Below are 57,671 nucleotides of genomic sequence, written 5' to 3' on the forward strand. Positions count from 1 at the left end.
TTCAAGTTCTTTCAATATAAATGCTGGTGCCATTTCGCAATTTTTAGTGCAACCTTAATGTTCATTACTGATAACGAATTGGATCTTCAATTTGTAAAATTTAAATTGATTCTCTTTTATTAAAAACATCAAAAAATACTCGTTCATGTTGAATTTAAAAATTAAAAATCGGACTTTAGATATTAGCCATTACGACCGCTTTATCTAATAAGCATCCTATCCCAGTTGCGCTATCAGTCAAACCGCGAGGAAACGCATCGAGTATTTATGTACTTCTTAATATTTTCTCGATCTTTTTGCCTTTGGCAAGCTCATCGACCAGCTTGTCCAGATATCGCACCTGTTGCGTAAGCGGATTCTCAATATCTTCTACACGATAACCGCAGATTAGGCCAGTGATGAGTGAAGAATTTGGGTTAATTGCGGGCAGGATCAGTTGTCATAAACTTATTCAACTTAGTCTAACTTAATCCAACTCAATCAACTCTCTCGTTAAACACTGATGAAATACGCGGCTTCAAAAACATGACCCGTTTTTAAATGCTGCACATTTTCCTTTTTGTTGATGTCCACATGCTTGCCTGCAGTATCTGCACAGCCAAGCCAGGGTTCAATGCAAACAAAATCGGCGCCGCTCTTAGCCCAAATGCCTAAATAATTAAAGTGCGGAAACTCAACCGAAACGGACTGGTCATGTTTATCGCTCCTGATGCACACCTCGCGCGATTTAATATTTTTAAAAACCAGCGCATCATCCTTAAACATCTCCCTGGTTAAATACAACCTGTTTTTTGGCGTATCAACAGGGTGGGTTTCCCCGGTAAAAAAGCCTTCGGGTGAAAGCAGGTGGGTTACCAGTTTTTCTTCTGTTTCAAACTCCAGGTAATAATCTTCGTACTTTTCGCCTGCATTAAATGGAACCCTGAAAGCCGGGTGCCCCCCCACAGAAAAGTAAATGGTCTTTTTATCGTGATTGATGAGCTTGTAAGTTAACCGCAAAGCATTATCAATTAGTGTATATAGCACCTGGAAATCAAATTTATAAGGATATACCTGCAAGGTTTTTTCGCAGTTTGGAAGCGAATACACGACATGTACCTCGTCACTCTCCAGCAAAATAAATTCCGACTGCCGTGCGAATCCATGCCTGCCCATGTGATAAGCCGTGCCGTCAACCAATAGCTCATCATTTATTAAACCGCCTACAACCGGGAACAAGTTTGGCGCATGCCATGGCCAAATGTTTGGGTCGGCCTGCCACAGATGTTCGGTTTTGGTTTCTTTGTTATAAACAGAAGTAAGCTGTGCTCCTTTTGCACTTACTTCTACTTTTAGAAAGTCGTTTTCTAATATGGCCATAGGCTTTGATGTATTGGTGTTAAAACTCCCTAAATTATGAATTTGTTTTTGAAATTATGTGGATGTGTGTGCGAATGTAAAGATGTGCTAATAAGCATTGACTATGTTGAAAATTGAACCAATGCTAACCATTCCGCGCATCAAATTGCTGCAGCGGTGACCAATTAAAAATAATTCCTAAATAGAGTAAACACTTTTAAACCAAAACCTTTTACCATTGTCTATACAGCGAGTTATTTAGCAACAGATAGCTTTTAATTAATAGTTAGCCATGTGTATTTATTACGCATGGCTTTTTTTTCAACTAATATTCTTTATCCTCAAGAGGGCATCCCGATACTTTTGGCTATAACAATTCCCCCTTTAGGGGGTTAGGGGGCTAATCGTCATCCTTTTTCTTCTTCTCCAAAATTACAAAGGCACTGCGTTTTGGGGCGGGTAAAACCGCGTTCTCGCCTTTTACATATTTCCATATTACCTCGTTCAAATCCAGGTCAGGTATGGCGTCTTCTTTTGCAAAATTGAAAAGCTGCGACCGTTTACTGCTTTCATTAACCGCAATATTACGTTGTTCAAGATCAACTTGTGCAGTTTTTACCTCATATGGCGAAAAATCGGGCTTGCCGGTAAAGCACTCATAAAGGGGCAGGGCCGAGGCATCGTACTGGCTCATTGGTGGCAGGCCCAATATCAGCTCAATGGTTCGCAATACACCCGAAGTGGAGTACATGCTGTGAATAACCGCATTCCGTTTTACATACGGCCCGGCAACAAATACCGGCGAGCGGTGAGCATCAATATGATCGGGGCCATTTTGGGCATCATCCTCCAATACAAACACTACCGACTCCTTCCAGATAGGGCTTTGTGACAAATGCGCTAAAAAGCGGCCAACACCCTGGTCGTTATCAGCAACTGCGGCAATGGGCGATATGGCGCCCTTTTTTTGTCCGCTGGTATGGTCATTACTAATCCTGATGGTGTTAAACTGGGGTACGGCATTTATGCTGAGCAATGAATCGAAATCATGGGCCCAAACCTCTTCGCGTTTTATATCGGTAACACTCAGGTCAAAGCCAGGCGCCTGTGCGCAGTAGTGGCCTCTTAACGATTTAATATTTGGCTTGCCGTCATCAACAAACTCGCCATAGGTGCGATAGCTTAAACCGGCCCGTTTGCAATAATCCCAGATAAAACCGTCGCGCGGATAAGCCGCCGGACGAGACCCTTCAAAATCATAATTACCGCCGCGACTGCCATAACTTGTCGGCCATGTTTTTTCAACAAAATCGGTAGCGTAGGCAGCCATGCTCCAGTTATGGCCATCGGCGCTCACTTCGGCATCAACATAAAAATTATCCAGCAAAACAAACTCATTGGCAATAGCATGAAGGTTTGGTGTAACTTTAGCGCCAAAAATGCACAGTGAGGTATCGCCATTACCTTTTGGCATATCGCCCAAAACTTGGTCGTAAGTACGGTTTTCTTTTATAATGTAGAACACATGTTTTATTGGCGATTTCTCACCCCGTCTGCGCGGGATAGGATTGCCTGCCTCGCCGGCAGCAGTGGCTGCTATTTTATTATTAAAAGGCGTATTGGCATAAACCTGTTTGGTGAAGCCTTTAAGCTGAGTTTCATTTGGCGCATCAATAAATGATAATGTGCCCTTGAATAATCCGCCTATATATTGTTCCCTGCTGTTAAGCGCTCCTTTCTGATAGCCGCTGTTATCTGTCTTTTTAACCGGTTGCGGGCCTTTTGGGTTGGCCATTGATGTAAAGCCCTTGCCATTGGCTACCAGTATTTTGCTGCCCAGCGTTTTTACATTGGTAGGATACCAGCCAACCGGGATAAATCCCAGGCTTTTGCTGCTGCCGGGGATGCTAACATCAAATACCGCCAGGCAATTGTTATCGGCATTGGCTATATAAAGCGTTTTTTCATTGGCTGATAATGCGAGTCCGTTGCTTGTTGAGCCGGTTAGTTTGGTAGGATAAAGCGAGGTGGAAATGATCTCGCTTGTTTTACGGGTAACGGTATTTATAACCGAAACTGAATTATCATTTGCGTTTGCCACAAACAGCCAGGTCCCTTTTTTATTCAGCAAAAGCTCGTTGGGGTGACTGCCGGTTTTTATATTGCTTACGGCACCGGTTACTGTACTGTAACAGCTTACTTCATCGCCGCCCCAAATGGAAATATACAGCGTTTTTTCATCGGGGGATAGGATGCAGCTATAGGCTTCGGCAGCCAGTTTTACCCTTTTTATTATTTTATGGCTGGCGGGCTCAATCACGTATAAAGCGCTGTCTTCCTTGGTAACGGTATATAAACGGGTATTACTTTTGTTAACGGCAATACCGGTTGTGCAGATCTTATTTTTTGGCCACGATGCGCCTAACGTAATGGTATCAGCAGCGCCTATTTTGTTGTTTTGGATAGGGTAAACAAGAATGCGGTTATCATTCCCGCCTGATGCATACAGCGTTTTTTCGTCCCTGCTAAACGCCAGGCCATACCATGATTTTTTAATGACCCTTTCATCCAGCAGCTTTTCGGTTTTGGGATCAATCAGCTGGATAGACTGTGTGCTTTGCCCGTTGTTGGTAATCGCCAGTAACCTGCCCGAAGCAGATAGCTGCATATTTAAAGGCAGATCGCCAAGGGGTAACGAGCGGCCAGCCGGGCTCAACTTCCAGCCATTGGGTAGTAATACCTGGTTAGTGGCTGTTATCTTCCCCGGTGTTTGAGCGAAAGATTGTAAACTTATGCTAATAGCAGCAATACAAATGGTCAGTTTTAGTTTCATAGGATGATAAATTGTATTCAAAAATACGGAATGGTTTTGAGGGATAGAGTGGGTTAACAAAAACTTAATGTAACGAATTGGCTGTTAAGAATGATGCTGCCTTTGCTAGAGATGATAACTATAGTGACAATATTAATCAGGACATTATTTAATTTAAATGACATTGTGTTCACAACAGGTTAAAACAATTAATAGCCCGACCGGGTTAACTAAACTGGAGTTGATAGTAAATTAAACAGCGAATATGAAACTTAAGAAATGGCAATTTGCATTGGCCGCCGGGGTTGGCGCAGCAGCAGTTGCACTGAAGTTTACGTCCCGGGTTTCTATTCCAAGATGTGCAGTGCCGGTAAAGCCCTTTGATAAGGACAAATACCTTGGTAAATGGTACGAGATAGCACGGATGGATTTTAAGTACGAAAAGAACCTGGATAACGTAACCGCGACTTATTCCCTTAGGGATGACGGGCTGATAAAGGTTGATAACAAGGGCTATAATTATGTTAAAAACGAATGGAAACAAAGTATAGGCAAAGCAAAGTTTGTTGACGACCCCGCTACGGCCAGGTTACAGGTTTCCTTTTTCGGGCCATTTTATTCCGGGTATAATATTATAGCTGTCGACCCAAACTATCGCTATGCCTTAATAGCCGGGAATGATCTGAACTATATGTGGATCTTATCGCGCGAAAAAACAATCCCTGAGTCTGTAAAAACCGGGTACCTGGATAAGGCTAAAAGCCTTGGGTATGATGTTAACAAACTGGTTTGGGATAAACATGACAGGTTATATTGAGGTATTGCAATCGTGGAAGGATAAAAAGTGCTGTTCCATGTGAACAGTGAATTTTGCCGGAAAGCGGAACAAGGTGGAACAGCAGTATATTAATGTGTAAACCTATTGCAGGATTATAAAAAATGCTTCCGCCCAATGCCAATAAGTCAATTTTTTTGGCCCTCCTTGTGCGCAGCAAAGGGAGGGCAGGTCCATCCGCTGGCTAGCGGAGTCGACCGGGACGGTAGATGTGCGTGCGATATTCACGCCAATGCACTGGCGACAATGCATGCAGGTAACCTGTCGCGTGTTTTTACCCCATCCTCCTCCTTCCCCTAAATTTAGGGGGAGGTATCGCACAGGCCAGGCTTTTTTTGATCCTGCCGGACAGCTGGCAGGCAATTTCAATAAAGTTTGCAAGCTTTTAAAAGCGGGCGCCCTGTGCGATTCCCTCCCCTGGGAGGGTTTGTATGGAGGGGTCTCTGCGCCAAGCTTTTACGCTTGATTAGCAGTGGTATCATATAAAAACAAAGTATAATATTCATAATCGTACCGCCCGCTGCTTTTTTAGATTCTTCCGAATCCCGAAGCTCACTTCATTATTCAACATTCATTATTCGGTGTCCGATATTTTTTAATTATTCCCACTCCCCACCCCCACAAAAAATAAATAGCATTACAGCGGGACTTATTAATAGCCCTGTTTGCGCTATGACCCATCGGGTCTGCCCTTTTGTAGAAGCACAAATCCATTCTTGTTTGACTCGTAGAGTCTACCCTTCACCGGTCTAAAGGTCTTGCGGACAAAGGGTAACCTCTACGAGGCAAAACATTTGTTATTATATTTTTCTACAAGGGGGCAGAGGCAGTCTCAAAAGTCTTTTTGTAAATTTCTAAACAAAATAATATTTGGTCTCCGTGCTCTCTGCGACTTCTCAGCGCCCTCTGTGGTTAATTTTTTACCACGGAGGACACAAAGAATACACAGAGTAACAGAGAATTTGATTTGCGCAAAATGTAATTCTGTCCATTTTTTGAGAATATCCCTTTTGAAACAGCCTCATTGTTGATTTTTATACCTAATCACCCTACATAAAATAAAGAAATAGCATTACATTAGGAGATAATTTGTTTCTTATTCAACGCTATACCTTACTCATGGACAGAACCCTTAAAATCTACACAAAAACAGAACACCTTTTTGCAGAATTTACATTTCATTATGACCACCCCGGACGGGCATCAGGACATTATACGCAATACCGGCGCCTGTATAACGATGATGAGGAAGATGAAAGTAAATCGGTGTTTCCCCTTATGCAGATGGACCTGTACCCGCAATTCAGGCAGTTCGAATCGATAGATCAGATCAAAGCCCACGATGTTGAATTAGCGAAAAATGAACTGGGGCGGGATATGACCGATCCGCGGGGCTACACTTATGTATATGACCCCACACCGGTGCTGCTGCGTTATGTTGTTGAAAATCACAGGGGCTGTATTGGGATGATAAATGTGCTGTTCAGTTTTATTGACAATACCAAGGAAGTAAAGTTCCTTTCAGCAACGAACCCCAGGTATGATTTCGACATATCGTCCAATAGCCTCGAAACCAATGTAAGCTGTATAGTAAGAATTCCCTGGTACACCGACAGGGATGTTAGGGAAATCAGCAGCCATGATTTGAAGCGGCTGGAGCCGTGGTATTAGAGGGTGAGGAATGGCTTTTCTGGGGTGGGTATGACAAGTTGTATTGAGTTTTGAAATAATACTGATCCCGGCACAAATACCGCACCGGGATTAGCAATGCTTATTAAGGCTGCCCGGCCCCGCCTGATGAGCCATATACCTGGCCGGTTGCATAGCTGGCATCAGCAGCAGCAAGCTGTACATATATAGAAGCGAGCTCAACCGGTTGCCCCGGCCTGCCCATTGGGGTTTGGCCGCCAAAATTTTTTAATTTTTCCTGGGTGGCACCACCGCTAACCTGCAATGGCGTCCAGATCGGGCCGGGAGCAACACCGTTAACCCGGATGCCTTTCGGGGCAAGTTGCTTTGCAAGTGATTTTACATAATTCATGGTGGCAGCTTTTGTTTGGGCATAGTCGTAAAGATCAGGGGTGGGATCATAGGCCTGTTCGGAAGTGGTACCTATTATTACCGAACCGGGCTGCAGGTGCGGCAAGGCTGCTTTAATTATCCAAAAAGGCGCATAAATATTTGTCTTCATCGTCCAGTCGAACTGTTCGGTACTGATGTCAAGGATTGACTGATGGCTTTGCTGCCTGCCCGCGTTGTTCACCACTATATCCAATCCGCCAAGGCCTTTCACAGCTTCGTCAACCAGCTTTTTACAAAATGCCTCGTCGCGCAGGTCGCCGGGGATAGCCATGGCTTTTCGGCCCTCGGCTTTTATCAGCTTTATCACTTCCTGTGCATCGGGTTCTTCGGTAGGGAAATAGTTAATAGCTACATCAGCACCTTCGCGCGCATAGGCAATAGCTGCAGCCCTGCCCATGCCAGAGTCGCCCCCGGTTATCAGTGCTTTCCGGCCTGCCAGCCGGCCCGATCCTTTATAGCTGGTTTCGCCATGATCGGGTCGCGGGTTCATTTTGCTTGCCAGGCCCGGCCAGGGCTGCGATTGTTCGTTAAACGGAGGTTTGGGATATTTGGTAGTTGGATCATCCGGTTTTTGCGGCGGAGCTGATTTAGGGCTGCCGGCCGACCCCAAAACCGGGCTAACCGCCATATCGGCAAATCCGGCCCTCAAACCACTGATAATTTTGCGGCGGGTAATTTTATCATTTTCATTCATGGCGATATTTTTAATTTATAATTAAATACAATTCCCTGAACGATTGGTTTTTAATTTTAGAGAGTTTATTCCTCAGCTGTCGCAAGCGCGTCGTGGCAGCTGGGGAAATGGAATAGTGGGTGAAAAATGCATAGGTGATAGTCCACCTCTTTTCTGGTCCGGATCCTGGCGTCAGGTAAGGAAGGATTATAGTGCTATCTTGATTTATTGAAAAATGCTTGTGGCTGCAGGGGGATAGTTGGTGTGCAGCAAGCGGGGGGGATTTGTGGCAACAGCGATAACCGCAATAAACGCCGGGCATTGCAATAATAAACGATTGTAAAATTCAAAAAATATTTTTACTTTTATTTCAACCAAATTAATCACAATTAAAAAATGAAACGTTCTGTTTTCCTTATCATCACAGCCATTCTTGGTTTGTTGTTTGGCGGTATGATGTTGTTCTTCCCTGTGTTTGCAGCAACAAATTTTGGCATAATCCCTACACCTCAAACATCACAAATGCTGCGATCTGTAGGCGGCGTTGATTTATGCCTGGGTATCCTGAATTTACTGGTATACAAGCAGCCCGATTCAACGGCTTTGAAAGCTATACTTATTGTTAACCTGCTATCACATCTCATAAGTATGGTTGTTGATGGTTCAGCAGCATATATGGGCGTGGTTGCTTTCAGTAAAATTGCCCCGGGCCTTGTTGCCCATCTTTTTATAGTTATTGGTGCGCTGGTTTACACTTTGAAAATGAGGGGTGTGGGTGCTTTATCCACGGCTTTGTCATAAACAGTTGTCAATCCGGCCGGTATGTGGCATGCCTGTGAGTGGCCACAGTGGGGCACTGCGGCAGACGGGGAATCGCACAGGACTCCGCTTTTTTACAATCTTCCGGACAGTATCGGTAGGAATAGTATAAAAAGACTTTCATAAGTTATGGATAGTTCACCTCTTTTCTGGTTTTGATACTCGCGCCATTGCGGGCAATCTTTGCGTACTTAAGCCAAAATGGAAGTAATCTAATTCGCCAATCCAATATTTTTTTCCAATTTATAACACCAATATTTTTTATGTTCCTTATTAATTATTTCAATATCAGAACCAATTTTCTTATCTATTGATGCTGCCTTATCAGCAAACATTAAAATATATTGTTTAGCTAATACTCCATCACTTCCTTTTTGATAGAAAGCAACTGCGCTATCTTTATAATAATATAAATATTCTATTGAATCCCGATTTAACAATTTCAATATATCCTTACACATCTTATTTTTCTTCAAATCATCTGGATAAAGCAGTACTCCTTCCCCTTTGGGATCCGCTGATTTCAATATTACCTGGTGGTTTTGATTCAAACAATTTACCGCATCAAAATATGGAGCAATATCAACTTTAAATTTCAGCGGACTTTTTTGGCTACAGGAGGTAATTTCTAAAATAAGCAGGGGCAAAAAGTTGCTAAAATTTATTTTCATTTTAATGATCTGTAAAAGCCTTTTAATTGTATTGTCCTTATAAAAACTTGACGCGACAGAACAAAAATGTTTAAATTAAATGGGTTATCGGTACGATTTTGAAGAATATAGTTTCCCGATACCCAAGTAGAAAGAAGCAAACGCTTCTCTTATAACCAGCAGGTGGGCTACCTGTCCTGCGAGCCACAAGGGAGAGCCTTGCGGCAGCGAAAAGCACTTGCGGTAGCTGGGCGCCACAAGGCAGAGCCTTCCGGAAGCGGGGAATAGGTCATTTTAAAAAAAATTCTTTTATATCCTCGTCTAACAAATTAACTTTATAATAAAGTTCGTAATTCCGTGCATCAACATTAAAGTAATTGGTTTCTGCATGTTTATCTTTAATAAATTCGTCAAATTCCTTCCATTTAGTTAATCGCTTTTCGACAAATTCTTTTACCTGATCAAAAATCTCATTCGATTGCCGTTTTATAATTGGCTTTAAAAGTCCAATAGATGCAACAACAGCCCACTTACCATAGAGTAAAGAATAGCCATATTTATTAACGCTGTCTGATTTACGTTTAAAGGTGTTTTCAATTTGTTCCAATTCTGAAAACAATAAAAAAGCAAAAAGCATTTCGTGGTAATTATTTTCATCGTGAAGTATTGAAAAAAAAGTTTCTTCTTTAAATATTATCTTTTCGCTCGTTCGTCTTGCAGCGGCAGGTTCACCTTTGTATGCCCAATAAGCTTTAATAAATTTTAATCTATCAATTACATATTTAATATCTATAAAACCATTGAAAATGCCATCATGAAATTCACCGGATTTTCTTTCATATAGATAACCATATTCATTATATAGTCTCTTCTGAATAAAAATTTGTATATCATGATTCGACCTTCTATCAGCTTCGCTCACTTCATTTTGTTGATTTGTAGCGTTACTGATGAGTTCTATGAAGCGGGGGTCAAAATCCGACGATTGTTTAATTGGGGTTATAATTTTTAATAACACTTCTTTCCCTATTAAAGGATTATTTGGCTTATTTAGAAATTCATCATAAATTGTACTTAAAGTATAAGCAGTTTGACCACCATTTAGAATTTGAGGTTTTGTTAAAATAAGTTGTCCTTCGTTCTGTTTTCCACTACTTTCAGTAAGATAAAAGTTGACGGAAAGGATAGTTATTCCATTATTAAGTATTGCAAAATTGTTTTTTTCTTGGTTCGTTATTGAATGACGAATATTTTCATTCACGCTTTTTTTCTGAAGAGAGAGGAAATTTCTTGGGTTAAATTTTAGTATTGCATTTTTATAATGTGATAAAATTCTACCTATTTCATAAGTTGGAACAAAAATGGCGTTAACTTCAAAATTGCCATAATCAGTTTCAATAGTTTGTTTAAGTCTTGGCCTTTCTTTATTTACTAAGTCTATGGTTATAACTATCTCATCCGGATCGTAATAAGTACCAGTGGTAAGAGGAAAAATAAGTTTATCATATGCTTTTTCAGCATCATAGATTTCATAATGCGTGTTATCAATTAATCTCCTTATTTGTTCATCATTATATTTATATACGTTTCCTAACAATAAAACTATATAGTCGTATTTAGCAATATCCCTTATCTTAATTAGTTCTTTTTGAAATGCTATTACTTTTTCATTAAAAAGATTGCCATTACTATCCGTTTGTTCACCTTTTGTTATTCGTGCGATTTCCATTCGCATCAATTCTTCGGCATTTATAGATTTATTATCAAAGTTTTTTGAATTGTTGCGAAACTTTGTCTGAATGAGATACAGCTTTTTTAATTCAAAATCTATATGAAAGGCATCTAGCCCCCCATCATAAGGTCCATCAGTTATTTGTTTATGTCTCAATAAAAAATCAGCAATTCCAAATTTAACTTTTAATAGTAAATGAATAAATCCCAGTGACCTCGCATGTTGGACTTCTTCAATATTCTCCTTATTGGGTTTATAAGATTTGTACGATGAAGGGGCTTCGCCACATAACTTATCTAACACAGAAATTAACATTTTATATTTGTGTTCCATATTCAGAAATCAAAATTTAACCACCATTATATCTATTAATTTATATGTCTGTCATTTGATTAATTATTGTCATTGTTTTTACGCTTACATCACAAATCCGTTTTAATATATCTATTACATACTCCCCATAATCCGCAAATTTATATTTATGGAATTTTTCAGCTAAAGGGTTATAATTGGGTTTTAAAACTAAATATCAAATTTATCTTTATAGCAGGAATAAATAGCACTATCTATTCTATCACTATTTGCTTCAATAATTTCTCTTCGTGCATTCGAAACAACATAATCATTTTTGATCCAATAAATTTGCGTATTTGTTGAAAATGCATTTGTGATTTCATTTAGTTGGGTTATTGAAAAACTGTCAAAATTTCTTAGGCGACTAATTGCGCCTTTTGCGCCATCAAATGAATATGCCTCGTTTAAATTTCTAATAATAATTTCTTTTTCTGTTTCGCTGGAAATTTCGATGTCGGGATAATGCTTTTTGAAAAATTCAGATAGCCTTTTAAAATAATGTAAATTAGACTTCTTCTTGGATTTCCATTCTTTAATTAAGTAGTCATTGAAATTCTTTTCGTTTAGTTTTGAATAGTAATCTTTGTCTTCCGATATGAAGTATAAATCTTCGTCAATGGGTAAATACTCAATTAAACTAACCCAATTTATTGCGTCTCCATAAGATTTATCCTTACCAGGTGGATTACCAATATTAAACCTAGTAATTGCAGTATTTAATATTTCATGAGTAGTTTCAATGTTTTCTGCTTTGTCCAATAATTGGTTTAATACTTCATCGGCTAACAACGTGGCATTTTCCGCATCATGTTGCAACTTTTCTAATAGTTTTATTTTGTTGTTTTCATATTGTTTAATTGCTTTTTGCATTATCTCATATTCACTATATGAATGGCAAATCATCGGAAACTGATTTGACAGTTTTGATGACCTTAACTTGTCAAGGGAATCCGATATTTTAACCTCCCTGTTTCTATTAAATTCATTCCTCGTTTGCTCTGGAAGATACAACCTAATGTTCCCTGTGTTAATCAAAGCGACAAGTTTTTTCAATTCTTCTAAATCTTCATTCGAAAAATGAAAAAAGGTTAGAAAGATATTTGTGTCAATATATAAATTTCTTTTCATACAAGGTTAAACCAGTTCTAGTAAAAAGGATGCGATAATTGTTACGACAATTGCTGAATCATATTTTTAATCGTTTTATTGTTTAGCTTACTACAAATTGGTGTTATTTTGTCTACGCCATTACTGAAATGCAGCCCGTCATTATATATTAGACCTAATAAATTATACACCTCAGAAAATATTGCGCCATTTTCTTCTGCAAAAGCAAGTTTTGCATCTGTTTCAAACGTGTCGATATATGCAACTTTTAGCTCGGCAGTCGGCAATAAATTGTATACTTTCTCTTCAATTTTAATTCGTACGGCACAACAAATTGAAATTGGATCATAATTCTGATTGGCTATATATAGATTTAATTCATTCTCGACTAACCTTTTGAAGTTTATCGATTTACAATATGCTAAATCCAAGTTCAATGCAGTAAACTCTATTGTCAGATCGCAATTTCCCGGATCATAATGTAAAAAGTATTTAGACAAAGGCCTCTTAATAGAAATTTCCTCTCTATTCAAGACAATTTTATGTAGGCTAACATTGTTTTTAAATCTGTGTTTATCAAGATAGCAGACTTGAAGTTTCTGAAATCTGAAATTTTTGAAGTAATAAGGATTTAAATGCGTTAATATTATGGGGATTATTATTCTACCTTCATCTTTAAATTTTTGAATTAATACAGAAATATAATATTGAGTTGCAATTAAATTAGCATCATCTAGATAATCAAAAACCTCATCTATAATCAAAATATTTTTTGCACCATTTAAATTTCTACTGCAGCGTATTAAAGATGATATAAAACTAATTACGTCTCTTTCACCATTAGAAATTTGATTAGCTTTTGGGAATTCCACTACTAATTGAGCATCGACAACTTTAGGTCGTAAAGTCTTCCATGTTGCATTAAAGAAGCTAAACATATCATCATATATTTGTTTTTCGTTTATAAATTCATAATATTTTAAAGTGGTTTTAAATTTTTTACTATCATTTCTATAGATTTCTATTAGCTGAAATATAGCAAGCAATACTTCGGCATTATCAAACTCACAATGCTTTTTTAAGATTTTTGAAATATCTATTAGAGGTTCGGAATTTATTATAGTTTCTTCAAATTCATCGTTGACTTTTTGTAAAATCTCTTGTGAAGTGCCCTTAAACGCATTAATCCTATCCTTTACATTATTCAAAAACTTATCGATTCTCACGCCCCCAAATTTATCAAATTGAACATTGTTTTGTAATTCGACCATCAAATGTGTATCATTCAAAATTTCAGATATGTTAAAAAGTATTTTCCCATTCGAGCCGAACTCTTCCTTCATGTTTTTAGGTGAATACGAGAAGTTTTCTTTATTAGGTATTTTCTCAATAAGAATAATGGGATTAATCGTAATTGAAGATTTAACAACTGCTCTAGGTATACCAGGGACAGTTTTTTGAGTATGCTTGGAAATCAGCAGACTGTTTATTACATGAACACCAAAATGGTCTTTAATTTGATTTTGTGTTTCGTCAGCAATTATTACACAAACTGACCGGTCATCATTTACAAATCTTAATTCTATCTTAGGTTTATTATCTTCATTGTTTTTATAGTATGTTTCATCGTCAAGAATAATACCTTTTTTGGTTAGCTTGTTGAAGGCATAAGCAAATGAACTTTTTCCAAATCCATTTGGCGCAACGAATATGACGGGCTTATTTGGGATTAAATGATCATTAATCTCCAGTCTTTGAATTCCTTTAACATTTTCAATTAGAATTCTCTCTATGTATTTCATTGTGATAATATTAGGTTTTTAAATATATTGCTTTTATTCGATGTACTATAATTTAAAATAATTACTGGTCGTTAATAGATATTTTCCTCGCATTCTGGCGCGAGGTACTGTCATAAAAAGCAAGTATTTTTTCAAATAAATTTCCTTTAAATTTGTGTTAGCGAAAGAAGGCATACGTTGATACGTTGACGGATGACTATCTTGTGTAGCCTTGGCTAATTGCCGGGCTATGTTGTTTATAAAGTGCTGCCACATTGTTCAGTTAAACAGGTAAAACCATCAATTTTAATCAACAAAAAAACGGAACATGTTGATTATGAGCAAATTACATCGGTATTCCAAAAAGCATTAATTTTTTATTGCTTGATTATCAATTACTTGTATTTTAAGAAAAATTAAAAACGCTGATAATGAGCGTGTTTCACAGCGTTCCACCCCGTTCCGCGCAAAAACGGAACGGGGTGTAATCCAATATCTCTATACCCCATCCCCACCCTTCCCAAATTGCATTATAAAAAATAAAATCCTGTTTTTATACAAATCAAACCTCTTCCAGCGCGAATGCAGCAGCGGCCAAAGAGGTGGAGTTCTCTTGCTCCGTCCGGAGGACTCCTTTGGAGCGTTTAGGTAGCCCGCCTGCCGTGCAGCACCCAACCCCCACGTTAGCGATTGGCGCGGATACCGGCCCTGGTTCAGTTGGCAGTTTGTAGTTTGCAGTGGGCAGTGATTTTGCAGCGGGTTAATGGGGTGCAAAAAATGCGCCTAACGCCTGTGCCGTATAATCCGCTGGTCAGCGGAGCGGCCCCGATTTAAATCGGGGAAACGCCCAAATAGATCTTCACATCCAAAACCCGCACATCTTTTTATCCGCACATCCGCACATCCGAAATCCGCACATCTAAATCCCCACATCCGCACGTCCAAAATTCCCACATCATTTCGCACATCTGCACATCCGCACATCCAAAATTCGCACATCTGCATATCTGCACATCCAAAATCCGCACATCCATTGTATCTTTGAGGATGCCTTTTACTTTTGCGCATCCGGCCGTTGTTTTGCCTTTCGGGAAGCTCACCAAAAGCTGGCTCTCAACCACGGGCCTGGTAATTGGCAGCCTGGTGCCCGACTTTGAATATTTTTTGCGCATGCGGCTGGTGAGCAGGTATAGTCATACCTGGCAGGGCCTGGTCTGGTTCGACATTCCTTTGGCCTACATACTGGTAATTTTATACGAAATTTATATTAAGGACAAGCTGATAACGCACCTTCCTTCAGCACTTAACCGGCGACTTTTTTGGTTTATGGGCTTCCGCACCTATTACTCGCTGGGGTATTTTATCGCTATTCTGCTTTCGGTTGCAATAGGGGCCGCGTCGCATATTGTTTGGGATGGGTTTACGCACCCGCAGGGCATGTTTGTGCATGATTTCCCGACGCTGGAGCAGATCATTGATTTTTATGGTCACCGTATTTATGTTTTTCATTTTCTGCAATATGCCAGCACTGTGGCGGGGGCATTAATTATTGCAATGGTTTATTTTACGCTGCCAAAAGGGGAGCTAACCCGGGTCGATAACATTGCGCCCTTTTGGTTGCAGGTAATATTGGTTATGGTGGTAACCGTAGCCATTAAGCTGGCAACCGGCACGCAATTGCATCAGCATGGCGATGTGCTCATCACCGTGATTGACGGCGCACTGCTGGGGCTGATTGTTGCAGCGTTGCTGGGAGATTGATTCAGTTGGCAGTTTTTAGTGGGCAGGGTGGAGTTAGTTGGCAGTTTTCAGTTAGCAGTTGTATGGTGGAGAATGAATTTTTTCCTTACCTCTTTACGCGCAGCGAAGAGAGGTCGACCAGCGCAGCGAAGTCGGGTGAGTCCTCGCCGCCATGCATTGGCGCCAGTGCATTGGCGTTACTATCGCGCGCATATTTACCCACCCGGTCGACGCTTCGCTGGACCTGCCCTCCCTTCGCTGCGCGTAAGGAGGGCGAGGCAAAAAAGTTAGTTGGCAGTTTTCAGTTGGCAGTGGGCAGGTTGAATGGTGGAGAGGAAAAAGCAAAAATAACAAGCGGGTGGGCTTGTGCCTACCCATGACAGATCGTTTCGAGTAGGGGGGCGGGGTGTCACCCTGAGCCCCGTCGAAGGGCGACGTGCGCAGAGGCCTATCCACGTGCTAAGCATGGTGCAGAGGCCTTTGCCCGCATTGCTTCGACTGGGCAGCATGACAGCCTGCGCTTTTCATTTATCCTTTAGAATCCTCGGGATTTAACAACTCAGAATGACATCCACCCCGCGTTCAATGTAAAACATCGTGCTGAAATAAATTCGACATGACATAAAGCAAGCAGCGACTGCTTACCCACATAAATCCTAAAATCTTTACATCCTATAAACGGCGAAGCCCTCTTGAACGCCTTTTAAAAATAAATACTATGTGAAAAATCTTAGTTTATATTTGCACATCAAAAACAACATGCTCCAGATCCAGGAAAACGTATCCCTTAAAAACTTTAACACTTTCGGCGTAGAGGCAAAAGCCAGGTATTTTGTGGAGATAAACCACAAGGATGAGCTTGTTGAACTTTTTATGGATCCGCAATGGAAGCAGATGGAACACCTTGTTTTGGGTGGAGGCAGCAATATGCTGCTGTTAAAGGATTATGAAGGCCTAGTGATCCGCATCAATATCAGGGGGATCGAACACAGGATCAGTCATGAGGATGTGTATGTGGAGGCCGGCGCCGGCGAGGTATGGAACGACCTGGTTAACTTTTGCGTGGCCCGTGAATATGCCGGACTGGAGAACCTGAGCCTGATCCCGGGTTCGGTTGGTGCATCGCCCATCCAGAACATTGGCGCCTATGGCGTGGAGCTGAAGGATGTTTTTTACAGCTGCAATGCTTTCGAGCTGGCAACCGGCACCTTTAAAACCTTCACCAAAGCCGACTGCCGTTTTGAATACCGCGAGAGCATATTTAAAAGCGAGCTGAAGGGACAGTATATAATAGTGTCGGTAAAGTTCCATTTATCGCTTGTGCCCAATTTTAATTTAAAATATGGCGCCATTGAGCTGGAGCTTAAAAACCGGAACATCACATCACCTACCTTAAAAGATGTATCGCAGGTAGTTTCGCACATCCGGGTATCCAAGCTGCCCGATCCGTCAACCATTGGCAATGCGGGGAGTTTCTTCAAAAATCCTATAATCAGCGCTGACCAGTTTAGCGGAATTCAAGCCAAATTTCCGGAAGTAGTTAACTATCCCGCAGGCGATGGCCTGGTTAAACTTGCCGCAGGCTGGCTCATTGAACAGTGCGGATGGAAGGGAAAAGTGGTTGGAAATACCGGAACATGGATGAACCAGGCGCTGGTTTTAGTGAACCATGGCGGGGCCTCCGGAGCGGAAGTGTATGCATTTTCGTCGCAAATCATAGACAGTGTGTACACTAAATTTGGCGTTATGCTACAACGCGAGGTAAATATTATTAGTTAAATATTTTTATCCAAAATAAAATTTCACCCGATTTTCACGCCCGGTTTATAATATTTCTGTTACACTGTGAAGTTATTCAACTTGTTGCCATTGTCATTATATTGTCTTTTAATTTGCTGTTTATCAGGGTATTGAATTTTATCTAAGTGTAATAATTACACCGCTGTTTTTTGCCGCTTAATGCTTGTATGGAGATTAGGTCGGCAGATTTTGTAATTTGTAAATGGCACTATGCTTGCCAAGGTGTTAATACAAAACGTTAACAGTATGACAAAGATTGAGTTTAACACCCTAGTACTACGTCAGGCAACCTCACTAAGGTCTTATGCCTTACATTTTACACATGACGCAGATGATGCTAACGACCTTGTCCAGGATACAATGTTGAAGGCGATAACTTATTACAATAAGTTTAAGGAGGGGACAAATTTAAAGGGGTGGTTATACACAATAATGAAGAATACCTTTATTAACAACTACCGCCGGTTTATAAAAATGAACACTTTTGTTACCAAGAGCGATGAGATCAGCTCACCAAACCTGGTATTTAGTTCAACTAAAAACCAGGGCGAAGCAAAGTTTGTGATGGATGATTTGAAAAAAGCATTAGACAGGCTGCCTGCCGACTATTATGTGCCTTTCACTATGTATTTTGAGGGCCATAAATACCATGAAATTGCCGATCACTTAGTAATCCCCATCGGTACAGTTAAAACCCGCATACACGTTGCCCGTAAGCTATTGAAGAAAAGCTTAAAAGCTTATGATAACGGTGTTGCAAAACCAGTTTACGCTGAAAACTAAATAAAAAATTTCAGTTCCATCTACCTATAAATACCGAGCCTGGATTAATTAATCCGGGCTTTTTTTTTGTTAGCAGATCCTTGTAGTTCAACGCCTTTCAGCTTTAAGCTTTCCCCTTTCACCTCCTTCACCTATCTTTACCCCATGGACCAACTCCCCACATATACAAAATCACAACTTGCCTTGCGGAACGGGCAGGACAAGCCCGAAGTATGGATAGCGTATAAAGGGGTGATCTATGATGTATCGCGCAGCAGGTTATGGCGCAACGGAAAACATTACGAACACTGGGCCGGCCAGGACCTTACCGCCGAGCTTGGCGATGCCCCCCATGATGAATGGGTTTTGCAGAATTTGGATGTAGTGGGAAAGCTTTTTTAATTTCGGATGTTCGATTTCGGAATTGTTTTTTATTCAGCAGGCAATTTTCGGAATTACTAATTATAAATCCGAAATCGAACATGCGATATCCGACATCAAATTATCTCAAACTTCGATAAGCTTACAAATTCCTGCACACGGGCAGCAATTTCTTCCTGTGTAAGGTTAACGATCTTTTCGGTGCCGAATTTTTCAACACAAAACGATGCCAGCGCAGAGCCGAAAATAATAGCGTTCTTCATATTTGCGAAATTTACCGAACCAACTTTTGCCATATAGCCTATAAAGCCCCCTGCAAAGGTGTCGCCCGCGCCTGTTGGGTCAAATACTTCTTCGAGCGGCAGGGCAGGGGCCGCAAAGATTTTTCCTTCGCCAAACAGTAAAGCACCATGCTCACCTTTTTTAATGATAAGGTATTTAGGGCCCATTGTTAAAATCTTATTAGCCGCTTTAACTAAGGAGTATTCGCCCGAGAGCTGGCGTGCCTCAGCATCATTAATGGTTAATACGTCAACCATTTTAATGGTAGCCAGCAGGTCATCCAGTGCAATATCCATCCAGAAGTTCATAGTGTCCATTACAACCAGCTTGGGGCGCTTCTTTAAGCGGTTAATAACCGTTTGCTGTACCTGTGGGGTTAAGTTGCCCAGCATAAGGTATTCACAGTCCTGGTACGATGCAGGGATGATGGGGTCAAAATCAGCCAGCACATTAAGCTCGGTAACCAGCGTATCGCGGGTGTTCATATCATTATGATATTTGCCACTCCAAAAGAATGACTTTTCACCTTTCTTTATTTGCAGGCCTTCTGTATTAATAGTATGATTGTTAAAATCTTTAATAAAGCTCTGCGGGAAGTCATCGCCAACCACGGCAACAATTTTTACCTTATCATAAAAATAAGAAGCTGCTAAACTTGCAAAAGTGGCGGCGCCGCCAACAATTTTATCTGTTTTGCCAAAGGGCGTTTCAATAGCATCAAATGCAACGGTACCAATAACCAGTAAACTCATGAAATAGTAATTAAAAGTTTTTGCAAATATTATGAAATTAAGCCGCAATTATCCCAATTTAATGTATGAACTGAAATTTAAAAGGCTTTAACTCAGTCACTAATTTGTTGAAGTAAATAAATTTTAATTTTTTTTTAAAGAGTTGTTGCGTAATTAAGCGGGAAATGATACTTTTGCACACTCCAAACCGGAAAATGATTCCTGAGTAGCTCAGCTGGTTAGAGCATCTGACTGTTAATCAGAGGGTCGCTGGTTCGAGCCCAGCCTCAGGAGCAAAGCCCCACATGTCTGTGGGGCTTTTTTATTTAATTTTTAGCTATTCCCGGATCGCTCAAATTCATTAATGTGCAATTCAAAACCGAACGGCCGGATGTTCGCTTTTATTACAATTTTCATAATATGTAAACTCTAATTTTCTATTTGTCAATATATTAGTAATTTGGAACAGCGATTGAGACAGTTAATTTAGTTGAATGCATATACTTTCCATATAACCCTTTACGGCCTGGCCTTCCTGGGGACGATATTTATCGGGCTCACTACTGCCGTTTTTTTATGGTTCACTAAAAAAACCAACCGGGCCGCAAACCGGTTTTTAGCCCTGGCATTGGTTATGATTGTTTTGTGGATAACCAGGGTATTGGGCATCGACATTGGACTGTCGGCCTACTTTGCCAATTGGAGCCGCATGCCGCTGCAATTTTCGCTTGCGCTTGGCCCCCTGATCTATTTTTATGTGCTTAAAATGACCCGGCCGGAATATAAACTCCGGTGGAAGGATCTGCTGCATTTTAGTCCGTTACTGCTGGAATTGGGTGCCCAGGCATTGGAAGTTAGGGATAGTATAAAAACCGGCGCGGCTACTTATGAAACGCCGATCTTTCAGCAACTGAACCCGGTATTGCAATTGCTGGCGTTTGTTTCGGTTATAATTTATCTTTACCTGTCTCAGAGGCTGATAACGCACTTTTATCAACGGTTAAAATTTAACGGGGGCGACCGGTACCGGTACGAATTGCGATGGCTGCGTAATTTATTGATAGGTTTCGGCCTGTTATGGCTGTTATGGATCCCCTTTACAGCCATAGATTATTTTTATTACCATAGCCGGTTAGGCATACATGCTTATTATCCTTTGTATCTTCTTTTAGCAGTAATGATGATCTGGATAGCGGCTACGGCTTTTTTAAGGCCGGAAGTTGGCGTATCACCTAATCCGGTTCCTTCATTAAAGCTATCCCCACCGGCTGAGTTGAAGCAAAAGGGTATTTGGCTGAAAAAAGTTGTCAAAGCCAACTTGTATTACCAGGACCCAGAACTGAGTTTAGTTGCACTTGCTGAAAAGCTGGAGCTTACTACCCATGAATTATCCCGTATAATAAATACAGTACTTAAAAAAAGCTTCAATGATTTCATAAATGAATATCGCGTGGCGGAGGTGATCAAAAGAATGCAGAATCCGTCTTACGACGGAATAACGCTGCTGGGTATTGCGTATGATTCCGGGTTCAACTCGAAAAGCACCTTTAATCTCATTTTTAAGAAAATGACGGGCAAAACGCCGGTTGAATATAAAACTGACCTTAGAAAAGAGTTCCTATCTTATAACTTAGGACGTCAACATCGGTTTGCGGCGGTAATTTCGAATCATAAAACCACCTCAAAGTGGCCTTTTGAGAATTTAAACCGCAATTTTATGCTTAGAAATTACTTAAAAATAGCCCTTCGCAACCTGTCGAAACAAAAGACACTATCTTTCATCAACATATTTGGATTATCTGTTGGGATTGCTTGTTTCAACTTATTCATGTTGTATGCCATCAATGAATTTAGTTTTGATGGTTTCCATAAAAATGCAAATAACACCTACCTTGTTTTGGACGAAAATGGAAAGCAAAACCTAAAAGCACTTCAAGGAGTCATTTACACCCCGATGCCCCTGGGGCCTGCGATGAAACAGGAGTTACCGGGAATAGAGAATTATGTTCGTTATATTCAGCCATATGAAACATTCGTAAAAATCAAAAATGAGGTGAGACGGGAAAATATCGCCTATGCCGACTCCCCGTTCTTCAATATTTTTTCGTTCAAATTTAAATACGGTAATGCCAAATCGGCTATCAGTGGTTTGCACAGCATGGTATTAACTGAAGAAACTGCTGAAAGGCTATTTGGTAAAACAAATGCCATTGGCGAATCATTCCAGGTAAAGATCGGGGATGTGTTTGAAACCTTTATAGTTACAGCAATAGCGGAAAACCCGCCATCCAATTCTTCCTTCCAATACAGCATGCTTATCAACTTTGATTGTGTTGCAAACACTATGGCCGGAAAAATTGGCGCCCATGACTGGTGGATGAATACGTTTGTGACCCTGGTTCAGCTAAAGCCCGGAAGCACATTAGCGAATGACAATAAATCGCTGGCTAATTTCTGGCACAGGCATTTTCCCGGTGCAGGTTCAGGCGGGTATTACCTGGTGCCAATAAAGGATGTGCACACCAGTCCGGCACTGGTGGGCGTTGCGATTCCACCTGTCGACCCAAAATCAATTTGGATGTTATTGAGTATCGCTGCCGGTGTTTTATTGATCGCCTGTATCAATTTCACAACGCTTTCCATAGGCCGCTCAGCAGGCCGCGCAAAAGAAGTCGGCATCAGGAAGGTTATTGGCGGGACCAGAAAGGCTTTGGTAGTTCAGTTTTTGACAGAATCATTATTGCTTGCTTTTTTTTCGACGTTGATAGGCCTGGCACTTGTATACCTGCTTTTGCCTTACTTCAACCAATTGTCCGGAAGGGAGCTGAGTTTCTCTTTCGCGCAATTCCCGCAGTTAACCGGCCTCATTGCCGGCTTAGTGCTGGTTGTTGGCCTGCTCTCCGGATGCTACCCTGCTTTGGTATTGTCAGGCTTTAATACGGCGGACGTGTTGAAGGCTAAAATCAAGTTAGGCGGCGCCAATTTTTTTACAAAGGCATTGGTCACTTTTCAGTTTGTTCTTTCGGCCGCACTTATTATTTCTGCGATAGTTATCATGCAGCAATTACATTACATGGAATCAAGAAACCCTGGTTTTGATAAAGAGAATGTGCTTGTTGTGGAGACATTAGGCGTGCCGGATACGAAACACTTATTCCCGATCTTCAAACAGGAGCTTTCCAGGCATCCCGGCATTTCGGGTTTGGCCAGCGCCGACAATGGTCTCGGCGAGCATGAAGGGACGGGTTTCACAGGCTTTAGTTACCAGGGCAAGTCTATAAATACAAAACAATTTCATATTGATCCCGACTACATTCCCACGCTGGGGATGCACTTGCTTGCAGGAAGAAATTTCGACCGGGCAATTGCTTCAGATACCGTGAACGCTGTCATCATTAATGAATCCATGATGAACGAATTGGGATGGAAGCCCGAAAACTGCACCGGCCGCCAATTGGAAGGCTATGGTAACCATGGCTTTAAAAACCCGACGGTGATAGGCGTTGTCCGCGATTTTAACTATGAGGCCCTTACTGGTCGTGTACAACCGGCGTTGTTTCATCAGTTTGTTAGAGGCGGGGAAAGTCGCAATATTTTTTATGTGCGCCTGCAGCCAGGCAATCCTTCAAAAGCTTTGGCGGTGATACATTCCGCATGGAAAAAAATTGCTCCCGATTATCCGTTAAAATATAATTTTCTCGACGAAGATATTAACCGCTTCTATAAAGCGGAAACAAGGTTGAGCAATATTATTGGCTGGGCGGGCGGGATTGCCATTTTTCTGGCATGCCTTGGCCTGCTGGGGCTCTCAGCGCTTGCGGTTGTCAACCGCACCAAAGAGATCGGTATCCGCAAAGTGTTGGGAGCATCGGTTTCAACTATCATCAGCCTTATTTCAAAGGATTTTTTAAGGCTTGTTATCGTGGCTTTCGTCATAGCAACACCAATAACATGGTGGTTAATGCATAAATGGCTGCAGGGATACGCATACAGGATAGACATTGAATGGTGGGTTTTTGGCATAGCCTGCGTAGCAATTATATGTGTAGCGTTGCTGACCATATGTTTCCAGGCGATCAAAGCAGCGATAGCTAAACCGGTGAAAAGTTTACGTATGGAGTGATTGCTTTGTCCTGAAATAGGTTTACATTTTAGGCAACTCAGAAACCGAAAAGTGCTGATTATAAATAAATTACGGCGACGCGGCCAAAAGTGTAAATTTCATATTGTTTGAACAGGCGGAGGCGGATGCTTGGCTGGGCGGATGCTGCATACTAGTACCAGGTTGAGGTATTTTTAATTAGTATTCGCGCTATAAAACAGTACATTTGATGACCAAAAAAGTGTTAATCTAAAAATCTAAATTAACGCAAATAGAAAAAGACAGTTTAAAAAACTTTAAATGTTTTGATGAACTTGAAATTGAATTAGGGAAAATTACTTTATTAACTGGCGCAAACAGCAGAGGTAAAAGTTCATTGATATACAGCCTATTAGGCACTCTTCAGTCAGGCGGATAATCAATAATGCAGGCTAGTTTATTCGGCGGGAAGGGGGCGGCCGGTCAGCGGGCCACAGGGCTGGCGCCTGTGCGGCAGAGGAAAAACGCTTGCAATGGTAGCGCCGGATACCGCCAGGATATGTACAGTTGAGACAGAAAAAAGGTGTAGATTTGAAGAACTAAACTTTATAAAATGACGAGACTTGTTCATAATCCTTCGAAATTAGACACTCTGCAAAGCCAGATTAGATTGTTAACACATCAATTGGATAGTTTAAATAAAATCACTGCAAAGAATACTGTAAGCTCCGAATATTTTCACGATATTTTAACCAGTCAGGTTACGGTGTTTGTTGGCATATTAACTGTAATAGCGGCATTAATTGCATTGGTGTCATGGCAATTAATTACAAATAGATTTCAGCGTATGACAGAACAAGTAAGATTGGAACTCTTAGAACAAATTCAATTGCACGAAACTTCGGTGAGTCTGTTAAGTTCTGAATTCAGAACAGTCTCGGCATATAACAACGACGTATTGAAGAAACAAAATAACGAAATCAAGAGAACTGTTTACACTGTACTTATATCTAGTAAAATGTGGGACTACGCTTTATATTGGGGGCTTCAATCTATATTGTCATATCAAGAAATAAAACGCAACGATAGGGCTATTAATTTTATCAATAATATGATTATGAACTACAGTGACAAATCATTAAACACTTCTTATTACACAGGTAAAAACCAGGCAGTATTACATAACTGTTTTATCGCGATTAGGAAAAATGGCGATCAGGCAATGCAGACCTCTGTAGATAATCTAAAAGATATAATATTCAAAAAAATATATGCTGAAGGTTTAGAAAAGTAAAAAGTCCAATTTCAGAGTGCCAGCGCGTACTAGGTGGGGGAACGCTTGTGGTAGCTGGACCTGTGCGGCAGCAAGGAAGTCGCTTGCGGAATACATAGTAGAAACAGCCTGTCCAAGCGGCACGCTTGGACACACAAAAATTTAAGCGGGACGCTTAAATTAAAAACCATTGCTATTTTTTAAATAAAAGCCCATATTTATTTCATGTCACGCAACGCCTCAACCGACGAACTTTATTTTGCAACCTTAACCGTAGTAGACTGGATTAGCTATTTTCACCAGGCGGTTATTGATCAGAAGATCGGTTATATTCATAAAAATCCGGTAAGGGCGGGATTTGTGGGTGCGGCACATGAATATTGGTATAGCAGTGCCAATCCGGAAAGCCCGTTGAAGATTATTTATTAATTTGAATTTAAGCGGGATGCTTAAATTGTTGGCATTCAAGCAAAATGCAGGAACGGGCAGAGGGCTGTATTATTTATTTATTTTAACAACCAAACCCTCAATATAAATTGATCCTGGAGGTAATATCTCAACAAATTTTCCATCAGTAGATAGTTCAATTAACCTTGATCGGTGAAGACTTCTTAGTGTATTTAGAAAGTAGGCTTTATTTTTGTATTCTATCCAACGAAATAGGTCATCAATGTTCGTCTGAGTAGAATCGACACCTATCAATAATAATATTTGATCTTTTAGAGAAGTAGAAGGATTTAATACTCTTTTAACGTCGCCTATGGTCCATACTAATGGCATTTTTCGACTGGAAATACTGTCTACCATGCTTTGTGCTTGGCTTACTGGAATATTATGCAGTACCCTAATTAACTCTCCCATAACCCAACTACACATTGAGGTGACTGCTTGAGCATCCATTAAATTGGGATCAACATCACCACCAACATGCCCCACATTTCTATTATTTCTTATTTCATATAGAGCAGGCAGCATTCTTGGAATTAAAATTTGAAAACTTCTCGGAACGCCCGCATTGTTTTCAAGTTTCTTACATGCATCTACAAAATTCGATGGTTTAAATGGGCTTGATTCATATGTCCCTTTTGCATATCCATCTAAGATTGTGAAAACAATTTCACAAAATTTTCCGCCACTGAGTTCTGAAGCGGTCCATCTCCTTTCCAGATAGTGTTGCAAGATGTTATTGTATTCTTTTACCAGCGGAAGTCTAAGGCCGTCGGGAATTATTGAAAGAATGGAGTTTATATTCATTATTTGATTCCCAAACTTTCTATTCCTTCAACTGTGACAAAAAACTCATTTCCATCCTTTTCGCAAAGCCCCTTTTTAACATTACCATTTAAACAATCACTCGGGTTTCCAAGTTTAGATTGATTCGACTTTTTTAGTGCTGCAACAATATCTCCAGTTGCCAATCTGTCTTTCCCACCGATTTGTATATATGCTGCAGTCGCAAGGAATTTTTTCACTTGATTTGTAGTTGCTCCTTTGTCTTTTAACCAGGTTGCCAAATTGGACGTTTTAAAAGATGAGTTTGTTTTCGACGCGTCTAATTTATCTCCAATAGCATCGTTAGTTTCCTTGCCGGGAGTGGCGAGTTCAATTTTCAATAATTCTGGCACTTTCGCTATAATTTTGTCAAGTTGCAGTGCCAACCAATCTTGATCGCCCTCACCGGAAAATTCTACAATTCCCACTTTTATTTGAATTTTTGAGTTGCTCATTTATTTAATATTAGACTAATGTTTTAATGTATTGAATACCACTGTCAGATACTCTAAAATTCTTTCCTGAAAGCTTGAAAATCCTCTTAGTAGATTCATTCGATTTATTGAAAGCATTTGCATTACTTAGCTTCACCCCTTGGTCAATTAATAAATTTGAAGCTTCCGGTATCGTAAAAAAATTGCCATTGTTATGCGACTGCACATAGAAACTGGAGACAAGTAGCTTATCAACGTTGCTTAATGTTCTGGGGAACCTGTTAAGGTATTCTCCAAAAGAATCAGGTAAAGCACTATCATTTGAGACCTTATCATTATTTAATGGTTCGGTATTTTTTAATAAGTCATTATTGGAAGCGTTTTTTGTTTTTTGTGGCCCCTTAATTATATCTAAATATTCGCTTATATAAGTTCCGAATGTTTCATTAATATATTTTGCTTCACCATGAACTTCAAACTCCCTTGTTTCCAAGTTAATTCTTATTTTAATTTGATTATTTTCCATTTTTAGTTTTGATTATTCATAGCATCCAATATTTGCTCGGCTTCTTTCATGCCAGGTACGGTTATTATCACATTTGTATATTTTCCATTACCATCAAGTAAAAACCATTTTTTGTTCTTTTTTAAATAGGCCGAAAAATGGCCAGCATCTAATTCACCATGCATTTCACAAAAGTTTCTTAAATCAACAGAGGAGACTTTTTCAACTAAGGATATCTTAAATTTTATATATAAATACACGAGTAATAATTTTAACATTTTAGCACCTGTAGAATTACCTGGTATTTTTGTTAGAATTTGAACTTTATCTCCATTAATGGCGATTACATTTTTATACTTTGCTAAAATACTATCTGATTCTTTCATCTCTTCAAAGTCAGCATATTCATTGCTCGTTTTTAACAAGGGAGTTCTTTCTACATCATTGAACGTTATAGCATTTAACGTTTCCTTTGCAATAAGTCCTTGCTTAATATTCTCAGCAAAAAAGTCTATGATATTTTTATTAAATTGAACTTGTTCTTTTACGAAATCTACAGGCCCTGAAATTTCAAGTTCAGAGGTGCTAATCCGAAAGCTTGCGTGATTTAAATTTATTTCCATAAATTATGTATGTTTTTTAATATTACGCATACCCAACAACCATGCCAATCGCATTCTTGATGTTTTTGTCAGTATTTTACTGACAAAATTTCATAGTTGACATTGTATCAGCTATTTAAATAAAAATTTTGCTTTTCCAAAAAAAGGACCATTTAATAATTATTTTGTCTTTATTAAATTAATATTCTGTGCGTAATGAAAATACAACTGCTTGTTTATTAAATTATTTATACATTGTAATTTATTGATAATAAGATATATAGATTATGTTTTTAAATTAATTATTAATAAAATTTATTTTACATCAATTAAAATACACAAAAAATAAACTCATATATTATTTATTATCAAATATTTATATTAAAAAATTAATTAATTAAGATAGTTCTTAAATAACAATTATCATTTAATTAAATGTTTGGAAATATTTAATTCTAAAATGAATTTACATATCAATGGCGTTTATACCTTCTCCATGAAATGAATAGCCTGCAGGGACAATCTTGAAAACTTGGCCCGTTTTATCAGCAAGCTGACATCTCAATGAAGTAAGCCCCCACCCACATTCTGGAGTATGCAGCACTCAGGCCTAGGGAGGTGGGTACTCGTGATACCGCTAACAGGTAGCCCGCCCAACCGTCTTACACCCCTATTCCTTCGCCGTCCGTAGGTACCATGTCTACAGATTCGCCAGCTTTTACAGATGCAAACCTGGTAACAAAAGCAAATAACATAAAAAAGGCTGCCTGAAATATTAATACAGGACAGCCTCTTTAGTTTTGTTTATTTTTTGTGAATATCAGTGTCAAAAGCTTAAGCCGGGATTCGCCTTTTTTGGCTTGGAACTTAAGACTTTCGGCACAGCACCAAACGTCAATTTATGAGTAACATCACATTAATGACCCGTAGTATTATAAAAAAATTGGTCATTAACAATTTTCCCATCCCTAACTTCAAACACACACAACTCATTCATTACATTTCTGCCGTGTTCTTTATAAGTTGCGTCAACGTTCATCGTGCAGGCAAAAAAGTTATCACTTACCAGGGGGTTGGAAATAGCAACGCTGTGCAATTGTTCAACTGAATCGAACCAACGATTTGTGCTTTCTAAAACAGCCTGCTTACCAACTGTTTTTCCCGCCATCGGCGAACCCTCGGGTTCAATGCTAACGATGTTATCGTCGTACAATTCATTAATAGCCTCAACATTTTTGCCTTCCCGGCACAGCTGTACAAGCCTGCTTGCAACTTGCTGTGCATTCATTGTTTCAACTTGAGTACTCATAATTTTAAAAATTAAAGGTTAATTAATCAATTAATTACTAGTTAAAACAACAGCATTTATATTTAATGGTTTCCCCGGGTTGATTAAATTTTTGTTAAAAAATAATTTGCCTATCTGGTGCGGATAACGGGTGCTTTCCACCTCGCAGCATCCCGCAAAATTAATTTGCACGCGCAGCGTTTGCTGTCCCGAAACAAGTTCGGGACAGGCTGTTCCTTATAATGACGTAATTGTAAATTATTGATAACCAATACTATTTTCACCCGTCATTGACGGGCGATAAGTTATTTTTCGTCCCCTCTAGCGCGAATGACGGGCGGACAAGCGCGCAATCGCTTCTCGTGATTTAGGACGAAAATTAATGTATAACAGTTTAACTCAGCAAGTTTTGTAGCCGAATACCGTAAACCTAAAGCAGGATTAATCGCTAAAAGTGTAAACCCTTGTCAGTACGAGACAGCTAAAAGTGTGTAAAAAATCTCCCAATTATAAGGCAATCAATTGGTAATCAAAACGTTCCGATGATATAATGAAAAATAGAATTTATGCCATCTGATTATCAATGTGTTAACCGTTGGATAAAATAAAAATAGTTGATAATCAGCATGTTCCACTTTGTTCCAGGCGTTCCGTGTGAAAAATGGAACGCTTGCAGCCCCCTAGAGCAAAATACCGGCAGATCCACAGCGTTTTTTTTATTCATTTAACCCAAAATCGTACGCCCCAATGCCCGCTTCCGTTACAGCGTACATATTTTGCTCAATATACTTTTTTATAAATCAATTAGTTATAAGTTTGGAACAGCTATTGCGTTTAAATATTTCAATTGAACACTTATACTTTCCATATCAACGCCTTCGGCCTGCCTTTCCTTGCGACGATCTTTATCGCGCTCACTTTTACCCTGCTGTTATGGTTCACCAAAAGGATCAACCGGACCGCAAACCGATTTCTTGGCCTGGCAATGGTTACGATTGTTTTGTGGATAGCCAGGATATTGGGCATCGACATCGGGCTGTCAACTTACATCAATAATTGGAGCTGGCTGCCGCTGCAATTTTCGCTTGCGCTTGGCCCCCTGATCTATTTTTATGTGCTTAAAATGACCCGGCCGGAATATAAACTCCGGTGGCAGGATCTGCTGCATTTTAGTCCGTTGCTGCTTGAATTAAGTGCCCAGGCATTGGAAGTTAGGGATAGTATAAAAACCGGCGCAGCTACTTATGAAACGCCGACCTTTCGGCAACTGAACCCCGTATTACATTTACTCGCATTTATTTCGGTCATAATTTATCTTTACCTGTCTCACAGGCTGATAACGCGCTTTTACCAACGGCTAAAATTTAACGGGGGTGACCGGTACCGGTACAAGTTGCGGTGGCTGCATAACTTACTTATAGGTTTCTGCTTGTTATGGCTGTTATGGATACCCTTCACAGCTGTAGATTATTTTTATTACAATTACCAATTAAGTATACATGCTTATTATCCTTTATATCTTCTTTTAGCGGTAATAACCATCTGGATGGGGGCCGTGGCTTTTCTAAGGCAGGAGGCTGGCGTGCTGGTCGAAACCCCTCTGTTTTTAAAGCCGCAGCTTCCCGCGGATATGAAGCAAAAAAGTACATTGCTGAAGAAAGCCGTGAAAGCCGGCCTGTATTACCAGGACCCGGAACTAAGTTTAAACTCATTGGCTGAAAAGCTTGAGCTAACTACCCATGACTTATCCCGGATCATCAATACGGTGCTCAAAAAAAGCTTCAACGATTTCATCAATGAATACCGTGTTGCGGATGTCGTTCAGAAAATGCAGGACCCTGCTTTTGACCATATCACCCTGCTGGGTATTGCTTTTGAATCGGGATTCAATTCCCAAAGCACCTTTAACCGCATTTTCAGGCAAATGACCGGTAAAAGCCCGCTGGAATATAAAAATGACCTGAAAAAAGAGTACCCATCTTATAATTTGGGCAGCCATTCCCAATTTGCGCCGGTAATATTGCATCGTGAAACTACTCCCAAGTGGTCGAAGGAGAAATTAAATCGCAACGATATGTTTAAAAATTATTTCAAAATAGCACGTCGCAACCTGGTACGCAATAAAAGCTATACCGCTATTAATGTTACCGGCCTCGCTGTCGGTATTGCTGTTTGTATGGTGATCTTTATCATTATACAATATCAAACCAGCTTCGATACTTTCCACGCAAAGAAAGACCGCATCTATCGTGTGCTGACCGAATATCATAACTCAAATGCGGCAACTATTTCTTATGCGAAAAACGTTCCCTTTCGGCTACCCACAGGATTGAAAACAGCTTTTCCGCAAATAGAACAACTGGCTCCTGTTTATGCCAGCCACAATGACGAGTTACAAGTTCTTGACGGTAATGGAACTCCTGTAAAGAATTTTAAAGAGCGGAGCGGTGTATTTTACACGTCGCCTTCATTCTTCAAAATGTTTAATTTTCCGCTGCTGGAAGGCTCGTACGAGTCATTAAGAGATCCTAACAATGTGTTGCTTACCAAAGAGATCGCTGAAAAATATTTCGGCGACTGGAAAACAGCAGTGGGTAAAACCATTAAAATAACAGGATATTACAGCATAGGCGCAGGATTATTTCAGTTCCCGCCAAATGCGCTGAAGGTTTCGGGCATCCTCGCGACAATACCTGCAAATACAGATTTTCAGCTAAAATTGGTGGTGGCCTATGGAACAGATTTTACAGGAGATAAAGAATACGGATTTGCACAACCCAATTTGGACGGAACAGCACCCGATTTTGGCTGTTATGTTTTGTTGCCACGGAATGTTTCTGCCAGCAATTTTAATGATCAATTAAGTACATACGCCAAAAAAACGCAATCGCCAGACAGAAAGGACAGTTATATCATACAACCATTAAGTGATGTGCATTATGATGGAGAAGCCGGCAACTACAGCAATAAAACAATCAGTCATGAGCTGCTGAATGTATTGTGGCTCATCGCTGCATTCATCCTGCTAATTGCCTGCGTAAACTTTGTCAACCTGTCTACCGCCCAAGCAGTTAATCGTGCAAAAGAAGTTGGCGTACGCAAAGTCTTGGGCAGCAGTAAATCTCAACTGCAGATCCAGTTTATCGTCGAAACATTCCTGATCGTTACAAGCGCGGTTATACTTGCAACCGGTATTACCATGCTTGCCATGTCGTCCGTAAATAAACTTTTAGAGCTTTCTCTTTCGTTCAACTTATTCAGCGATCCGGCAATCATTTTATTCCTGTTGGCGATAACCGTAATCGTAACTGCGCTCGCGGGGTTTTATCCATCTATTATTTTATCCCGCTTCAATCCAGTTAATGCTTTAAAAAGTAAACTCACCTCAAATACACAAGGAATTTCATTAAGAAGGGGATTAGTCGTGTTTCAATTCATCATTGCACAAGCGCTCATCATCGGCACGCTCGTCATTGTAAAGCAAATGGATTATTTTATGGATCAACCCCTGGGCTTTGATAAAGATGCAATTGTAAACGTTGCTTACCGTCCGGACAAAGCACAGGACTATATAAAGCAAAAGTTACTGGCAATAAACGGTGTGCAGGCGGTAAGCTTCACATCTAACACCCCGGTGGAAGATGCTAACAATATGTTTACCAAATTGAAATTTGACCACGCAGTAAAAGATGCAGATTTCCAGGCCATTACAAAATTCGCCGATGAAGGCTACGTACCGACTTATAAATTACAATTGGTAGCCGGAAGAAATTTGCAACCTTCCGGCTGGACAAGAGAGTTTTTAGTGAACGAATCATTCGTAAAAAGCTTAGGACTTAAAAAACCGGAAGATATACTGGGCAAAGAAGTAAGCATACTTGGAGGACAGATAAAATGCCCTGTTGTTGGTGTAGTGAAAGATTTTAATGACCGGTCTCTTCGCAATGAGCTGGCACCATTGCTTATTGCCACAAACAACACCATGTATCGCCAGGCTTCTATTAAACTTTCTATGACAAACATTTCTTCTACGATGCAGTCAATTGAAAAAATATGGAAGCAAACATTTCCCGATTATGTTTATGAATACCAGTTTTTAGATGATAAAATTGCTACTTTTTATAAACAGGAGAGCCAGTTAGCCGCTTTGTACAAAATTTTTGCAGCCATCGCCATATTCCTCAGCTGCCTTGGCTTGTATGGTTTAGCCTCATTTATGGCCGTACAGCGAATAAAAGAAGTTGGTATTCGTAAAGTATTGGGCGCCAGTGCTGGCAATATCGTTTACTTGTTTTCAAAAGAATTTATCATACTCATTGCTATTGCCTTTATGATTGCTACACCCATTGCATGGTATTACATGCACCAGTGGCTACAAGATTATGTTTATCGCATCAAGATCAGCTGGTGGTTATTTGCTGCAGGCGGACTTGCTGCAACAATTATTGCACTTGCAACGATAAGTTTCCAGGCAATAAAAGCAGCAAGAGCAAACCCGGTGAAGAGCCTGAGGAGTGAATAACAGTTTGCCGGAGCATTAACATGAGATTTGGGATTTAGTTGAAACGCAATAAAGATGCTTTCCGGGTTGAAATGCAGGATGGATTCATGTCCAAATCGGTATCAGAGGGAATTAACCCGGTGCATAATGTTATATCTACCTCAATTCATTCAAAACGCGAATTTGAGCAGTGAAATAAGAAGAGAACTTATAGCAATACACATTAAGATAGCAAAATGTTTTTACTATTTGATAAGAAGTTATACGGAGGTTTTGGTATTTCAACCTGCTCTTTTTGTCAGCGAAATTTTCAAAAATACCATTGTGAATTTTTTTTTAATATTTAGTTGAGTACTACAATAATAAAATTCGCCTCGCAGATGCAGGCCATAGGCAAAATTTTTAGAGATAACTCAGCCACCATTTTTGCTTATTGGCCTGTTTATAAGCATCATAACGTTTGCATAAAGGATATAATGCAACCACAATGCCTATCCATAAAAGATAGGCAACCGGCAATGAAAATCCATAACCTTTAAGATCTGTGGTAAACCATATAGGCTTTGTAAGTATCCAAATTTTCCAGTCCTGGCCCGGCAATATTGCGGATGCGATCATTGCTACCAAATGAATCACGTAAATATGGACGAGATAATAAAACATAGGCACGCGGCCATACACGGAAACAACTTTTACTGCCGCACCTTTTAATTTTTCAGTAAATGAAAGAAATAGACAGGCAGTACCCAGTGTCATTAAAAGATATAATAAGGATGTCGGATACTTGTTTACTTTAATAAATGACAGGAAAGTAAAAAAAGCATTTTTTTGTACGCTCCATTTTACCGGGTCGCCGTACACGTTACTGTAACGTAACACGATAAACGAAATAATAGCAAAAGTACCGAGTATCAATAAATTTCTTTGTCTTTTTTCAGGGTTGTAGCCTGCCGCGTACCATGCTCCAAGACAATAGCCTAATGGCATTACGCCAATCCAGGGAACAAGGGGATAGCCTACTAAAAGAATTTCTTTATGCCAGGTAAAAAACTGTTGTTCATGCAGCAATGACCAGCCAAACGCCTCCAGCGAATTGCCTGCTATGTGAACGTTGTCTAAAAGGTTATGGCCCGCTATAATTATAATGCAAACAACAAGGATCCATTTTTTGGGTAAATGAACTAACGCAGCCAGCACTATCATACTTATTCCTAACGCCCATATCGTAATAAACAAAAACATGGGGAATGTAATATTGAAATTCCAGCCAAAATTCGTTACAATCATTTCGAGAAAAACAAGCCATAGTCCCCGTTTTAAAAGGAATAATGATAGTTCTTTTTTTGTTTTCTTTTGCCCGATAAGATAAGCAGAGGTTCCGGCAAGCAGCATAAATATTGGTGCACAAAAATGAGTGATCCATCTTGTAAAAAATAATATGCCACTTGTTTTTGTAAGATCAAGCGGATCATACAGAAATGAGCCTGCATATAAATAATCCCTTACATGGTCAAGCGCCATGATTATCATGATGGTGCCACGAAGAAAATCAATAGATCTTATCCTATTCGTAGTAATTGTGTTCATTAAAGGTTTTGTCGAATATAACAGTATTTTTTGATAATTAAATTTTGATTGATTTTCATCAATTGCCTTAGGTGCAAAATCTCACATTATCCTTTTGCTGAATTTTTATCCCGACTACAATAACAGTAAATTAGAAATCTAAGGAAGCAAAAAAAGTCCCTTTTTATTTTTATCCAAATGAGAGTTAAGACAGCTTAATCTTTTCTTTTTACAGTAATCATTTCATCAACCAATATTGGGTTGTGATTTATCACCAATTTGCCTTTTAAATTACTTTGTATGCTTTTAACCAAATTTCCATTAACAGTAAACTCATAAACTGCATTGGCTTTTAATTGATGCAATACATAGGTAATGGGTTTAGATGCATTTTGCTGCCACTCAATTTTGTCCGCATCCCAGTTTTTTATTGAGATAGTTAAATGCCCTGCAGATGTAGCCTGTAAGGACGCGTTAGGGCTGTTTCCGTTGAAATATGATAATTGGTTTTTTGTTGTATTAAAGCCAAAGCTTGTATTAGCTGTTATTTTAAATATATTATCAGATACCGAATAACTGCTGCTGTCCAGGTTTATAGTTAAATGTTTACCTCTAAAATTATAATTTAAAACAGTGCCGGCCAGATCGGGTGTGATGTGAGGGTCAAGGTAAAAGCGGTTATAAAGTGGGTTTATTCCGTAAACGGCCTGATATAACCCTACAATAGCCAGACTATTTCCTGATAATATGTCATCACCTAGTCCATCTTGCTTTATCCTACCATAGCGCTGAAATGCGAGGCCATCTTTGCTGTATTGTTCCAGTACGTTCTTCACATATTTAATTGCAAGTGCAGGATTGTAACTTGCATAAGCCGCTACCCCAACAGATCCCCATGATAAAAACAAGTCGCCATTTTCATAACGAGGAAAAGGAAACTGGTATCCCAACCCTTCATCAGGCTCGTAACCCGACATACACAGGGGCCAGAAAAAGAGGTGTTCCTTTTCCATTTGTGCTTCAATATTGTCCAGTATAATTTTTCTTCGTGCAGCATTATCACAAATTCCATAAGCAATAGCCATAAAATTTACCGGGGTAACCATATTCCGGCCGTGCATGGTTTGGTCTTTATCGCGCCAATAATCATAACATCCCTTTTCTTCGTCCCAAAAACCGCCGTCTTTGGTAGGTTTGTTAAAGCTTGCTTTTAGTTTGGCTGCAAAGGCTGTATAATAATTTGCTTTAGCGGCATTATTTAACTGGCGTTCAATTATAGCCCATTTTACCAGGGCATGATATAATTTTGCATTTACAAATGCATTTTCATACGATGCCCATATAATATCAATCCAATCACTGCTCTTTTTTTCAGTGTGATTATCATTCATCATTTCAACAAGACCATTGCCATTGCTATCCCTTTTAAGAATCCAGTTTAACGCTTTTTCACAAGATAGCTGATGACTCCTGACCCAATTTTTATCGCCTGTCATATCATACAACTCTGCAATATTGGTAACCAGATCCGGGTTTGAATCCATGAGAATGCCCCATTGCGCCTCGTAAAAGCCATACTTATTATACTGACCAGGCATTGCATCTTCATTGGTATATGCCCAGCGCGGATATACCCGCCCGTCGGGTTTTATGGCATGGTCACGGTAATAGTCCAGGCAGGTTTGATCGCCTTTTAAATATTTGGAGTCATTGATAGCCAGGCCAAGCTGAGCAATATACTGTTCATGCAGGCAGATAGGGCCATAAGGCGTATGCCAGCTGTTTCCACCAAAATGGAGAGAATCAATTACTCCGATCCTGGCAATAGTGTTTAATACAGCATTTACTTTGGCGCCATCAACTCCTTTAAAATCACCCCTTCCGTATTTTTGTTTAAAATCAAAATAACTAAGCGTTATGCTTTGCGTGCTGATTCCAGCGGGAATGGTGTACGGCGCCCACACATCTGTTCTTCCTCTTACAAACCGCCTTCTGTTAGTGCCGCTATCCAGCTTTGGCAACAATTCTTTGTCAGATATGCTTACGGTATAAGCCAGCTTGTTTTCATTCGTCCGGGAATATTTCATGGCAACGTTTTTACCGGGGGCGCTCACCGTAATATTTAACCCATTGCCATTTTTACTGTTCCAAAAATCGGACGAAGTTGTGTGAACACCATAAGTACACAATTTTTCATTAAACAAATAGAACCACGCCAGTCCGCCATAACCCTGGTAAGCGCCTTCCCAAATATTGATGTTATCAAAATTAAAAAAAGGCAATGCGGCTTCCTCAACATTTACTGGTTTGGAACAGCTTCTTTCCAAAGTCCATTTTATAGATTTACCGGTGATAATAAATATCCAGTTTTCCTCGATCGTCAGGTTTTTATCGCCATACCTTATTCCTGTTAGTTTTATTATATTACCGGTTTTTGTCAATACCGGGATGCCTTTTAGATGCAGTGATGAATAGCTAATGCCATCTATTTTTACAGAAGTAAATATACCATCTGCGCTGCTGATCACTTTTTGTCCGTTAACAATAAGCGAGGCAATACTGGCCCCATTACCATAATTGAGCAATAGGATAATCTTTGCGTTGCTGATAGTAGCTGTTTTAGCTATACCGGCAGTCGGTAAAAAGATAAACAAACAGTAAATGAGCGTAATATAAAATACTTTTAGAAACATGAGTTGAGTTATAATAGTGAACTACGGACTTGTTATACCAACAAATAACCTATTTTTATCGCAAACAGACAAGCCAATTAAAATCCGCCGTACTCAAATAGATTGTAATTTTTAAGGCATGGATTATTCTTTAAAAGCATTAAAAGGCTCCTTCGCAAAATCGGATGGCAGTACGATTATTAAAATCTATCCTAAAGAAAATGCTTTTAATTTGGATTTATCTGATTCTAACAACTTAAAGTATTAGCTCTATCTCATAAAACCTGACTGTTAGACTGTTATTATCATTGGATAATCCATTTTTTCAAAGAATGATCATAACTTATCTTATAGTACTTTGCAGGATACGCTGTTATTATGGAAAAATTAGTCCGGGTAGAAAAAATTTTCAAATAAATCGAGTCAACTAGTGGAAGATCAATTGTTGCATGGCCAGGTAATTTTTCCTCTTTCCAATTAATTTTGTCGATTGACGATGAAAAATAGACAGCTGATGTTTCATAATTTCTAATAAAGCAATGAGTATTAAGATACGATGTTGGAACTTGGGCCGGTTGATTTTGTGAAAATGCAAAATTACATGCCAATACTATTATCGATAATATAAATATTAATTTTTTCATGGTGTTTGATTGTTACTACGTTCATGATTTTCAGTTTTCCCTAAAAGATAGCCGGCGATAGTACCTAAAAGTCCTAACGCGGGCGAGATTTGAGTGTCATATCCTGCTGTAATGAGAAACAGTGTGCCGGTTATGATTAGAGTCACTATCACAAATTTGATAGCATTATTGGAATCTATTTTATTTGTTTTAATCAAATAAACTTCTAGAAATATAGTTATAATTCCAAAAGCAAGGACAAGTATCGATAAATCAGATTCTAAGTTAGTAATAAAATGATTGCCGGAACCTTGATTGTCATCTTTTGGCGCAGGATTAAGGTGTTGAGCAAATAAGGAGAATTGTGAGCAAATAAGAATAGCTGCAAAAGCAAATTTGATAAGTTTAAGTTTTGTTAAATCTTTCATATCCTACAATAATTTCAACACATAACCTAAGCAAACTATGTTTAAATGTATTGATTTACTAAGGAATATACAAATAAAAAGACACCGTTTTTTCACCGTACTTTAAAGGTATTTTCGCTGTATTCGTAAACTTGTCTACAGTTTCCAACTTTTACAAATCTGTGGATATTCTCATTATTTGATTTGTTGAGATGAGGAGTAAAAATTCTTATTTAATTAATTGTTTTTACGCTTGCAAATCCCGGTTTATTGATCTAACTTTCCTTATAATTAATTTATTTTACATCCTTCATTTTTAGTATACCGGTCAATCGCCAATTTTGCAAACTTTCTACCCCGCAGCTTACAAAAATTAAAAAGAAAAAGCGCCGGTTACCGAAAAGGGGATAGCATAGCCGTTAAACTAAATTTTAAAAGAATGAGAAATGAAGTGAATCAAAGCGAACCAAGTTCCCGGTTGAAGGATTGGTTAAGCGCTCGTCAAAGCCAACTAAAAGTGACCAAGACGACTAAGACCCCCGGTGGAAAAATATTGGATTGGGTTCCAATAGAGAGTCAAACCAAAGAAAGGATAGCAACGCCACCACCCGTTAATTTAAATTATGCTGTAGAGGTGGATGAGAAAAAACCGACGAAACCTGTTGGTTTTGATATTGGCGAATCTGGCCCTGAAGGGCACGTGCCTGTTTTGCGCCCGGATTTGTCAAGAGTGTCCGAAACAATAGCTATAGATGACCGTTCCACTAAGCGTGGAGGATTGGGAGTTAATAAAAACCGGACAAATTATAAACCTACTGACCCCAACCCCGCAGGGTATTTTCATGCCTCAAGTTCCCAGTGGGCGAATATATATGGTTGCGAGGCCCGGTTAAACGTTTGGGATCCGCGTATTGATATACCGTCTTCGCCAGGTGACGATCATTCCATATCACAAACGTGGTTACAGAACTATCAGACACCACAGGTGCAGTCTATTGAAGCGGGCCTGACAGTTGATACCGGCCTGAATGGTGATTCGGATAACCATCTTTTTACCTATTATACTACGGATGGTTACACAAAGGATGGCAATAATTTGGGCGGTTATAATCGTATGTACCAGGGTTGGATACAATATCATGCTTCTATTTATCCGGGTATTGCATTTAACGGGAGTAGTGTAAGAGGCGGCGCGCAACTTGAGCTCGGAATTAAATTTCAGCTTTACCAGGGAAACTGGTGGTTTGGTGTTAACTACAACGGATCGAACTCATGGATATGGATTGGTTATTATCCGGGCAGTTTGTTTAACAACGGCCTTAATGACCATGCCCAATGGGTTAGTTTTGGAGGTGAGGTTTATTCGGCACTCCCAAACCCTTGCAATACCACCGACCAAATGGGTAGTGGCACACAAGCTGCAGGAGGTTACGACGTAGCTGCTTATCAAAGAAACCTTCGCAATCAGTCTGATTCAGCTGGAACAACGGTCAACTTTAACGGTATTGCTGAAGTAGATGCCGCCGCAAGCAATTGTTCGGTAAATAATTACACGATTATGTGCTATATGGACAGCGGATCGAGCTGGGGAAGTTATCAATATTATGGAGGGCCATCGCATGCTCGTCTAAGAATACCTACAGAGGGTATATGGCAATGGGTTGATTACGGAACTATGGTAGATGATGGGGTACATCCATGGAATCCTGATTTTCGTAACCTCCTGACCGGAATTGTCATGGCAGACCTCGCCAAATATTCCAGCCAGTCTCTGCAAAAGGAATTTTTGGAGCTTGCTGCAAAACAAATTTCTATTTCTGCAAAAGGTATAACTGATCAAATGACTGCTTTTTCAAAACAACAGGAAAACGGCGCAGCAGTTTTTTCGGAAAACCTGGAAGAACATGAAGAACATGATTTGGTAGAAGCCTAATATTTCCCTCACTATCGGGCCAGGTTAAAACCTGTGCCCGGTATTAGCGTATAAATAATCCCTTACATGGTCAAACGCCATAATGATCATAATGGTGCCATGAAGAAAATAAATAGATATTATCCTATTCTTAGTAATTGTGTTCATTAAAGGTTTTGTGGAATATAATAGTATATCAAATGGTGCAATAAGAAATGCCAATCTTAATGACCCGCGTATTAAAGACCATTGATGAAAATATACTGCTTTTATAGGCATTTTTTATTTGACAACCAGATTCGGAGGAAGTGGAGGTTGTTCAGTTTTTTTACCCGTTTCCCTATATTCTTTCATGTGATCAGGGACAAATTCAAGGATTTCATTTTTTAAGGTATCTATAAGCCGTTTTTTTATAAATCCATTGTGTGTAACGATGCTGATTTCCCGGGACGGTTGGGGAGACTTAAAATATCTAACCTTTTCCATTTGCTTTTTAGTCAGGTCCTTTAAAGCAAACTCAGGGAGAATGGTCGCACCGTTGTTTTCATCTACCATTCGTTTCAATGTTTCGATGCTGCCGGTGTTGTATTCATAGTGTTTAAAACCGACTGTGCTTTCCCGGCGCTGACAAATGTTTAAGACTTGGTCACGCATGCAATGTCCCTCATTGAGAATCCAAAGTTCATCGATATTGATGTCATCCGGATGAATGGCCCTTTTTTTGGCGAGTTCGCTGTTTTGGGATACGTAAGCAATAAAGTTCTCGTAAAATAACGGTGTTTCGATCAGCTGTGATTCCAGGATAGGTGTTGATAAAATCCCGCAGTCAATCATTCCAAGTTTTAGCTGTTGGATTATCTGTTCCGTAGTTTGCTCCCACATGATGAGCCTTACCTGGGGGTACCGAACCATAAATTGGGTGATAATTTTCGGAAGTATGTACGGTGCTATGGTAGGAATGATGCCGATTTTTAGTTCACCCATCAACTCTTTGCGATGACTACTAACGATTTCGTTGATTTTTTTGTGTTCAGCAAGTAAAACACGCGCCTGGGCGATAACATTATTACCTATATCTGTTGGTAAAATAGGTTGCCTTGACCGGTTGAAAATTTTCACCCCTAAGGTGCTTTCAAGTTTTTGTATCTGCATGCTAAGGGTCGGCTGGGTAACAAAACACTTTTCAGCTGCCGTCACAAAACTTCTATAAGTATCTACAGCAACAATATATTCATATTGAACAAGACTCATGGTTTTATATATATTATAACACGTAACCTGATTGATCGGCGTACCAATTAGTGTCAAGTCAACAGTCGTCGTAAGTCAATTTTGTGCTTTTCTGACTCAAGACTTTAGATTTTCGACTCAGGACTAAACGTCAATTCACAATTTACACGACAGTAAGTTACTTCATCTCCTTACAAATTTGTGCCTCGCAAATAAGTAATATTATGCTCATCAATCAAATCAATTAAATTGAAGCTATATAGATAAAACTTATATTTAAGGTAAGGATTGCTTCCCGCGCGTAGCCGAAGAGTTTTAGGAATTGTCATCTGAACATCAATTCCAGATCAATTTAATCTATCCGGCATCAAAATTTGCGATTTTCTTTTGGGGTTATGTGCTTATACTTTTGAGCCTATCAAAAACATAATTCTTATGAAATTTAAAAATTTAACACTTATCGTTTTTTCTACTGTGACTGTATCCTTACATGCACAGCAAAAAACGCTAACAACAAACACAGGCACTCCTGTTGGTGATAACCAGGACTCCCAAACAGTTGGTCAAAATGGGCCGGTGCTTCTTGAAGATATTCATCTAATTGAGAAACTTGCGGCGTTTGACCGGGAAAGGATCCCGGAAAGAGTAGTTCATGCAAGGGGAGTAGGTGCCTATGGCGAATTTGTTGCTGCTGAAGATTTTTCCGCGGTTACGAGCGCTTCGTTATTTAGCAAGAAAGATAAAGTCACTCCTGTTTTCGTGCGTTTTTCTACTGTGATGGGCGGAGGCGCCTCACCGGAAACACAACGTGACCCGAGGGGATTTGCAGTGAAATTCTACACCGACCAGGGCAATTATGATATTGTTGGTATCCATTTTCCGGTTTTCTTCATACGTGATGCCATTAAATTTCCCGATTTTGTGCATGCTTTAAAGCCATCGCCAATATATAATAAACAAGATCCAAACAGGATTTTTAATTTCTTTAGTCATGTCCCTGAAGCTACAAATATGCTTACCCGGTTATATACAGATAATGGGATCCCGGCTAATTACCGGCAGATGGATGGTTCAGGAGTTCATGCGTTTAAATGGGTAAATGCTGCAGGCCAGGTTATGTATGTGAAATACACCTGGAAAAGTATGCAGGGTATAAAAAACCTTACCGCTGAGGAAGCAAGTGCGATCCAGGGGAAAGATTTTCAGCATGCAACCGTAGATCTTTACGAGAACATCAAAAAACAAAATTATCCTTCATGGGAATTATATGTTCAAATGATGAAACCCGAAGACCTGGATAAATTTGATTTTAATCCGCTTGACGACACTAAAATATGGCCCGATGCCATTGCAAAGCCTGTTTTGGTTGGCAAAATGACTTTGAATAGGATTCCCGATAATTTTTTTGAAGATGTAGAAGAATCGGCTTTTTCACCTGGTGACCTGGTGCCGGGTATAGCCCCGTCTGAAGATAAAATGCTTCAGGGACGTTTGTTTTCTTATTTTGATACCCAGCGGTACCGAATTGGCCCAAACTTTCAGCAACTACCCGTAAATGCTTCAAAAGCTGAGGTTAACAGCTATAACCAGGACGGACTGATGAGTAACCGTGGAAAGCATTCGGATATTAATTTTCAACCGAGCACAGATCCCAATGGAAGCGTAGACAACGCCAAATACGATTATCCAACTGCGACTTATCCCAACGTTAGTACGGTTCAGAAAAAGATTTCAAAACCAAACGATTTCAAACAGGCTGGCGAATATTACCGCTCTTTGAGTGAAATTGATAAGGTTCATCTTATTAATAATCTTAGCGGTGACCTTGCAGTGGTAACCGATAGGGACGTGGTTAAAAAAATGATCGGTTATTTTTATATGGCAGACAGCGATTATGGTAAACGTTTAGCTGCAAAATTACATGTGACCCGCGAAGAGGTTGAAGCGATGTTCATGTCGAAGTAATCTAAAAGATAGCATTTATCAAACCACCATTCTTGTTATCACTGAAATGATCAGCATAATGTCATTGAATTTTTTGAGAACGGATCTTTCGGTCCGTTCTTACTTCCAATTTACAGAGCAGGAGCTTAACAACGTTTACCAGGATCTGAAGGGCAAAGACGGACTGTTGGGTTTGTTGATCATTAGTACATGTAACCGCACCGAGGTTTATATCGATCATGAAAACAGTTATGATATAACAACCTTGCTTCAATATTTGCAGGAAGTTAAACAAACCCAGGTCCCTTTGAGCCAGTTTGAAATTATCGGTGATCCTAAAAATACCGTAAAGTATATAGTTGAAGTTGCCAATGGTTTGCACTCTTTAGTTATTGGTGACAAGCAGATTCTGAGTCAGTTTAAAAGAGCGTTTAACATAAGTCAGCAAAATAACTTTATAAATGGCGTTATGGAAAGGGTGTTCCAGGTTATATTTCGTTCACATAAGAGAATTTCAAATGAAACAAACTATCACAAAGGGTCAAAATCCATTAGCCACCTGGCAGTTTATGAAGTGAACCGGAAATTTAGAGATAAAAATATACCAATCCTCGTTATTGGCGCAGGTGAAATTGCGGCTGATCTGCTAAAGTACTTTTCTACGCAGTCTTTCACAAACATAACGGTTATCAACCGGACAATGATAAAAGCACAATTACTTGCAAATAGATACGATTATGTTAGTGCCGATTATAATATATATCCCGGATTTCTAAATCAGTTCCAGGCTATTATTTCGTGCGCTGCCGCCGAAAATATTTTGAATGCTGCATCATTAAAAGATGTGACGAATAAATTGTTTATTGATCTTACCACATTTAGCAGCATCATTTTACCTCATTCCGACAGTTCTAATCGTTTGCTTACACTGGATGATTTTGCACATTTGAGAGACTCTGCCTACAAAGATCAGGTATCAGCAGTGGAATCTGTAAGCCATATTATCAGCGATGAATTAACAATCTTTTTTAACTGGATGACCAAACGTGAGTCATTTAAACAAAGCAATAAATTTATTACAGCACAATGAAAATCAAAACAATATACACCACACTTTGCGCACTATTATTAATCTCGTTTACCAACGTTCTGATGGCCCAGGATATTTTTAGCGCATCCAGGTTAAACGACATGATAACATTAGTTAAGCTATTAAAGCGCAATATTAAAATTGACACAATTGATCAGCGCGGATATACACCGCTTATTATCGCTGTTTATAACGAAAGTGAAGCGGCGGCGATGCTATTATTGAAAAACGGAGCAGATCCCAATGCGAAAGATATGTCTGGAAATACCGCTTTAATGGGAGCTTGTTACAAAGGCTATTTAAATATGGTAAAGTATTTATGTGAATACAAGGCCAACTTAAATCAGCAGAATTATAACGCTGCAACCGCGCTGATTTTTGCTTCAACATTTGGCCGCGAAGATATTGTGAGATACCTGTTATTAAACGGAGCTCAAAAAAACATTAAAGACAGATTTGGAAATACGGCTCTTGACTATGCTGTAAACCAGGAAAATGACCAGATCGTAGAAATATTAAAAAGGGAGTAATTGTCTCGTTGCAAACAAAGTAAAATTACCTTTTACAAAAATTAATCAAACGCAAATAGATTGTAATTTTTAAGGAATGGATTATTCTTTAAAAGCATTAAAAGGCTCCCTCACAAAATCGCATGGCAATACGGTTGTTTAAAATCTATCCCGAAAAAAATACTCTTATTTTGAATTTATCTGATACCAACAAGTTAAATTAATAGTTCATCCCATAAAACTAACTATTAATCAGAGGGTGCTGGTTCGAGTTCAGCATCATGGTATTTAAAATCAATGATTTAACCATGTTCTGGAGGTTTTTATTGGCACAAAATTTGCGCAAAATTTTAATTTAAACACTACTTACTTTATTTTTCAGGTTAGCTTACATTGAATGATATTTTGATGCGATTCTTGCCGTTTCTCAACTGCATTGATTCTGGCTTTGATCTGTGCGCTACCAGCATATGCTAATGTCCAAAACCATTTGTAATGGAGTAAGAGGAAATTATTTACACCTGCATCCATTCTAAACATAAGTATATCTTCAAAATTCTATTAACCACCATAATCAAAATCAAAAAAATGAATAAGATTACAGTAAAAGACGGAACTGAAATTTATTACAAGGACTGGGGAAAGGGGCAACCTCTTTTTTTTCATCACGGCTGGCCTTTATGCGGCGATGACTGGGATGGACAGATGATATTTTTCCTTGAGCAAGGATTTAGGGTTATCGCCCATGACCGCCGCGGGCATGGAAGGTCGAGCCAGACTGCAGTTGGGCACGATATGGATACCTATGCAGCCGATGTTGCTGAGCTTACCCAGGCACTTGACCTAAAAAATGCTATACACATTGGTCACTCCACAGGAGGTGGCGAAGTTATCCGTTATGTTGCAAAACATGGAAAAGGCCGTGTAGCCAAAGCTGTGCTGATCAGTGCGGTTACTCCGATAATGGTACAGACCAAAAATAATCCGGACGGTATTCCGCTGTCTGTATTTGATGAAATACGTGAAGGTACGGCATTGCATCGGGCACAATATTTTCAGGATTTTACCCTTCCTTTTTTTGGATATAACCGTGAGGGAGCCAAAATATCGCAGGGAATTAGGGATAACTGGTGGCGCCAGGGAATGATGGGAGCAATAAAAGCGCACGTTGATTGTATCAAGGCTTTTTCGGAGACAGATTTTACAGAAGACCTTAAAAGTGTGGATGTTCCTGTATTGGTTATGCATGGCGAAGATGACCAGATTGTTCCATTTCCCATTACAGGAGCGAAAGCTATAAAACTTTTAAAGAACGGAAAATTGATTTCATATCCGGGTTTTCCCCATGGAATGCCGACGACAGAAGCTGCAACCATAAATAAGGACCTTTTGGCTTTTATCAAATCATAAATAAAAAAGATACTTTGTTCAAATCGCTAAGCTGTCACTATGTATAATTGACAGCTTTTTCTTTTAGCGTTTTTACCAGCAGGGCAAAAAGTTTTTGGTATATCTGAATCTAACATTAAATCAATGTTCAACTCCTGCAGCTTTACAGAAAATCAAACTTATTAATAGTAAGAAAAAGGAAGTAGTATTGATATGGATGAACCCGAAATCAAAATGAAAATCAAAAGCAAAAAAACAATCAATTGGTTTATGGATATATCCGTTGCCGATAAAAGCAAAATTACCTTTTACAAAAATTAATCAAACCCAAATAGATTGTAATTTTCAAGGCATGGATTATTCTTTAAAAGCATTAAAAGGTTCCTTCGCAAAATCGGATGGCAATATGGTTGTTAAAATCGCGTTTTGTAACGCGAAATCTATTTGTAACATTAGAGTTTTTATTTTTCTGTCGTAATAAAACCGACCCTTTCCTATAAATTTATTGATTCTTCCTTTTCACTCCAAACTGATTAAATACGGCATTTAACGGTGATGGATTCTGAACGGCATTGTGTTCCAAGGCTTCGAGGGCAGCATTTGATATCTGCCACCCTAAAGGTAGAACAGGCCAGAATGCCTTTCCAACCATTTTGTAGGCCAGGGGTTGGAAAGGCAGATAGGTATACCCTTTAGTTTTGGGCAGACGGCTATTTATTAATTCTGCCCTTGCACTATTTGCATTACCAACGTTAAGTGCACCCAAAGGCGGGCCAAGTGGTTCGTAGAAGTTTTTATCATAAATCGGGGATTCTATACCCGCAACGCTATTGGGAAGCGACAAGATATTTATACTAATATTATTTAGTGCGCTATGATTAGCGTTAATCAGTTTTGCACGAATCCTTTCAAACACATTTAATACCTGCAATGAGGTTTCGCCGCCAGAATTTTCTATTGTGCCACCGTCGGTAAAGTGACGGTTGGTGTTCAATTTAGCAGTTGGGCTTACATAAGGAAACCTTGCACTGATGAAACCTGCAGTGCTCAAGCGCATATCGCCCCTGCCCGAAATCTCTTGCTCCAGGAATATTGCTGATGGGAAATCCATTTGGTCTAATAAAACCGGCGCCGCAATACCTTTATTCCCTGATGGAATATCATAGGTGTTTGAGAATAACAAAGGAAGTTCCGTTTTGCTGTGCCGCCACAATGACATCAATGAATCTTTCAGGAATATTCCATTATTCCTGGCATTTTGTTCCCAATCCATTTCCATTAACCTTGCCCTATCAGGTATGCCTGAGAGTCCGAAACTGGAATATACCAGGTCGCGCCCTAATAACGCAATGATGTCGGAGGTCAAATTATCCGTTGAGTACAATGCCAAGGAATTATCAGGATAAAAAAACTGATCATTATCAAGGTCGCCAAGATGGCCGTGGCGTGAGGCAGTTAATAACATTAACCCAACAGTTCCTCCAGAAGCACCAGAATAGGAAAATACATAGTGCTGAAATCCCAATCTATTCGCTTTCGCTGTATCGGCCCGCATTTCTTTATCCAGTGTACCGATTACCATTGTAGTCCATACTGTTGCTCTGATCCCTCCTCCATGTGCATTTACGAAATATACCGGATAATTTTTTTTATGCAGTTTATAATAACTTTCAATTTCTTTTTCTCTTCCAAGGAGCCACTTTTCAGCATAAGCGGTCAAAGAATCTGCAGTTTTTTTGCAGCATGTATCCTTGCCCTTTAAAGTCTTGCAATGAGTGGTATCTGAAAGAATTGCCAGGCCATGGTAATTTGTTACATTGCTTGTAGCCCCGATAAAAGCTATGACCAACAGGATGGTTATCCACGTTACCCCTGTCTTTTTGCCAACAAACATTAAATATGTAAAAAACAATAAATAACCAGCCACTGCAAAAAACACAAATGGCATTGTATAAAATCTGGATCTGTAAATAAACAGTGACAGGAACGAAGGAAAATTACAAGCGATAAAAAATAGTAAACAAGCCAAACCGGTTAAGGTAACCAACTGCGTAACTGGCCATTTTTTAATAACCTTACTGCATGTTCGCAAAGTTACAGTGATTAAAAACATAATCGATAATATGATCAGATCCAGACTAAGGTGGATAATGGCATAAGGTTGTTCATTGTCTTTATTTGTACCCCAAATAATCATCGGGATAAACAATAACACTAAGGTAATTGTATACTTGATCCAGTTTATTTCTCCATTAACGTTCTTGTAAATTTTGTCTATCCAATGATGTTCTAAAATTATTCTATACAGTATCAGGATCGCTACAAAAATAGCAAGCGGTGGTATACCAGAAAACCAATAGTCCATATGGTAATTGTCCATTACTTTTAAAATTGCAATTGCCGGAATCAAAAAACCAGCCGCGCCAAGTAATCGGCTAATGTCTACCTCTGCCTTTGGTCTTTTTTGTGTTAACTGGTCGACTTCAAAATCAACGGATTTAAAAAAGAACTCTGCATAATTCATCGCTCCCTTATATTCAAGGATCTTGGGGAAATACCAGCACAGCAATGCAATAATGCTTGTAGAAAAAAGAAAAAGCAGAACCCCCAGTTTCTTAGCGTTTAATGAAAGTAGAAGATCCTGCCCTTGGTCACTAATATATAAAACTGCAAATACAATTAACAAAGTAAAAAGCATGACCCGCCACCGCCAAAATAATTGTATTCCTTTTTTTAGAGAATCACTTATCATTCCCAGCCATAATAAGGCGAGATTGAGAATAATTGATTGCCATATAATAATAACAACAACTAATATTAGTAATGTCCACTTCACACGGGATGGATAGCCAACTATACTTGCATCAGGTAATACCTGTGTAGCATCCGCCATGTAAAGGTGCACAATTTTTGATGTTCCAAAATCTTCCACATAGTCAAGGAGACCACCAATTACTGTGAAAAGGGCTAATGTGATAAATAACCAATTCCATTTGGGGTTATAATTGTCAACACGAACCAAACGGGAGATATAAAGTAATAGAAAGCCCATATAAAATATTATGAAGGCGTAATCAGCCTGATTTTGAGCGATCACTGTCTCAAGGCCTGTAATCTTAGTTATCTTCGGAACGTTGTTATTTTTATAGACCAATAAGTTTTTATAAGTAATTTGCCAATCTTTCAGCATTTTATCCCTATCCGAATTGTTTAGATTGGTTTCCCAGGATAAGATTGCTTTGGGGGCATGTGTTGTAATTACCAAATATTTATCTTTTTGGGTCAGCAATGCGGTGCTGAATAAACCGGCTGCAAAAAGTAAAAATAATGGCCTGAAATTCGGTGTGATCCAGTTTAGGAATTTGATAAAAAATGCTTTCATGGTGTTAAGGTTTGTTTAATAAAGCTACTGGTAATGAACGACATAAACAAGTAACAAATGAATAATTTATACTCGGATACGGAAGAGATATTTCCTATAAGCAAGAAGCGCGTTTTAAAAAATTAAACAACAGTTACAAGTTGTTTAAACTATCACAATATCTTCACCCAAATTGATTCTTCAGTCGCAATCCCGACTGTGCCACCTGTTCCAGGTGCACCACTTGGTTCAAGCATTAAAATAAACACATTCATCACATTTGAGATTTTGAAAATGAATTTCGTTTTCTATTCGTTTTGGGAAATTACTTTCCATCGATTGGGGAACGTAATTTATTTGATACAGAAACATTGATGTACGCGAATATTAGGCAAAATCAGATGTTCAAATCAATGTAGTACCGTTGTAGGGTATTCAGACTATTAAAAAACAAATATTTTCCATTATCTTGCTACGGCAATTGTTGCTAACAGTTCCTTAATAATAAGCAATCAGTCTTTTAAATTAATCAAGCCACTGCTATGATTCAATAGCAAATATGATGTGTCTGTTATTGAATGCGCCTGATACAAACCGGTCAGCGTAATAGGATACATCGTTATTGGGTCTCGTTTTTAATAGTTATGAAAATACAAGACTGTTAGTTTATTTAAGTTAGCGTATCGAAAGATTAAAACAACTGTCCGGGTTCTGTAAGATCAAAGTTATTTGTTTATATAAAAGTTTTTTTACCTAATGAAGCCTACAAACAGCCCTCGAAAAGCTATAACTGATGTTTTGCGTTATTTTCATTCACATTCATTGAAGTTTATTGTTGCAGGAGCATTGCTTATATTGATGGGCTTTTCGTGGAATAGCGCTCAGTTAAAACCTCAGCCTGCTAATACTAATGACGGACTTTTTTTGCCTGATGGTTTCCAGGCGTTGGTTGTTGTTGATAGTTTGAAGGGACAGGCCCGGCATATTGCTGTTAATTCAAACGGCGATATTTATGTAAAAGCCAGGAATCATTATTTAAACGGCGGTTATGGTAATATTGCACTCAGAGATACGAATGGAGATGGTAAAGCTGATATTGTAATCCCCTTCGGTAAATATGACGGACACACTTACGGGACTGCTATGCGGATTCACGACGGCTACCTGTATTTCAGCTCAGAACTGATGATTTATCGAATGAAGCTTAAACGAGGACAATTAGTTCCCGATAGTAAGATGGATACGATTGTTATTGATAACCCACCGTATCACGAACATCAGACCAAGCCGGTTGCCTTTGATAATAAAGGGCACATTTTTGTAGGCTGGGGAGCAGGATCTAACGCAGGCCAGGTAAATAACCGTCAGCCCGGTTCTCCCGGAGTCGGCGATCCGGGTTCACCCGATAAGGGTAATCCCTGGTTAAAAGACCATGGCGGAATCTGGATGTTCGATGCCAATAAAACTAATCAGCATCAAGCTGATGGAGTAAGATATGCAACAGGGTTGAGAAGCCTCGTCGCTATGGATTGGGATCCGAAAAGTAAATCGCTCTATACAGTCAGTCATGGCCGGGACGATTTCCGGTTGCTGTGGCCCGATATTTACACGCCATGGCAAAGTGCGATGCAGCCCGGAGAAGAGTTTTTTAAAGTAAATGAAGGTCTTGACGGCGGCTGGCCTTATTATTATTACGATCAGATTAAGAATAAAAAGCTGCTTAACCCCGAATTTGGCGGCGACCAGGTTAAAGAAGGCGACGGAGCAAAACTAACTAAGCCACTGATGGGTTTTCCCGCGCATTTTGCGCCCAATGACCTGTTATTTTATAGAGGTAAACAATTCCCGGTGCATTACAAAAACGGCGCTTTTATTGCCTTTCATGGCTCTACCGACCGTGCCCCTTATCCGCAGGCAGGTTACATCATTGTATTTGTTCCGTTTAAAGATGGCCGGCCTTCAGGCCCCTGGGAAGTGTTCGCCGATGGTTTTGCCGGTGTTGACCCTATTTTTAATGTAAGTAATGCCGTATACCGCCCGATGGGTTTGGCCGAAGGTCCGGACGGATCATTGTATGTAAGCGATACGGAAAAAGGAAGAATCTGGCGGATTATGTACAAGGGCGATAAAAAGGCTTTCGGCACGGCTCAACTGGCAGCTATGGAAAAACGCAAGATGACGGCATCCAACATCAAAACACCAGATGAGATTAAAGATAACCTGTTCAAAGACATGGCCACAACATCGGTAGTATACAGCACTTATTGTGTAGCATGCCACCAGAATGATGGTAAGGGTGACGGAAACCGTTTCCCCCCGCTGGCGCAGTCAGAATGGGTAAATTATAATAAAACAAGATTGATAAATGTGGTGCTTAACGGGCTTAAGGGCCCCGTACAGGTAAAAGGTCAGTCTTATAACGAGGTAATGCCTGCACATGGCAGCTTCTTGTCTGATGCCCAGATAGCAGAAGTGCTCACCTACGTAAAATCAAACTTTAATAATATACCGGAAATAGTGACGCCGGCAGAAGTAAGTACAGTAAGAAAAATGACATCAAAATAAATCTATGACTAAATCACTTTTAAATTCTGCCTTCAAAGCCAGGCGGTTATTATTACCTGCATTGCTTACAGTTATTGCAATAAATTCACATGCACAATCCGCAGATACGGCCTCGCTTTTTAAATCCTCTCTGTTTACACCGGTTAAAAGCTTCACTATTGGCGTAGAAGGGCCCGCCGTTGATAAGGACGGCAATGTTTACGCTGTTAACTTTGATCATGATGGTACCATCGGCAAAATGACGCCCGATGGAAAAACCAGCATATTTATCGAATTGCCTAAAGGAAGTGTTGGCAACGGGATCAGATTTGACAGTCATGGTAACATGCTTATTGCAGATTATACCGGCCACAATATCATTAAAGTTGATATGGTTACCAAACAGCAAAGTGTTTTTGCCCATGAAGCCAGAATGAGCCAGCCAAATGATATTGCCATTGATAATAAAGACAGGCTCTATGCCAGCGACCCGAACTGGAAGGCCGGAACGGGCAAGATCTGGCGCATCGACACGAACGGTAAAGTAACACTTTTAGATAGCATGGCGACCGTTAACGGGATTGATGTAAGTCCTGATAATCGTACCTTATATGTAAATGAAAAGCGTAAAATATGGGCTTATGATCTTTCATCCAAAGGTAAATTAAGCAACAAACGGCTTGTGATTGAATTTACGGACTTTGGAATGGATGGATTAAGATGCGATATAAAAGGCAATATTTACCAGGCACGGTTTGGTAAAGGGACAATAGCCAAAGTATCCCCGGAAGGAAAAATCCTGGAGGAAATAACACTCATTGGTAAGAAGCCAACCAATGTTGCCTTTGGCGGCCCCGATGGCAAAACCATGTATGTTACATTGCAGGATCAGGGCAACCTGGAAACTTTCAGGGTAAATGACCCCGGCCGTGAATGGAAGATGTCTAAAAAGCAGAAATGATAATATGAAAATCAAAAAATTAATAACGGCTGCTTTATACATTACATTTACTGTATGCGTCGGCCATGCATCGGCCCAGGTAAAGAAAACAAGTGCTGCAAAAAAGAAGGTGACCACTACGGCAGCCAAAGTAACACCTCCGCCGCCGTTTGCCACAGCGCCGGAAATTGAAGATGGTAAAAACCTTGTTTCTAAATCTGATTGCCTTGCATGCCATAAAACAGATGATAAATTGGTAGGGCCTGCTTATATCGCCATTGCCGAAAAATATCCAAAAGATCAAAATACGGTGAATACACTATCGCAAAAAGTAATTAGTGGCGGCAGCGGTGTTTGGGGACCCATTCCAATGGCTCCTCATCCGGTAATTACCCTGGCTGAGGCTAATAAAATGGTAAAATATATTCTTACATTGAACTCGAAAAATTCTCCTGTCGTCTCAAAATGAGGATGAATAGCAATCGAAAATAAACATTATACAAACGCTCACTAAAACTTAAAACAACATGGAAAAAAGAAGATCTATTTTGAAAAAAATGCTGGCCTCAGCAGTCGGATTATCTGTATTCGGAATAAGTAAAAATGCAATGGCAGCACCTGCTGAAGAAAAGGTGGCAAACAATGTAACATCATTCCAGGATGTACCTTTATTTTCCGGTTCAACCAAACTGGGTAATATGGTTTTTGTGGCCGGCAAAGGGGCGCATGTTGAACCGTTTGAAATTAAGGCACACACCGAAATTGTACTGAAAGAGTTGGAAAAAGAGCTGATAAAAGCCGGTTCTTCAATGGAAAAAGTGCTTAAAGTTACCGTGTTCCTGAATGATATTGCAGATTATAAGGGAATGAATGAGGTTTATAAAGGCCGCTTTGGCAAAAATCCGCCGGTGCGTACCACTGTCGCTGTTGCCAAAGGAGGTGTACCAGGCGATTCGCTAGTAGAAATGGATTGCATAGCTTACATATAAAAATAAACATGAAACGTAGAGATATTATTAAAGGTCTTTCTATACTTCCGCTGGTTGGTGGAAGTACAGGTTGGGCCGCTTCATTACACGACACCTCAAAGCCTTCTCCGGAAGGTCCAAAACGCGATTTTTTTAAAGAGCTGGGCGTCACACCGGTAATTAATGCCGGGGTAACGATGACATTTCTCTCAGGCTCACTTATGCTTCCTGAGGTACTGGAAGCGATCAACTCAACCTCGCATGATTTTGCGAACATGTATGAGCTTCAGGATAAAGTAGGTGCTAAAATTGCTGAGATGCTGCATGTAGAGGCTGCAATGGTTACTTCGGGGGCGGCTTGTGCCATTTTACTCGGTACGGCGGCAGCAATTACCGGAACCGACCATGAAAAAATTAAACAGCTTCCCAATCTGCCGGGACCACGGGCAGAAGTGATTATGCAAAAATCACACAGATATTTGTTTGATCAGGCGGTAACCACAACCGGTGCTAAAATCATTGATGTTGAAGGCGCCGAAGAAATGGAAAAAGCTATTAACGAAAGAACGGTAATGGCATTGTACTTTAATGCGGCAGGCAAAAGCAGTATTTCGCACAGCGATTTCGTAGCGGTTGCCAAACGGCATAATATTCCAACATTATTAGATGCTGCTGCTGACGTGCCGCCTGTAGAAAACTTGTTCAAGTACCAAAAAATAGGATTTGACCTGGTTACTTTTTCAGGCGGTAAAATGATACGGGGCCCGCAAAGTGCAGGTCTGCTTTTTGGACGTAAGGATCTGATCACGGCAGCCCGGCTTAATCACAGCCCCAACGAAGCGCCTATTGGGCGTCCTATGAAGGTAAATAAGGAAGAAATGTTTGGCATGTACGCCGCTTTGAAAGCTTACCTGGAAAGAGACCACAAAAAGGAATGGGAAGACTGGCTTCAACGTACCAAACGTATCGGCTCCCAGCTGGAAAGCTTGCAGAGCGTCAAAATCGAAACCGTAATTGATCCGGGGCCTGCTAATGCTTTCCCAAGCCTAAAAGTAACCTGGGATCAAACGAAAATTAAGATTAAACCGGAGGAAGTACTTGTAGCCTTAAAAAACGGTACGCCGAGCATTGTTGCTAACGGAAAGGATGATCACCTGACTATTGGCGTAGTACTTTTGCGGCCGGATCAGGTTGATGTTGTAGCAGGAAGAGTAAAATCTATATTACAACAGGCTATCTGACAATGATTTATACTTTAAATATTGATATACTTGAGTTGTAAACCATAATATTTTATCGTGAATTACTATTGATTTCAAAATGCTAAAAACTTACTTCTTATTACTGATTTTCTTATGTATGCTCTGCCAGGTATCGATGGCACAATCCTATGATATTGTAATCAAAGGCGGTCACATAATCGACCCTAAAAATAACATAGACGCCGTTATGGATATTGCTGTTAGCAATAGTAAAATAACCCTTATCTCAAAAAATATTGACCCGAAGTTAGGGATACAGGTAGTTGACGCTAAGGGAATGTATGTTACACCCGGATTAATAGATATTCACACACATGATTTTTATGGTACCCAGCCAGATCATCAGTATGAAGACGGAAATCTGGGTATATCCCCTGATGGATTTACTTTTCGAAACGGCGTAACCACTGTTGTGGATGCCGGCAGCTCGGGTTGGAGAACTTTCCCAACGTTTAAAGCACAGACCATTGATGTGTCAAAAACCCGGATATTGGCGCTTTTAAATATTGTTGGTGAGGGTATGCGCGGCGGTTACGAGCAGAATGTGAATGACATGGACCCCAAGATGACAGCCCTGGTTGCAAAAAAATATAAGGACATTGTAGTAGGTATTAAACTGGCTCATTACGACGGACATGACTGGACGCCTACAGACCGTGCGGTGGAAGCCGGCACACTTGCTGGCGGCATCCCGGTTATGATTGATTTCGGCGGAAGCAACCCACCACTTTCAATTGAAGAGTTGTTTATGAAACACCTGCGCCCGGGCGACATTTTCACCCATTGTTTTGGCCAGTTGGGTACCCGCGAGTATATTGTGGATCTGCAAACCGATAAGGTAAAACCTTTTGTTTATGAAGCCAGAAAACGGGGGATAATTTTCGATGTGGGTTACGGTGGTATCAGCTTTGCTTATTCACAGGCATTGCCCGCAGCCAAAGAGGGTTTCTTTCCTAACTCCATCAGCACCGATATTCATGTTGGCAGTATGAATGATGCTATGAAGGATATGCTTACCTGTATGACGAAGTTTTTAGCGATGGGTATGTCCCTGCATGATGTAATACAGGCCAGTACTTCAAACCCGGCGAAAGAAATAAAGCGCGAGGAGCTGGGTAACCTGTCTGTTGGAGCTGATGCTGATTTGGCTATATTAAGTGTTCGTGAAGGTAAATTCGGTTTATTTGACTACACCGGTTACAAGGTAGAAGCCAGTAAGAAACTGGAGTGTGAACTTACCATTAGGGCGGGTAAAATCGTATATGATCTTAATGGAATAGTGTCGCCTGTTTATCCTCCTAAAACTGTTGCTAAAAGTAAAGAAGCCGCTTTAAAGGCGGAAACTCATTAATTAATGTGTTTAGCGATTAAAAAACATAAAAAAGTGGATTTTAAAGCGTGGGCAGTGCGGTTCCCCTC

44 protein-coding genes, 1 tRNA gene and 1 pseudogene are annotated in these 57,671 nt (G+C 39.8%); 25 read left to right on the forward strand and 21 right to left on the reverse strand.

Features of this window, described 5'->3' with window-relative positions; genetic code table 11:
• Window positions 1–265 precede the first annotated feature (265 nt).
• From JWQ54_RS07230 to JWQ54_RS07240, 3 genes and pseudogenes are all read right to left on the reverse strand, one after another.
• Window positions 266–427 (reverse strand): annotated as a pseudogene (locus tag JWQ54_RS07230) (DUF2200 family protein); the annotation flags it as partial.
• Between the two features lie 65 nt (window positions 428–492).
• Window positions 493–1,359 (reverse strand): aldose 1-epimerase family protein, encoded by an 867-nt coding sequence (locus tag JWQ54_RS07235; RefSeq protein ID WP_299582317.1) that lies wholly within the window; start codon window positions 1,357–1,359, stop codon window positions 493–495.
• Between the two features lie 379 nt (window positions 1,360–1,738).
• Complete coding sequence (locus JWQ54_RS07240) at window positions 1,739–4,171, reverse strand: bifunctional YncE family protein/alkaline phosphatase family protein (RefSeq protein ID WP_299582320.1); 2,433 nt, start codon at window positions 4,169–4,171, stop codon at window positions 1,739–1,741.
• Between the two features lie 244 nt (window positions 4,172–4,415).
• Here JWQ54_RS07240 and JWQ54_RS07245 point away from each other — a divergent pair, with 244 nt between their 5' ends.
• Together JWQ54_RS07245 and JWQ54_RS07250 are read left to right on the forward strand one after the other, a co-directional pair.
• Complete coding sequence (locus JWQ54_RS07245; RefSeq protein WP_299582323.1) at window positions 4,416–4,967, forward strand: lipocalin family protein; 552 nt, start codon at window positions 4,416–4,418, stop codon at window positions 4,965–4,967.
• A gap of 1,137 nt (window positions 4,968–6,104) precedes the next feature.
• The gene (locus tag JWQ54_RS07250) at window positions 6,105–6,656 is read left to right on the forward strand and encodes a hypothetical protein (protein ID WP_299582326.1); all 552 of its coding nucleotides are present in this window, start codon (window positions 6,105–6,107) and stop codon (window positions 6,654–6,656) included.
• Between the two features lie 103 nt (window positions 6,657–6,759).
• Here the strand turns inward: JWQ54_RS07250 and JWQ54_RS07255 are convergent, their stop codons facing one another.
• On the reverse strand, window positions 6,760–7,761 hold the full coding sequence (locus tag JWQ54_RS07255) for an SDR family oxidoreductase (protein ID WP_299582329.1): 1,002 nt from the start codon (window positions 7,759–7,761) through the stop codon (window positions 6,760–6,762).
• Window positions 7,762–8,136: 375 nt separating this feature from the next.
• Here JWQ54_RS07255 and JWQ54_RS07260 point away from each other — a divergent pair, with 375 nt between their 5' ends.
• Window positions 8,137–8,541: a hypothetical protein gene (locus tag JWQ54_RS07260; protein ID WP_299582332.1), complete on the forward strand. Its 405-nt coding sequence runs from the start codon at window positions 8,137–8,139 to the stop codon at window positions 8,539–8,541.
• Window positions 8,542–8,771: 230 nt separating this feature from the next.
• Here the strand turns inward: JWQ54_RS07260 and JWQ54_RS07265 are convergent, their stop codons facing one another.
• The 4 genes from JWQ54_RS07265 to JWQ54_RS07280 form a co-directional block, all read right to left on the reverse strand.
• Complete coding sequence (locus tag JWQ54_RS07265; protein WP_299582335.1) at window positions 8,772–9,230, reverse strand: hypothetical protein; 459 nt, start codon at window positions 9,228–9,230, stop codon at window positions 8,772–8,774.
• A 268-nt stretch (window positions 9,231–9,498) separates the two neighbouring features.
• Window positions 9,499–11,274 carry an AIPR family protein gene (locus JWQ54_RS07270; protein WP_299582338.1) on the reverse strand — a complete coding sequence of 592 codons (1,776 nt, stop codon included), beginning with the start codon at window positions 11,272–11,274 and terminating at the stop codon, window positions 9,499–9,501.
• Between the two features lie 189 nt (window positions 11,275–11,463).
• Window positions 11,464–12,423 carry a PIN domain-containing protein gene (locus JWQ54_RS07275; protein ID WP_299582341.1) on the reverse strand — a complete coding sequence of 320 codons (960 nt, stop codon included), beginning with the start codon at window positions 12,421–12,423 and terminating at the stop codon, window positions 11,464–11,466.
• Window positions 12,424–12,464: 41 nt separating this feature from the next.
• Window positions 12,465–14,204 (reverse strand): hypothetical protein, encoded by a 1,740-nt coding sequence (locus JWQ54_RS07280; RefSeq protein WP_299582344.1) that lies wholly within the window; start codon window positions 14,202–14,204, stop codon window positions 12,465–12,467.
• Window positions 14,205–15,230: 1,026 nt separating this feature from the next.
• Here JWQ54_RS07280 and JWQ54_RS07285 point away from each other — a divergent pair.
• The 5 genes from JWQ54_RS07285 (at window position 15,231) to JWQ54_RS07305 (ending at window position 18,887) form a co-directional block, all read left to right on the forward strand.
• Window positions 15,231–15,944: a DUF4184 family protein gene (locus tag JWQ54_RS07285; protein ID WP_299582347.1), complete on the forward strand. Its 714-nt coding sequence runs from the start codon at window positions 15,231–15,233 to the stop codon at window positions 15,942–15,944.
• A 5-nt stretch (window positions 15,945–15,949) separates the two neighbouring features.
• Complete coding sequence (locus JWQ54_RS07290) at window positions 15,950–16,303, forward strand: hypothetical protein (RefSeq protein ID WP_299582350.1); 354 nt, start codon at window positions 15,950–15,952, stop codon at window positions 16,301–16,303.
• Between the two features lie 379 nt (window positions 16,304–16,682).
• A complete protein-coding gene (murB, locus tag JWQ54_RS07295; RefSeq protein WP_299582472.1) occupies window positions 16,683–17,702 on the forward strand; it encodes a UDP-N-acetylmuramate dehydrogenase in 1,020 nt (339 codons plus the stop codon).
• Window positions 17,703–17,969: 267 nt separating this feature from the next.
• Window positions 17,970–18,506, forward strand: coding sequence for a sigma-70 family RNA polymerase sigma factor (locus tag JWQ54_RS07300; protein ID WP_299582352.1), 537 nt, complete (start codon window positions 17,970–17,972; stop codon window positions 18,504–18,506).
• Between the two features lie 144 nt (window positions 18,507–18,650).
• Complete coding sequence (locus JWQ54_RS07305; protein WP_299582355.1) at window positions 18,651–18,887, forward strand: cytochrome b5 domain-containing protein; 237 nt, start codon at window positions 18,651–18,653, stop codon at window positions 18,885–18,887.
• A gap of 95 nt (window positions 18,888–18,982) precedes the next feature.
• Here JWQ54_RS07305 and JWQ54_RS07310 read toward each other — a convergent pair whose 3' ends face one another.
• Window positions 18,983–19,900 carry a PfkB family carbohydrate kinase gene (locus JWQ54_RS07310; RefSeq protein ID WP_299582358.1) on the reverse strand — a complete coding sequence of 306 codons (918 nt, stop codon included), beginning with the start codon at window positions 19,898–19,900 and terminating at the stop codon, window positions 18,983–18,985.
• A gap of 199 nt (window positions 19,901–20,099) precedes the next feature.
• Here JWQ54_RS07310 and JWQ54_RS07315 point away from each other — a divergent pair.
• From JWQ54_RS07315 to JWQ54_RS07330, 5 genes are all read left to right on the forward strand, one after another.
• Window positions 20,100–20,173, forward strand: a tRNA-Asn gene (locus JWQ54_RS07315).
• Between the two features lie 196 nt (window positions 20,174–20,369).
• Entirely contained in the window at window positions 20,370–24,002 is a 3,633-nt protein-coding gene (locus JWQ54_RS07320; protein ID WP_299582361.1) for an FtsX-like permease family protein, read from the forward strand.
• Window positions 24,003–24,252: 250 nt separating this feature from the next.
• The gene (locus JWQ54_RS29160) at window positions 24,253–24,399 is read left to right on the forward strand and encodes an AAA family ATPase (protein WP_367187090.1); all 147 of its coding nucleotides are present in this window, start codon (window positions 24,253–24,255) and stop codon (window positions 24,397–24,399) included.
• Between the two features lie 174 nt (window positions 24,400–24,573).
• Window positions 24,574–25,254 carry a hypothetical protein gene (locus JWQ54_RS07325; RefSeq protein WP_299582364.1) on the forward strand — a complete coding sequence of 227 codons (681 nt, stop codon included), beginning with the start codon at window positions 24,574–24,576 and terminating at the stop codon, window positions 25,252–25,254.
• 204 nt (window positions 25,255–25,458) lie between these two features.
• Window positions 25,459–25,662 carry a hypothetical protein gene (locus JWQ54_RS07330; RefSeq protein ID WP_299582367.1) on the forward strand — a complete coding sequence of 68 codons (204 nt, stop codon included), beginning with the start codon at window positions 25,459–25,461 and terminating at the stop codon, window positions 25,660–25,662.
• 69 nt (window positions 25,663–25,731) lie between these two features.
• Here the strand turns inward: JWQ54_RS07330 and JWQ54_RS07335 are convergent, their stop codons facing one another.
• The 5 genes from JWQ54_RS07335 to JWQ54_RS07355 all read right to left on the reverse strand — a co-directional run bounded on the left by JWQ54_RS07335 (window position 25,732) and on the right by JWQ54_RS07355 (window position 29,355).
• Window positions 25,732–26,487 carry a hypothetical protein gene (locus JWQ54_RS07335; protein WP_299582370.1) on the reverse strand — a complete coding sequence of 252 codons (756 nt, stop codon included), beginning with the start codon at window positions 26,485–26,487 and terminating at the stop codon, window positions 25,732–25,734.
• Window positions 26,487–26,960: a hypothetical protein gene (locus JWQ54_RS07340; protein WP_299582373.1), complete on the reverse strand. Its 474-nt coding sequence runs from the start codon at window positions 26,958–26,960 to the stop codon at window positions 26,487–26,489. The genes JWQ54_RS07335 and JWQ54_RS07340 overlap by 1 nt, the downstream gene beginning before the upstream one ends.
• Window positions 26,961–26,970: 10 nt before the next feature.
• The gene (locus JWQ54_RS07345) at window positions 26,971–27,465 is read right to left on the reverse strand and encodes a hypothetical protein (protein WP_299582376.1); all 495 of its coding nucleotides are present in this window, start codon (window positions 27,463–27,465) and stop codon (window positions 26,971–26,973) included.
• Between the two features lie 2 nt (window positions 27,466–27,467).
• Window positions 27,468–28,067, reverse strand: coding sequence for a hypothetical protein (locus JWQ54_RS07350; protein WP_299582379.1), 600 nt, complete (start codon window positions 28,065–28,067; stop codon window positions 27,468–27,470).
• An 895-nt stretch (window positions 28,068–28,962) separates the two neighbouring features.
• Entirely contained in the window at window positions 28,963–29,355 is a 393-nt protein-coding gene (locus JWQ54_RS07355; RefSeq protein ID WP_299582381.1) for a nuclear transport factor 2 family protein, read from the reverse strand.
• A gap of 826 nt (window positions 29,356–30,181) precedes the next feature.
• On the opposite strand from JWQ54_RS07355, the gene JWQ54_RS07360 reads away from it, so the two are divergent.
• Complete coding sequence (locus JWQ54_RS07360) at window positions 30,182–33,856, forward strand: ABC transporter permease (protein ID WP_299582384.1); 3,675 nt, start codon at window positions 30,182–30,184, stop codon at window positions 33,854–33,856.
• Window positions 33,857–34,237: 381 nt separating this feature from the next.
• Here JWQ54_RS07360 and JWQ54_RS07365 read toward each other — a convergent pair whose 3' ends face one another.
• The 4 genes from JWQ54_RS07365 to JWQ54_RS07380 all read right to left on the reverse strand — a co-directional run bounded on the left by JWQ54_RS07365 (window position 34,238) and on the right by JWQ54_RS07380 (window position 39,124).
• On the reverse strand, window positions 34,238–35,422 hold the full coding sequence (locus JWQ54_RS07365; protein WP_299582387.1) for a heparan-alpha-glucosaminide N-acetyltransferase domain-containing protein: 1,185 nt from the start codon (window positions 35,420–35,422) through the stop codon (window positions 34,238–34,240).
• Between the two features lie 194 nt (window positions 35,423–35,616).
• Complete coding sequence (locus tag JWQ54_RS07370; protein WP_299582389.1) at window positions 35,617–38,094, reverse strand: hypothetical protein; 2,478 nt, start codon at window positions 38,092–38,094, stop codon at window positions 35,617–35,619.
• A gap of 284 nt (window positions 38,095–38,378) precedes the next feature.
• Entirely contained in the window at window positions 38,379–38,717 is a 339-nt protein-coding gene (locus JWQ54_RS07375; protein WP_299582392.1) for a hypothetical protein, read from the reverse strand.
• The gene (locus tag JWQ54_RS07380) at window positions 38,714–39,124 is read right to left on the reverse strand and encodes a hypothetical protein (RefSeq protein WP_299582395.1); all 411 of its coding nucleotides are present in this window, start codon (window positions 39,122–39,124) and stop codon (window positions 38,714–38,716) included. The genes JWQ54_RS07375 and JWQ54_RS07380 overlap by 4 nt, the downstream gene beginning before the upstream one ends.
• 418 nt (window positions 39,125–39,542) lie before the next feature.
• Between JWQ54_RS07380 and JWQ54_RS07385 the strand changes: the two genes are divergently transcribed.
• The gene (locus tag JWQ54_RS07385; protein ID WP_299582398.1) at window positions 39,543–41,036 is read left to right on the forward strand and encodes a neprosin family prolyl endopeptidase; all 1,494 of its coding nucleotides are present in this window, start codon (window positions 39,543–39,545) and stop codon (window positions 41,034–41,036) included.
• Between the two features lie 24 nt (window positions 41,037–41,060).
• Here JWQ54_RS07385 and JWQ54_RS07390 read toward each other — a convergent pair whose 3' ends face one another.
• Window positions 41,061–41,183: a hypothetical protein gene (locus JWQ54_RS07390; RefSeq protein WP_299582400.1), complete on the reverse strand. Its 123-nt coding sequence runs from the start codon at window positions 41,181–41,183 to the stop codon at window positions 41,061–41,063.
• Window positions 41,184–41,297: 114 nt separating this feature from the next.
• On the reverse strand, window positions 41,298–42,266 hold the full coding sequence (locus JWQ54_RS07395) for a hydrogen peroxide-inducible genes activator (protein WP_299582402.1): 969 nt from the start codon (window positions 42,264–42,266) through the stop codon (window positions 41,298–41,300).
• A 414-nt stretch (window positions 42,267–42,680) separates the two neighbouring features.
• On the opposite strand from JWQ54_RS07395, the gene JWQ54_RS07400 reads away from it, so the two are divergent.
• The 4 genes from JWQ54_RS07400 (at window position 42,681) to JWQ54_RS07415 (ending at window position 47,198) form a co-directional block, all read left to right on the forward strand.
• Entirely contained in the window at window positions 42,681–44,210 is a 1,530-nt protein-coding gene (locus JWQ54_RS07400; RefSeq protein ID WP_299582405.1) for a catalase, read from the forward strand.
• 46 nt (window positions 44,211–44,256) lie between these two features.
• Window positions 44,257–45,279 carry a hypothetical protein gene (locus tag JWQ54_RS07405; protein WP_299582409.1) on the forward strand — a complete coding sequence of 341 codons (1,023 nt, stop codon included), beginning with the start codon at window positions 44,257–44,259 and terminating at the stop codon, window positions 45,277–45,279.
• The gene (locus tag JWQ54_RS07410) at window positions 45,276–45,809 is read left to right on the forward strand and encodes an ankyrin repeat domain-containing protein (RefSeq protein WP_299582412.1); all 534 of its coding nucleotides are present in this window, start codon (window positions 45,276–45,278) and stop codon (window positions 45,807–45,809) included. The genes JWQ54_RS07405 and JWQ54_RS07410 overlap by 4 nt, the downstream gene beginning before the upstream one ends.
• Window positions 45,810–46,376: 567 nt before the next feature.
• The gene (locus JWQ54_RS07415; RefSeq protein ID WP_299582415.1) at window positions 46,377–47,198 is read left to right on the forward strand and encodes an alpha/beta hydrolase; all 822 of its coding nucleotides are present in this window, start codon (window positions 46,377–46,379) and stop codon (window positions 47,196–47,198) included.
• Window positions 47,199–47,679: 481 nt separating this feature from the next.
• On the opposite strand, the gene JWQ54_RS07420 is transcribed toward JWQ54_RS07415, so the two are convergent.
• Window positions 47,680–50,559 (reverse strand): hypothetical protein, encoded by a 2,880-nt coding sequence (locus JWQ54_RS07420; protein WP_299582418.1) that lies wholly within the window; start codon window positions 50,557–50,559, stop codon window positions 47,680–47,682.
• 735 nt (window positions 50,560–51,294) lie between these two features.
• Here JWQ54_RS07420 and JWQ54_RS07425 point away from each other — a divergent pair.
• From JWQ54_RS07425 to JWQ54_RS07450, 6 genes are all read left to right on the forward strand, one after another.
• Window positions 51,295–53,103 carry a c-type cytochrome gene (locus JWQ54_RS07425; protein WP_299582421.1) on the forward strand — a complete coding sequence of 603 codons (1,809 nt, stop codon included), beginning with the start codon at window positions 51,295–51,297 and terminating at the stop codon, window positions 53,101–53,103.
• Between the two features lie 4 nt (window positions 53,104–53,107).
• Window positions 53,108–54,043 carry an SMP-30/gluconolactonase/LRE family protein gene (locus JWQ54_RS07430; RefSeq protein ID WP_299582424.1) on the forward strand — a complete coding sequence of 312 codons (936 nt, stop codon included), beginning with the start codon at window positions 53,108–53,110 and terminating at the stop codon, window positions 54,041–54,043.
• 4 nt (window positions 54,044–54,047) lie between these two features.
• The gene (locus tag JWQ54_RS07435; protein WP_299582427.1) at window positions 54,048–54,491 is read left to right on the forward strand and encodes a c-type cytochrome; all 444 of its coding nucleotides are present in this window, start codon (window positions 54,048–54,050) and stop codon (window positions 54,489–54,491) included.
• A 58-nt stretch (window positions 54,492–54,549) separates the two neighbouring features.
• Window positions 54,550–55,011, forward strand: coding sequence for a RidA family protein (locus JWQ54_RS07440; protein ID WP_299582429.1), 462 nt, complete (start codon window positions 54,550–54,552; stop codon window positions 55,009–55,011).
• Between the two features lie 8 nt (window positions 55,012–55,019).
• The gene (locus JWQ54_RS07445) at window positions 55,020–56,231 is read left to right on the forward strand and encodes an aminotransferase class V-fold PLP-dependent enzyme (protein WP_299582432.1); all 1,212 of its coding nucleotides are present in this window, start codon (window positions 55,020–55,022) and stop codon (window positions 56,229–56,231) included.
• A 79-nt stretch (window positions 56,232–56,310) separates the two neighbouring features.
• Window positions 56,311–57,603, forward strand: coding sequence for an amidohydrolase/deacetylase family metallohydrolase (locus JWQ54_RS07450; protein ID WP_299582435.1), 1,293 nt, complete (start codon window positions 56,311–56,313; stop codon window positions 57,601–57,603).
• The last annotated feature ends 68 nt before the right edge of the window (window positions 57,604–57,671 follow it).

It is taken from the genome of Mucilaginibacter sp. (genome assembly GCF_028288225.1).
Taxonomy (GTDB): Bacteria; Bacteroidota; Bacteroidia; order Sphingobacteriales; family Sphingobacteriaceae; genus Mucilaginibacter.

What these genes read in the sequence shown, in the direction of transcription:
- JWQ54_RS07300 (WP_299582352.1), top strand. Translation starts at nt 17,970, where the DNA reads ATGACAAAGATTGAGTTTAACACCCTAGTACTACGTCAGGCAACCTCA.
- JWQ54_RS07285 (WP_299582347.1), top strand. Translation starts at nt 15,231, where the DNA reads ATGCCTTTTACTTTTGCGCATCCGGCCGTTGTTTTGCCTTTCGGGAAG.
- JWQ54_RS07270 (WP_299582338.1), bottom strand. Translation starts at nt 11,274, where the DNA reads ATGGAACACAAATATAAAATGTTAATTTCTGTGTTAGATAAGTTATGT.
- JWQ54_RS07445 (WP_299582432.1), top strand. Translation starts at nt 55,020, where the DNA reads ATGAAACGTAGAGATATTATTAAAGGTCTTTCTATACTTCCGCTGGTT.
- JWQ54_RS07325 (WP_299582364.1), top strand. Translation starts at nt 24,574, where the DNA reads ATGACGAGACTTGTTCATAATCCTTCGAAATTAGACACTCTGCAAAGC.
- JWQ54_RS07410 (WP_299582412.1), top strand. Translation starts at nt 45,276, where the DNA reads ATGAAAATCAAAACAATATACACCACACTTTGCGCACTATTATTAATC.
- JWQ54_RS07255 (WP_299582329.1), bottom strand. Translation starts at nt 7,761, where the DNA reads ATGAATGAAAATGATAAAATTACCCGCCGCAAAATTATCAGTGGTTTG.
- JWQ54_RS07395 (WP_299582402.1), bottom strand. Translation starts at nt 42,266, where the DNA reads ATGAGTCTTGTTCAATATGAATATATTGTTGCTGTAGATACTTATAGA.
- JWQ54_RS07235 (WP_299582317.1), bottom strand. Translation starts at nt 1,359, where the DNA reads ATGGCCATATTAGAAAACGACTTTCTAAAAGTAGAAGTAAGTGCAAAA.
- JWQ54_RS07390 (WP_299582400.1), bottom strand. Translation starts at nt 41,183, where the DNA reads ATGAACACAATTACTAAGAATAGGATAATATCTATTTATTTTCTTCAT.
- JWQ54_RS07280 (WP_299582344.1), bottom strand. Translation starts at nt 14,204, where the DNA reads ATGAAATACATAGAGAGAATTCTAATTGAAAATGTTAAAGGAATTCAA.
- JWQ54_RS07450 (WP_299582435.1), top strand. Translation starts at nt 56,311, where the DNA reads ATGCTAAAAACTTACTTCTTATTACTGATTTTCTTATGTATGCTCTGC.
- JWQ54_RS07405 (WP_299582409.1), top strand. Translation starts at nt 44,257, where the DNA reads ATGATCAGCATAATGTCATTGAATTTTTTGAGAACGGATCTTTCGGTC.
- JWQ54_RS07330 (WP_299582367.1), top strand. Translation starts at nt 25,459, where the DNA reads ATGTCACGCAACGCCTCAACCGACGAACTTTATTTTGCAACCTTAACC.
- JWQ54_RS07350 (WP_299582379.1), bottom strand. Translation starts at nt 28,067, where the DNA reads ATGGAAATAAATTTAAATCACGCAAGCTTTCGGATTAGCACCTCTGAA.
- JWQ54_RS07420 (WP_299582418.1), bottom strand. Translation starts at nt 50,559, where the DNA reads ATGAAAGCATTTTTTATCAAATTCCTAAACTGGATCACACCGAATTTC.
- JWQ54_RS07385 (WP_299582398.1), top strand. Translation starts at nt 39,543, where the DNA reads ATGAGAAATGAAGTGAATCAAAGCGAACCAAGTTCCCGGTTGAAGGAT.
- JWQ54_RS07430 (WP_299582424.1), top strand. Translation starts at nt 53,108, where the DNA reads ATGACTAAATCACTTTTAAATTCTGCCTTCAAAGCCAGGCGGTTATTA.
- JWQ54_RS07435 (WP_299582427.1), top strand. Translation starts at nt 54,048, where the DNA reads ATGAAAATCAAAAAATTAATAACGGCTGCTTTATACATTACATTTACT.
- JWQ54_RS07400 (WP_299582405.1), top strand. Translation starts at nt 42,681, where the DNA reads ATGAAATTTAAAAATTTAACACTTATCGTTTTTTCTACTGTGACTGTA.
- JWQ54_RS07250 (WP_299582326.1), top strand. Translation starts at nt 6,105, where the DNA reads ATGGACAGAACCCTTAAAATCTACACAAAAACAGAACACCTTTTTGCA.
- JWQ54_RS07370 (WP_299582389.1), bottom strand. Translation starts at nt 38,094, where the DNA reads ATGTTTCTAAAAGTATTTTATATTACGCTCATTTACTGTTTGTTTATC.
- JWQ54_RS07365 (WP_299582387.1), bottom strand. Translation starts at nt 35,422, where the DNA reads ATGAACACAATTACTACGAATAGGATAAGATCTATTGATTTTCTTCGT.
- JWQ54_RS07245 (WP_299582323.1), top strand. Translation starts at nt 4,416, where the DNA reads ATGAAACTTAAGAAATGGCAATTTGCATTGGCCGCCGGGGTTGGCGCA.
- murB (WP_299582472.1), top strand. Translation starts at nt 16,683, where the DNA reads ATGCTCCAGATCCAGGAAAACGTATCCCTTAAAAACTTTAACACTTTC.
- JWQ54_RS07275 (WP_299582341.1), bottom strand. Translation starts at nt 12,423, where the DNA reads ATGAAAAGAAATTTATATATTGACACAAATATCTTTCTAACCTTTTTT.
- JWQ54_RS07415 (WP_299582415.1), top strand. Translation starts at nt 46,377, where the DNA reads ATGAATAAGATTACAGTAAAAGACGGAACTGAAATTTATTACAAGGAC.
- JWQ54_RS07335 (WP_299582370.1), bottom strand. Translation starts at nt 26,487, where the DNA reads ATGAATATAAACTCCATTCTTTCAATAATTCCCGACGGCCTTAGACTT.
- JWQ54_RS07260 (WP_299582332.1), top strand. Translation starts at nt 8,137, where the DNA reads ATGAAACGTTCTGTTTTCCTTATCATCACAGCCATTCTTGGTTTGTTG.
- JWQ54_RS07440 (WP_299582429.1), top strand. Translation starts at nt 54,550, where the DNA reads ATGGAAAAAAGAAGATCTATTTTGAAAAAAATGCTGGCCTCAGCAGTC.
- JWQ54_RS07310 (WP_299582358.1), bottom strand. Translation starts at nt 19,900, where the DNA reads ATGAGTTTACTGGTTATTGGTACCGTTGCATTTGATGCTATTGAAACG.
- JWQ54_RS07425 (WP_299582421.1), top strand. Translation starts at nt 51,295, where the DNA reads ATGAAGCCTACAAACAGCCCTCGAAAAGCTATAACTGATGTTTTGCGT.
- JWQ54_RS07345 (WP_299582376.1), bottom strand. Translation starts at nt 27,465, where the DNA reads ATGGAAAATAATCAAATTAAAATAAGAATTAACTTGGAAACAAGGGAG.
- JWQ54_RS07305 (WP_299582355.1), top strand. Translation starts at nt 18,651, where the DNA reads ATGGACCAACTCCCCACATATACAAAATCACAACTTGCCTTGCGGAAC.
- JWQ54_RS07355 (WP_299582381.1), bottom strand. Translation starts at nt 29,355, where the DNA reads ATGAGTACTCAAGTTGAAACAATGAATGCACAGCAAGTTGCAAGCAGG.
- JWQ54_RS07340 (WP_299582373.1), bottom strand. Translation starts at nt 26,960, where the DNA reads ATGAGCAACTCAAAAATTCAAATAAAAGTGGGAATTGTAGAATTTTCC.
- JWQ54_RS07375 (WP_299582392.1), bottom strand. Translation starts at nt 38,717, where the DNA reads ATGAAAAAATTAATATTTATATTATCGATAATAGTATTGGCATGTAAT.
- JWQ54_RS07240 (WP_299582320.1), bottom strand. Translation starts at nt 4,171, where the DNA reads ATGAAACTAAAACTGACCATTTGTATTGCTGCTATTAGCATAAGTTTA.
- JWQ54_RS07380 (WP_299582395.1), bottom strand. Translation starts at nt 39,124, where the DNA reads ATGAAAGATTTAACAAAACTTAAACTTATCAAATTTGCTTTTGCAGCT.
- JWQ54_RS07265 (WP_299582335.1), bottom strand. Translation starts at nt 9,230, where the DNA reads ATGAAAATAAATTTTAGCAACTTTTTGCCCCTGCTTATTTTAGAAATT.